Below are 41077 nucleotides of genomic sequence, written 5' to 3' on the forward strand. Positions count from 1 at the left end.
CGCGGAAATAAGAAGAGGCCACCGGTCGGCGACCTCTTCCGCGACCGGCGAGCCTGCCGGCAAAGCGCCAATCCGGATCACGTTCGCACAGATGCATTAGGGCTTACAACGCCGTGCGGTGCCCCATCAAGAAGGCCAATGGGGCACCGCATTTACTCGACCGCTCGCACGTGAGCAAAGTGGATCTTGCCATCCAACGCCAGCGAGCGATGCAACCTACTAGTAAGACCTAGTCCAGTACGATCCGCTCTTGACAGTAGTCATCGGCGGGCAGTAGGACATGGAGATGCCACTACTACTCCAAGCCACCGCATCATGCTGGATGACCGGGTCGCCGTTCCACGGCTGACATAAGGCGGACGCCTTCCACCTCCCACCATTGCCGCTGCTGCAGTTGGCCGCAATGCCGTTATTCTCAGGGACCTTCCAACTGGTACATCCCTCCGGCCAGCCAGTGGCGGCCGCAGTGGCCGTTCCTTGGAGGCCGAGGCCTGCCATCGCTGCGGCTGCGAGTAGGGTCACGAACGTCTTCTTCATTGTCACTGATCCTTACCTAGTCGGTTCGACCACGTTCAGGTCTTGTTGTAATAGGACGTCTCGATGCCCGCCGAAGTGGCTCGATAGGACCCTTGGCAGTATGCGATGGAGGTACCCCACTGCTTCCACGGTCCGTAGAACCACTCCACCCTTCCATTCTCGGCATCGGTACACACAGCGGTGGCCCGATAGGAGCCGCCGTTGTGGCTACTGCAGCTGGCGACCGCTCCCCAGCTCCCGGGAACCTCGTACTTGCACCCTTCGGGATGGGCCAGAGCGGCAGCCGATGCCGTCGTGCCGGCACCGAGCGAGAAGATACCGGCCAGCAGCAGCCCCGCCGCCGGGACGGCGGCAGAGCGAAGGCGAGTGCTCTTCAGCAACTTTCTTCACCTACTTTCTCAACTGGAAAACGCTCCATGCGTCAACCAAGCACCACAGGGATTGCAGATCGCATTAGCGCCACACTCCCCCTTCGCAACGGACGAGATCTTCCGCCCCTTGCGCACCACGACAATTCCACGCGCTTCAGAACCAGGCAAGCGAATAGGAATCTTTTGAGGTTTACTTGAGCATCGGAAATGAACGGACTAATTCCGGAAATCCAAGGGCTTGAATTGATTGCCTATTCATATCCGCCACGTGTCCGATACCAGGTGGGCGCAGAAACGCCGCTAGCTAAATATCTCCGGCGTTCCATTGAAAGAGCATCACATCCGGAATCAGTTGTTCCCGTTGCCGCCTCGCCGAGGGGCGTCACTTGACGCAGGCACCTCCAGTGGGTTGCATACGTTCTGTGATCACATACCGGACATCGGGAGCCGCATCATGGACCCGGTGATCGTCGTCGGCGCGGGGCCCGTCGGACTGTCCCTGTCCCTGGCCCTGGCCGGCTCGGGCGTGCCCAGCGTCGTACTCGACGAGGGACCCGGCAAGGACCTGCCCCGACCTGCCCGTACGGTCGTCCTGCACGAGGACACCTCGGCCATGGTCCACCGGCTGGGCTGTACGACGCTGCGCGACGAGGGCGCGCTCTTCGCCGCCTGGCGCACCATGCGGCGGCGCAGCCGCACCGACGACGCACGGCGCATCACCTTCGAGGACCGCCAGGCCCCCCTGCACCTGCCGCAGCACGCCCTCACGCGCGGGCTGCGCGACGCCGCGGCCGCACATCCGCTGGTCCAGCTGGTCACCGACAGCAAACTGGACTCCCTCGAGCAGGACGCCGGCGGGGTCACCGCGCACACCCGGGGCGCCGAGACCACGTGGTGGCGCGGGAGTTACCTGGTCGGCTGCGACGGGGCCCGTTCCACCGTGCGCAAGCTGCTCGGCATCCGCTTCCCGGGCCGCACCGCCGTCGAACGGCACGCCGTGGCCGCGCTGCGCACCGAACTCCCCTGGCCCGGCGAGGCCCTGCTGCACCGCGCCCCGGCGCCCGGCGTGCCCGAGGTCAGCGCCCGGCCGCTGCCCGACGGGGTGTGGCGGCTGGACTGGCTGCTCCCGGCCCGCGGGGAACTGGTCACGCCCGACGCGCTCGTCACGCTGATCCGGGACACCCTGGCCGTGTGGTGCGGGGGTACCACTCCGCCGTACGAGCTCCTCGACACCGGGGTGCACACGCTGCACCACCGGCTCGCCCGGCGCTGGCGCGACCGCCGCGCCTTCCTCGCCGGGGACGCCGCCCACCTGCTGGGCGCGCTCGGCACGCAGGGGGTCGACGAGGGGCTGCGGGACGCCGAGAACCTCGCCTGGAAGCTGAGCGTGGCCTGGCACCAGGGCGCCTCCGAGGCCCTGCTCGACAGCTACGAGGGCGAGCGCCGCACCGCCGTCGCGGCCCGGCTGCGCGCCGCCGACCAGACGATGCCCGTACTGCGCGGGGGCGGCGGGCTGCGGACGTACCTGCCCGGCGCCACCCGCTCCGGCGAGCTGCTGCTGACCGACGGCCACTTGGGGCGGGGGCCGCTGGGCGCGGCACCGACGTACGCCCCGCCGGTGGCCGTGCGCGAGGTGCCCACCGGCACGGAGCCGGGCGGTCAGGTGGCCAACGTCCCCGTCACCGCGCCCGACGGGGCGACCGTGCCGCTGCGCGACCTGCTGGGCCGGGGCCGCCTGCTGGTGGTCCTGGTCGCCCCGGGGACCGGGGTCTGGGACCGGCGGCACTGGCTGGGCGCCGGGCTGATGCCCCGGCTCGCGGCGGCGGTCAGCGCGCTGCCGGTCCGCACCGAACTGCTGGTCGCGGACGGATACCCGGGGGCTCCGGCGCACACCGTCCTCCTGGTCCGGCCGGACGGACACCTGGCGGCGACCTTCGCGGGCGTGCGGCCGGCCGAGCTGTACGAGGCGGCGGACACCGTCCGGCTGGGGGCGCCCGCCCCGCTCGAGTCGTCTTCGACTCATCCGGCCGTGATCGATTGACCGGTCTCCGGTCCGCATGCTTCACTCGCCGACATGACCGGCAACGACGTACGCCTGTGGCGGAGGGTCCATATGGACCTGCTCCGCTACGCGGGCTGCGTGTGTCGCCCTTCCTGCTGATTCGCCGATCCCTCCGCGCTCCGCGCGCACTTTCGCGAACCCCCAGGACGGTCACGCCCCCATGTATGCGCCCCTTGCACCCAGTGCACCCTCTGCGCCCCTCTCACCTCCGCACGCCCCCGCACGCGCCGATGCGGTGACGGCTGCGGAACTCCTCGACTTCGCCCTGCGTACCGCCGCCGACCCGGCGGTCATCGACTCTCTCCCCCTCGACCCAGAGGGCCGCACCTGGATCCGCCTCGACGGGCCGGGCGGCAGCGAGGCGTGGGTGATCGGCTGGCCGCCGCGCACCGGCACCGGCTGGCACGACCACGCCGAGTCGCTGGGCGCGTTCGCCACCGCCCGGGGCCGGCTCCGGGAACACTCCCTGGCGGTCCGGCTGCCCTCGGAGGGCTGGCGGAGCCTGGAGCTCGCCGCCGACCTGGACCGCAGCCGCAGCCTGGGCGCGGGGACGGGGCGGGCCTTCGGCGAGCACCACGTCCACGAGGTGCTCAACGAGTCGGAGGCGGAGCACGCGGTCTCGGTGCACGCGTACTACCCGCCGCTGCCCCTGATCCGCCGCTACAGCCGCACCGGCCAGGTGCTGACGCTGGAGCAGGTCGAGCGCCCGGCGGACTGGCAGTGAGCGCCCCGATCGGCATCGACGCCCTGCTGGAACGGGTCCGTTCGGCGTACACCCGCATCGAGCCGGCGCAGGCGTACGCCGCGTTCCGGGCGGGCGACGCCCTCCTGGTGGACATCCGCTACCAGGCGCTGCGCGAGCGCGACGGCCTGATCCCGGGTGCGCTGGTGGTCGAACGCAACGAGCTGGAGTGGCGCCTGGACCCCCAGGGCTCGCACCGCGCCCCCGAGGCCACCTCGCACGACCTCCGGGTGGTGGTGATCTGCAACGAGGGCTACGCCTCCTCCCTGGCGGCGGCCTCCCTGCACACGCTGGGCCTCCACCGGGCCACGGACCTGACCGGCGGCTTCCAAGCCTGGAAGGCCGCCGGCCTCCCGGTCAGCTGAAGCCAAGTCCGGCCCCCACCCGGGGCCTCGGGACTTTCAGCCCGCCCGGCGCTCGAGGCCCAGGCACAGCCCGGTCCCCCAGCCCGTCCGGCGTTTGAAGACGGTCCGGCCTACGGCCGGCCTCCCCCAGCCGTCCGGCGCTTGATGACCAGGTCGGGGCGGCGCCTGGTCCCCCAGCCCGTCCGGCGCTCGAGAACCGGGCCCGGGCGGAGCCGGGATCCCGCAGCCGTCCGGCGCTTGAGGAGCGGGCCCAGGCAACGCCGGAATCCCCAGCCCGTCCGTCGCTCGAGGACCAGGTCCGGGCGGCGCCCGGGATCCCCCAGCCGTCCGGCGCTTGAGGACCGGGCCCTGCTACGGCCGGATCCCCCAGCCCGTCCGGTGCTTGATGACCAGGTCGGGGCGGCGCCCGGTCCCCCAGCCCGTCCGGCGCTCGAGAACCGGGCCCGGGCGGAGCCGGGATCCCGCAGCCGTCCGGCGCTTGAGGAGCGGGCCCGTGCTACGGCCGGATCCCCCAGCCCGTCCGGCGTTTGAGGACCGGGTCCGGGCGGAGCCCGGGGAACGGTGGAAGGCGGGTAGGGGACCGGCGCCGCAGGCCACGCCCACCACCGGGCCCGGAACCGGCGCCACCGAAGCGGTGCGGCCCCGGGCCACCGGCCGGCGGCCGGCGGACAGCGGGCCCGCCGGCGGGGGCCGCTACCTCGAGGTGGCCACCTCCACCGGAGGGACCCGCAGCGCCACCCGGCCCGGCAGGGCGGTGGCCGCGAGGGCCAGCAGCCCCGCCACCCCCAGCACCCCCACGTACACGACCGGCAGCACCGCCGGCGCAGCCGCCCCCGTCATGCCCACACTGAACGCGGTCAGCACGGCCAGCGAGATCCCGGACCCCAGCACCGCCCCGATCAGCAGCACTGCCAGCGCCTCCGTCCGCAGCATCCGCAGCACCTGACGCCGCTTCGCCCCCGCCAGCCTCAGCATCGCGAACTCCCGGAACCGCTCCGCCGTCGACATCGCCAGTGTGTTGACCACCGCGATCGCAGTGAAGGCCAGTACCAGCCCCATCGCCAGCAGGTTGATCTCGGCGCCGGCCTGCTGCCGCTCCGCCCGTACCTCGTCCGCGTCGCGCGCCGACAGCACCCCGACCCCCGGGAATCCCGCTACCGCCGCGGCCAGCTGCTCCCGCCCGGTCCCCGGCTCCGCCGCCACCAGCACGCTGCTCGCCAGCGGGTTGTCCACGTGCGCCGCGACCAGGTCGTGCGGGAGCGTCAGGTCCCCGAAGCCCAGCCCCCGCGCGTACACGGCCGAGACGGTCAGGGTGACCGGGGTCCCGTCGCCCAGCGCCAGGTTCAGCGGGCTCCCCGGCTTCAGCCCCAACTGATCGGCGGCCAGTTCGCTCACCGCCACGCTCTTCTCGCCGAAGCCGTCCAGGCTCCCGCTCGTCACACCGGGGTCCCAGGTCCGGGTCAGCCCGGCCGGGGTCACCCCCTGCGCGCCGTACTTCGTCAGCCCCACCCGTACGGACGTGTGCACGATCTCGGTGGCCGCCGTGACTCCCGGGGTCCGGCGGATCCGCTCCGCGGCAGCGCCGGTGACACCCGGCCCCTGCGCGCCCAGCACCCAGCCGGCCCGGACCCCGTCACGGGCCTGCGCCCGGGCGGCGTTGCCCAGCGTCGGCGTGATGAACAGGACGGTGCAGGTCATGCCGATCAGCAGGGCGAGCGGGGTGACGGCGGAGGCCATCCGGGTGGCGTTGCCGCGCAGGTTCGCGGTGGCCAGGTGCCCGCCTGCGCCGGCCAGCCGCAGCGGCCCGGCGAGCAGCGCGGTCGCGCCGCGTACGAGCAGCGGGCCGAGCAGTGAGACCGCCCCGGCGAGGACCACGACCGCCAGGAAGGTCACCGGGGTCGACGCCGGCTCGGTGCGCAGCACGCTCAGCACGGCGACGAGCACCACACCGCCGGCGAGCAGCAGCACCCCGGTCGCGATCCGGGCCCACGCGGGCCGGCCCCGCTCGAGGGCGGCTTCGGCGAGCGCCTCTGCCGGGCGGATCCGGGCGATCCGCCGCCCGGTGATCCGGGCCGCGGCCCAGGCTCCGAGCAGGCTCGCGCCGACGGCGGCGACCATCGGGAAGATCCCGGCGGTGCGCTCCAGGTTGGCGGGGACGACCCCGCTCTCGATGAACCGGCCGTGCAGCCAGGCGGCGAGCGGCAGCCCGGCCAGCGCCCCCGCGACACCGGCGGCCAGGCCCACGAACAGGGCCTCGCGGCCGATCATGCGGCGCAGCTGCTTGGGCGTGGCGGCGATGGCGCGCAGCAGGGCGAGTTCGCGGTGGCGCTGCTGGACGGAGAGGGCGAAGGTTCCGACGACCACGAGGATCGCGACGAGCAGCGAGGTGCCGCCCATGGCCCCGCCCATGGAGACGAGCTTGATGCGTGCGCCGGCCGCGTCGAGGAACTCCACGGGCCCGCGTGCGTCGCCCACGGCGACCTGCGCGCCGGTGCCCCCCAGTGCCTGCTCGATGCGCCCGGCCAGCTCGCCGGGGTCGGTCCCGGGCGCCGGCAGTACGCCGATGGCGGTGACCTGTCCGTCGCGTGCGGCGAGCCGCTGCGCCTCGGCGTCGCCGAAGAACAGTGCGCTTTGCCGTGCGAGGTCGCCGCGGGCGCTCTGCGCGATCCCGCTGACGGTGTACGTCTTCGGCTCGCCGGTGGCCTGCACGGTGAGCGGGACGCCGGTCTTCAGTCCTGCGCGGGCGGCCAGTTCACGGTCGACGACGACCTCGCCGGCGCCCTGCGGGGCACGGCCCTCGGTGAGCGTGAAGGGGGTGAGTGCGGCGGAGGTCCAGCCGTGCCCGTGCGAGGGCTTCGCGCCGCCGGGGGCCTTGAGCAGCGGGACGGCCTGGAAGCTGAGCTCCGGTACGGCCCGCTCGACGCCCGGCACGGACCGGACCGCGTCCACGGTCGAGGCGGGGAGCCAGGCCCGCTCGGCGACGGGCTTGGCCTTGTGCTTCGTCTTGGCCTTGCCCTTCTTCTCCTTGACCGTGGTCTGGTGGACGTTCTGGTCCGCGGAGACGACGACCGGCGCGGCCGCGTAGCGCTCGGTGGCGATCTTTCCGCGGAGTCCGGTTTCCAGGAGGGTGCCGCAGGCGGTGACGAGGGCCGCCGCGCACAAGAGTGCGACGAAGGCGCCGAGGAAACCGGCCTTGCGGTCCCTGACGGTCTGGAGGGCGTAACGCAGCATCATGCGGGCAACTCTGCCGCCGCGCCTGCCGGTTGGCAGTGAAGCACCCTGGCGTCTGCACCCGGGGGCTATCCCCACCCCCGGGTCCTGCGGGGCAGCTCAGAACCCGGGGTACCCCAGGCCGTCGGCGTCCGTGCCGTCGTCGCCCTCTTCCTCCAGCGCGCGCCGGACCACCCGCAGGGCCATGCCCTCCGGGTACCCCTTGCGGGCGAGCATCCCGGCGAGCCGCCGGATCCGCTTGTCCCGCTCCAGGCCCCGGGTGGCGCGGAGCTTGCGCTCCACGAGCTCCCGGGCGGTCTGCTCCTCCTGGTCGGAGTCCAGCTGTTCCAGAGCCTCCTGGACGAGGGTCGCGTGCACCCCCTTGGTGCGCAGCTCCTGGGCGAGCGCCCGACGGGCGAGTCCCCGGCCGCGGTGCCGGGACTCGACCCAGGCTCCGGCGAAGGCGGCGTCGTCGATCAGGCCGACCTCCTCGAACCGGGAGAGGACCGCCTGCGACACCTCCTCGGGTATGCCCCGCTTGTCGAGGGCGTCCGCGAGCTGGCGCCGGGTGCGCGGCATCCCGGTGAGCAGGCGCAGGCAGATCGCCCGCGCCTGCTCCTCGGGACTCTGGGGCGGCAGTTCCTGGCGACCTTCGCCACGGCCTTCACGACGGCCTTCGGCACGCCCTTCGCGACGGCTGCCTTCAAGGCCGCGTTCGCGGCTGCCTTCGCGACGGCCCTCCCGGCCGCCGTTCCCGCCGCCCCTTTCCTGCTCCCGCACGGGTCAGCTCTTGGCGACGGCGGCCTTGGCCGTCGACTTGGCCTTCGATGCGGGGGCGGGCACGGCCGCGGCCTCGGCAGGCGCGCCGGCGGCCGCCTCGTCGGCGGCGGCGTCCTTGCGCACGCCCACGCCCAGCTTCTCCTTGATCTTCCGCTCGATCTCGTTGGCGAGGTCGGGGTTGTCCTTCAGGAAGTTGCGGGCGTTCTCCTTGCCCTGGCCGAGCTGGTCGCCCTCGTACGTGTACCAGGCGCCGGCCTTGCGCACGAAGCCGTGCTCCACGCCCATGTCGATCAGGCCGCCCTCACGGCTGATGCCCTGGCCGTAGAGGATGTCGAACTCGGCCTGCTTGAACGGCGGCGCGACCTTGTTCTTGACGACCTTGACGCGGGTGCGGTTGCCGACCGCGTCGGTGCCGTCCTTGAGGGTCTCGATACGGCGGATGTCGAGGCGCACGGAGGCGTAGAACTTCAGCGCGCGGCCACCGGTGGTGGTCTCCGGCGAGCCGAACATCACACCGATCTTCTCGCGGAGCTGGTTGATGAAGATCGCGGTGGTCTTGGACTGGTTGAGCGCACCGGTGATCTTCCGGAGCGCCTGGCTCATCAGACGGGCCTGGAGACCCACGTGCGAGTCGCCCATCTCGCCCTCGATCTCCGCGCGCGGCACGAGGGCCGCCACGGAGTCGATGACGATCAGGTCGAGGGCACCGGAGCGGACGAGCATGTCCACGATCTCCAGCGCCTGCTCGCCGGTGTCCGGCTGCGACAGGATGAGGTTGTCGGTGTCGACGCCGAGGGCCTTCGCGTACTCGGGGTCGAGCGCGTGCTCGGCGTCCACGAAGGCGACGGTGCCGCCGGCCTTCTGTGCGTTGGCCACGGCGTGCAGGGTCAGGGTCGTCTTACCGGAGGACTCCGGGCCGTACACCTCGATCACGCGGCCGCGGGGCAGCCCGCCGACGCCGAGGGCGATGTCCAGCGCGGTCGACCCGGTGGGGATGACCTCGATGGGGTCGTTCGGCTTGTCGCCGAGGCGCATGACCGCACCCTTGCCGAATTGCCGTTCAATCTGTGCGAGCGCGGCGTCGAGAGCCTTCTCGCGGTCGGTGCCTGCCATGGGTTCCACCCGGTTTGCTTGAGTCGATCGCTTCACGCCATTGACGCTAACGCCTGCCACTGACAATGCGCTCCCACGTCCGTTTCGGCTGTGGATAACTCATCAGAATGGATGTTCGATTTCCCTGTCAAGCGCGCCACGCGCCACCCGGCGCGGGCCACCCCGCGGGGCCGTCCAACCCGCGGGCCGACGGGTCCGGTCCGACGCATTGCCCCGGCCACCGGCCAGGCCCACACTCGGGCGGAACGGAGACGGGACACGGAGTCGGGGGCGACGGTGTGGGTCTACATCTTCCTGGGTTCGGCCGTGCCGCTGCTCGGCGTGACCCTCTCCCGCATCCCGCTGCAGCGCGGACTCGACTCCGCGGACCGGGCGGACACCGGGGCGCTCGGCCTGTACGAGGCCGCGTACCTGGACGGCGGCCGGCAGCGGGTCGCCGAGGTGGCGCTCACCACGCTGCACCTGGCCGGGCTGCTGCCGGTCGGCACCGACGGCCGGACCGGGGCCGGGGTACGAACCGGGGCCGAAGCACGAACCGGGTCGGCCGGCGTACGGAAGCAGCCCCCGCCGGCCGACCCGGTCCAGGCGGACGCCCTCCGCCGCGCAGCAGGGTCTCCGGCGCCGGGCGTGGGCCGGCTCGCGCACCTCGTCGCCACCTCCCCCGTCACCGCCGCGGTCGTGAAGGACCTCGCCGCGCGGGGCCTGGCCGTCGACCCCGTCCGCCGCCAGCGCGCCGCGCGCACCCAGGCCGCCCAGCAGGTGCTGCTGGCGCTCACGGTCCTGGCCACGGTCGCGGCCTGCGCCGTCGACTCCGCCGCCGGGGAGGGCAACGGCCTGGGGCCGTTCCTCGCGTTCGCCGCGCTCGGCGCGGCGACGGGGCTCACCACCCTGTTCGCAGGGCCGGTGCCCGACCACGCCACCGCGGCGGGCCGGCGCCGCAGCCACGAGGTCTCCGCGGACGGGACGTGGTCCCCGCGGATCCCCTGGCCGCTGCCCGGCGCCCCGGTCCCCGCGGAGGTCCGGTCCACGCTCGTCGAGGTCGCCCGCCACGGGATCTCCCGCGCCCCCGCCGCCCTGGCCCGCCCCGCACCCGCACCCCCGCCCCCTCCTGCGCCGCCCCACGACGCCCCGGGTTGACCTCGACCCCGCAACTGACAACCCAGGGTTGACACCCCTCTGACTGTCAACCTAGGGTTGCACTCATGACGAACCCTTCGGTGGAACCCGTTCGCATGACCAATCCGGTACGCCTCGACGACCTGATCGAGGCCATCAAGAAGGTCCACACCGACACCCTGGAGCAGCTCAGCGGCGCCGTCGTCGTCGCCGAGTCGCTCGGTGACGTCGCGGACCACCTCATCGGCCACTTCGTGGACCAGGCCCGCCGCTCCGGCGCCTCCTGGACCGACATCGGCCGCAGCATGGGCGTCACCCGCCAGGCCGCCCAGAAGCGCTTCGTCCCCAAGGCGGACAAGGAGGGCGAGGGCGGCATGGACCCCAACCAGGGCTTCGGACGCTTCACCCCCCGCGCCCGCAACGTCGTCGTCACCGCGCAGAACGAGGCCCGCACCGCCGGCGGCACCGAGATCCGCACCGAGCACCTCGTCCTCGGCCTGCTCGCCGAGCCGGAGGGCCTCGCCGCGCTCGTCCTGCGCGCGCAGGACGTCGACACCGAGGCCGTACGCGCCGCCGCGACCGCCGCCCTCCCCCCGGCCGCCACCGGGGAGATCCCCGCCCTCATCCCCTTCGACGCCTCCGCCAAGAAGGCCCTGGAGCTCACCTTCCGCGAGGCCCTGCGCCTCGGCCACAACTACGTCGGCACCGAGCACGTCCTGCTCGCCCTCCTCGAACTCGAGAACGGCGACGGAGTGCTCAGCGGCCTCGGCGTCGACAAGGCCGCCGCCGAGGCGACCGTCAGCGAGGCCCTGGCTGCCTTCGTCGCCTCGGCCGGGGAAAAGACCGAGGAGCCGAAGCAGTAGCAGCCTGGTCCCCGGCCGCCGCCCCCTCCGTCACCTCGTACCGCTTCACGTACGCGCCGAGGAACGCCTGCAGCGTGGCGACGGCCGGGATCGCGATCAGCGCCCCGACCGCGCCCAGCAGGGCGGTGCCCGCGATGACGGACCCGAAGGCCACCGCCGGGTGGATGTCGACCGTCTTCGAGGTCAGCTTCGGCTGGAGCACGTAGTTCTCGAACTGCTGGTAGACCACCACGAATCCGAGGACGTAGAGCGCGTTCCAGGGCGAGTCCGGGAAGGCGATCAGCATCGGCAGCGCGCCCGCCAGGTAGGTGCCGATGGTGGGGATGAACTGGGAGACCAGCCCCACCCACACCGCGAGCGCGGGCGCGTACGGCACGTCGAGGACCGCGAACACGACGTAGTGCGCGATGCCGGAGACCAGGGCCATCAGTCCGCGCGAGTAGAGGTACCCGCCGGTCTTGGCGACGGCGATCTCCCAGGCGCGCAGCACCTCCGACTGCTTCGCAGGGGGCAGTACGGAGCACAGCGCGCGCCGCAGCCGCGGCCCGTCGGCGGCGAAGTAGAACGAGAAGAGCCCGATCGTCAGCAGCCTGAAGAGTCCGCCGAGCACGGTGGCGGACACGTCGAGCACGCCGGTCGCGCTGTTCTGCACGTACTTCTGGAGCCAGTCCGAGTGCAGCAGGCTGTCCTGGATCGCGAGCCGGGACAGCTTGGTGTGGAAGGTGGTGTTGATGGAGCCGATCACCGAGTCGAGATAGCCCGGGAAGCCCTGCACCATCGCGACGATCTGCCCGGCGAGCATGGAGCCGAGCAGGACGACGAAGCCGACGGCCGCGACGAACACCCCGAGGAACACCAGAAAGGTGGCGAGCCCGCGGCGCATGCCGCGGGCCGACATCCGGGCCACGGCGGGTTCGACGGCGAGCGCGAGGAAGAACGCGATCAGGATGTTGACGAGCAGCCCGGTCAGCTGGTGGAAGGCCCAGCTGCCGAGCTGGAAGCAGGCGATGAGGGCCAGGACGAGGATGACGGCGCGCGGCAGCCAGCGCGGCATCCGGGCCCCGGGCGCCGCCTGGGCGGTGGCGCCGCCGGGAGGCCCGGAGGGACCGGCGGGGGCCGGCCCGGTCCGGCCGGTCGCGGCCTCGGCCGGACCGGCCGACCCGGTGGTGTCGGCGGTGCCGGTCGTCGTCACGGTCGTCTCATCGGTGGCTGCCACGCGCCCCAGTCTGTCCCACCCGCCGGGCGGACGGGGAAACGGCCGCCTGCGTCAGCGCAGCGAGGCCGGTACGTTCATCGCCGAACACACCGCGCGCCACACGTCCTTGGCCTCCCAGCCCGCTTCCAGCGCCTGGTGGACGGTGCGTCCGCCGAGCTCCGTCATGACGTGGTCCCGTGCGAAGGAGTCCGCGTAGGCCGCACCGAAGTGCTCGGCCATCCGCTCCCAGAAAATCGTCAACCGCATGCCCCCAGTATCCCGCCCCGGGAGAGTGCACCGGCGCTGTTCGGCCCCCGTCCCCGCGCCACCGCGCCCTACGGTTTCACGCATGCCTGGAGACGAAGCTTCCTCGCTGGCCCCACCCACCCCACCGACCCCGCTGGGCCGCGCCGAGCAGTTCATCTGGCTCACGGCCCGGGTGCTGGAGCAGCGCCGGTTCGCGTTCCACTTCCTCGGCGGGGACCCCGACGCGGTGGACACTGCGCTCGGCTCGTACCTCAACGCCGACGGCGGCTACGGCCACGCCCTCGATCCGGATCTGCGCGGTCCGCTCAGCCAGCCGCTGCACACCGCGCACGCCCTGCGGGTGCTGGACAGCCTGGGCCGCTGCGCCGGGCAGCGGATCGAGCGGCTCTGCCGCCACCTCACCCGGGTCTCCACCGCGGACGGCGCGCTCCCGGTGCTCCTCCCGGCCCCGCGCGGCCATCCCGGGGCCCCCTACCACCGGGTGTACGACGATCCGCCGGGCGAGCTGCTGACCACGGGCCCGGTCGTCGGCGTGCTCCACCGCAACCGGATCTGGCACGCGTGGCTGTTCCGGGCCACGGACTTCTGCTGGGAGCGCGTCGAGACCCTGCGCCGCGCCGATCCGTACGAGATCCAGAGCGCGGTGGCCTTCCTCGACGGCGCCCCCGACCGGCCGCGGGCGGTGGCGGCCGCGGACCGGCTGGGGCGGCTCGTCCGCGAGCAGCGGCTCGTCGTGCTCGATCCGCGCCGCCGCCGGGAGTACCCGCCGTACCCCGGCCACGCGCCGGGCGAGCAGCTGTTCCCGCACGACGTCGCCCGCCGGCCGGAGTCGCTGGCGCGCGGCTGGTTCACCGACGAGGAGCTGAGGCGTTCGCTGGACTTCCTCGCCGCCGCGCAGCAGCCGGACGGCGGCTGGCCGGTGCGCCGCCTCGCGTGGGCGCCGGGCAGCTCGCTGGAACGCCGCCCGATCGCCACCTTGGAGGCCCTGCTGACCCTGCGCGCGTACGGTCGCCCCCTGACCGGCGATCCGCCGGACGGAGGCTAGCCGCCGAGGGCCCGGACCCCGGCGGTGACGACCACCGCGGCGCCGACCACGAGCAGGAACGGGGCCCTCAGCAGCAGCGCGAGCCCTGCGGCGGCCAGCCCGGCGGCGCGGGCGTCGAGGACGAGCCCGTGCCCGGCGGCGAAGGTCTGCTGGGCGGTGAGCGCGGCGAGCAGTGCGACCGGAAGCAGCGCTGCGAGCCTGCGCACGAGGGGGCGCTCCAGGGCCCCGGCGGGTACGAGCAGCCCGGCGAGCTTGACGGCGTAGCAGCCGACGACGGTGAGCCCGATGGCGAGCCAGACGTTCACGAGCGGCGTCCCTTCAGCCAGAGGATCACGGGGGCGGCGAGGGCGGCGACGAGCACCGGCAGCCCGGCGGGCAGTACGGGGAGGAGGCCCAGCCCGAGGACGACGGCGAGCGCGGCGACGGCCCGCTCGGTGGCGGTCTTGAGCATCGGCGCGAGCAGCGCCAGGAAGACGGCCGGTCCGGCGGCGTCCAGCCCCCATGCGGCGGTGTCGCCGAGGGCTTCGGCGCCGAGGACACCGATCAGGGTGGTGAGGTTCCACAGGACGTACAGGCTCAGCCCGGTCACGGTGAACCCGAGCCGCGCGGACCTGCGGTCGGTCTGCGCCAGCGCCACGGCGGTGGTCTCGTCGATCACCCAGTGGGCGGCGAGGGGCCGCACGGCCTTGGGCAGGGCGAGCAGCTGCGAGAGCCGCAGCCCGTAGAAGGCGTTGCGCGTACCGAGGAAGAAGGCACCGGCGGCCGCGGTGAACGGGTTCCCGCCCGCGGCCAGCGCCCCGACCAGGGCGAACTGCGAGGCTCCGGTGAACACGAACAGGCTCAGCACACAGGCCTGCAGCGCACTGATCCCGGACCCGGCCGCGGTCACCCCGAACGCGAACCCCGACAGCCCTACGGCCACCCCGACCCCGAGCGCGTCCCGCACGACGGCCCCGCGCGGCCGTCCTGCGACCCCCTCGGGGGTCTCCTGCATCACCATCCGTTGTTCTCCCACCCGGCGAAAGTACGCAGGCCAGGTGGGTCGGGTCTTGTACGTTCTTGCGGGTCGCGCACCTCTGGCAGGCCCCGGCGGAAACGCAGCCGGGGTCGTCGACGGCCGGAGATCAGCCGCCCGACCGTGCGCGGCGGTAGGCGCCCGGGGGGACGCCCACGATGCGGGTGAAGTGTCGGTTGAGGTGGGGCTGGTCGGTGAAGCCGACGGCGACGGCCGCCTCCGCCGGCGGGGTGCCCGCGTCCAGCAGCCGGCGGGCCTGCCGGACCCGGGCGTCGGTCAGCCAGGTGTGCGGCGGCATCCCGTAGCGCTCCCGGAACGCCCGCAGGAGGGCGAACGGGCTGGTCCCCAGTTCCGCGGCCAGCCGTTCCAGCGACGGCGGCCGCGCCATCCGCTCCTGGAGCACCGCCCGGGCCGCCGCGGCATCGGCGGCTCCGGCGCTGCGGACCGTACGGGCGGGCAGCGGCCCGGCGTGCCGGGTCAGCATCCGCGCCACCGCACGGCGCAGCAGCGTGTCGGCGGCCAGCGCGTTGCCCTCCTCGGCGGCCCGGTGCACCTCGGTGATCACGTGCGAGGTCTGCGGGTCGGTGACCGAGTCGGCGGTGAAGCCGGGGGTCCCGTGCAGGCTGCCGATCTCCGCGGCGACCTCGGCGATCAGCGCGCGAGAGGGGTACAGGGTGGCGTAGGCCCAGCCCTCGGGGACCCCGGCCCGCGCGGTGTGCGGCACCTCGGGGTTGATCAGGACCACGCTCCCGGGCCCGGCCCGCACGATGCCGCCGGGCAGGCCGACCTCCTCGATGCCACCGGTGACCGCCGCGATGACGTATCCGTCGTGGGCGTGGCGCGGGAAGGTGTGGCGTACGTAGTGGGCGCGCAACAGGTCCAGGCCGGGCAGTTCCGCGTACTGCCAGTGCCGGGCCCACTCCCGCTCGACCGCCTCGTCCGCCATTCCCCCATTCTGCGCCCCGCCCCGTTCCGCGCGCCGCCCGGTCCGGGTGTTTCCCCAGGTCCGGGCCGTTGTCAGTACGCGGGTGCAGGATGGGGGCATGGCCGGCTCTGCGCTCGATTCGTTCTCCCCCGCGACCCGCTCCTGGTTCACGGGGGCCTTCGTCCAGCCCACCTCCGCGCAGGAGGGAGCCTGGCGGGCCATCCGGGAGGGCTCCGACGTGCTCGTCGTGGCGCCGACCGGCTCGGGCAAGACCCTGGCCGCCTTCCTCGCCGCCCTCGACCAGCTGGCGTCCACCCCGCCGCCCGCCGAGCCGAAGAAGCGCTGCCGGGTGCTGTACGTGTCCCCGCTGAAGGCCCTCGCGGTCGACGTCGAGCGGAACCTGCGCAGCCCGCTGACCGGGATCCGCCAGGAGTCGGTCCGCCTGGGTCTGCCCGAGCCGGAGATCCGGGTGGGCATCCGCTCGGGGGACACCCCGCCGGCCGAGCGGCGGGCGCTGGCCACCCGGCCTCCGGACATCCTGATCACCACGCCGGAGTCGCTGTTCCTGATGCTGACTTCGGCGACGCGGGAGGCACTGGCCGGGATCGAGACGGTGATCCTGGACGAGGTGCACGCGGTCGCGGGGACCAAGCGCGGCGCGCACCTGGCCCTGTCCCTGGAGCGGCTGGACGAGCTGCTGCCCCGCCCGGCGCGCCGGATCGGGCTGTCGGCGACGGTCCGGCCGGTGGACGAGGTGGCCCGGTACCTGGCGCCGCGCGGCAAGGTCGAGATCGTCCAGCCGCCTTCTGCGAAGGAGTTCGACCTGTCGGTGGTCGTCCCGGTGCAGGACATGGGCGAGTTGGGCGGCTCGCCGGCCTCCGAGGGGAAGGACGGCGGGGACAAGCCCTCGATCTGGCCGCATGTGGAGGAGCGGATCGCCGACCTGGTCCAGGCGCACCGCTCCACGATCGTGTTCGCCAACTCGCGCCGTCTCGCCGAGCGCCTGTGCAACCGGCTGAACGAGATCGCGTACGAGCGGGCCATGGGCGAGAAGCTGCCCGACGGGCCGCCGCCGGCCGAGATCATGGCCCAGTCGGGGGCCGCCCAGGGCGCCCCGGCGCTGCTGGCGCGGGCGCACCACGGCTCGGTCTCCAAGGAGCAGCGGGCGCTGGTGGAGGAGGATCTGAAGGCGGGCCGGCTGCCCGCCGTGGTCGCCACCTCCAGCCTGGAACTGGGCATCGACATGGGCGCCGTGGACCTGGTCGTGCAGGTGGAGTCCCCGCCCTCGGTGGCCTCCGGGCTCCAGCGCGTGGGCCGGGCCGGGCACCAGGTGGGCGCGGTCTCCACGGGGGTCGTGTTCCCCAAGTACCGCGGGGACCTGGTCCAGGCGGCCGTGGTCACGGAGCGGATGCGCACCGGGGCCATCGAGTCGCTGCGCATCCCCTCGAACCCGCTCGACGTGCTCGCGCAGCAGCTGGTCGCGATGACCGCGATGGACACCTGGCAGCTGGACGAGCTGCTGGCGCTGGTGCGGCGGGCGGCGCCGTTCGCGGCGCTGCCGGAGTCGGCGTTCACCGCGGTCCTGGACATGTTGGCGGGCCGGTACCCGTCCGATGCGTTCGCGGAGCTCAGACCGCGGGTGGTGTGGGACCGGGTGGCGGGGACGATCACGGGCAGGCCCGGCGCCCAGCGGCTCGCGGTCACCTCCGGCGGCACGATCCCCGACCGCGGCCTGTTCGGCGTGTTCCTCGCGGGCGCGGACCCGAAGAAGGGCGGCGGCCGGGTCGGCGAGCTCGACGAGGAGATGGTCTACGAGTCCCGCGTGGGCGACGTGTTCACCCTGGGCACCACCTCCTGGCGGATCGAGGACATCACCCGCGACCGGGTCCTGGTCTCCCCCGCCCCCGGGGTCCCCGGGCGGCTGCCGTTCTGGAAGGGCGACCAGCTGGGCCGCCCGCTGGAACTGGGCCGCGCGGTGGGCGCGTTCCTGCGCGAGCTCGGCGGCCTGCCCGAGGAGGACGCCCGGCTGCGGCTGGTGGCGGCCGGTCTCGACGCGTGGGCCGCGGAGAACGTCCTCGCGTACCTCGCCGAGCAGCGCGAGGCCTGCGGCCACGTCCCGGACGACCGGACCATCGTGGTCGAGCGGTTCCGCGACGAGCTCGGCGACTGGCGGGTCGTGGTCCACTCCCCCTTCGGCGCGCAGGTGCACGCCCCGTGGGCGCTCGCCCTCGGTGCCCGCCTCGCCGAGAAGTACGGCATGGACGCGCAGGTCATGCATGCCGACGACGGGATCGTGCTGCGGCTGCCCGACGCGGACCTGCTCTCGATGGACCTGCTGGACCACGACCCGGCGAACACCCCCGCCTTCGAGTTCGACGACGAACAGGCCCCGCTGGGCGCCGCGGACGTCGCCTTCGACCACGGCGATGTCAACCAGATCGTCACCGACCAGGTCGGCGGCTCCGCCCTGTTCGCCTCCCGGTTCCGCGAGTGCGCGGCGCGCGCCCTGCTGCTGCCGCGCCGCAGCCCGGGCAAGCGCACCCCGCTGTGGCAGCAGCGCCAGCGGGCCTCCCAACTGCTCCAGGTGGCCTCGGAGTTCGGTTCGTTCCCGATCGTGCTGGAAGCCGTACGGGAATGCCTCCAGGACGTGTTCGACGTGCCGGGCCTGACGGAGCTGATGGGGGACATCGAGGCGCGCCGGGTGCGCCTGGTCGAGGTCACCACCCCCGAACCGTCCCCGTTCGCCCGGTCGCTGCTCTTCGGGTACGTCGCCCAGTTCCTGTACGAGGGGGACTCGCCGCTCGCCGAGCGCAGGGCGGCCGCGCTCTCGCTGGACTCCCGGCTGCTGGCGGAGCTGCTCGGCCAGGCGGAGCTGCGCGAACTGCTCGACGCGGAGGTACTGGAGGAACTGGAGCGGGAACTCCAGTGGCTGACCGAAGACCGGCGGGCCAAGGACGCCGAGTCCGTCGCCGACCTGCTGCGCCTGCTCGGCCCGCTGACCACGGCCGAGCTGGCCGAGCGGGGCGCCGACCCGGCCTGGCCGAAGGCGCTGGCCCAGGCCCGCCGGGCCATCGCGGTCCGGATCGGCGGCGCGGACCACTGGGCGGCGATCGAGGACGCGGGCCGGCTGCGCGACGCGCTGGGCACGGCGCTCCCGGTCGGGGTCCCGGAGGCGTTCACCGAGCCGGTCAAGGACCCGCTCGGCGACCTCCTGGCCCGGTACGCCCGCACCCACGGGCCGTTCACCACGACCGCCGTGGCCGCCCGCTTCGGCCTGGGCGCGGCGGTGACCGAGGGCGCCCTGCACCGGCTCGCGGCGGCGGGCCGGGTGGTGCAGGGCGAGTTCCACCCGGCCGGCATCGGCCAGGAGTGGTGCGACGCGACCGTGCTGCGCAGGCTGCGCCGCCGCTCCCTGGCTGCGCTGCGCCAGGAGCTGGAGCCGGTCCCGCCGACCTCCCTGGCCACGTTCCTGCCGCAGTGGCAGCACCTGGGCGGGGCCCTGCGCGGCATCGACGGCCTGGCGCGGGCCGTGGAACAGCTCCAGGGCGCCCCGGTCCCCGCATCGGCGCTGGAGCGGCTGATCCTGCCCTCGAGGGTCGCGGGGTACTCCCCGACCCTGCTGGACGAGCTCACCACCACCGGGGAGGTGGTCTGGGCGGGCGCCGGTGCCCTCCCGGGCAAGGACGGCTGGGTCTCGCTGTACCTGGCGGACGCGGCCCCGCTGCTGCTGCCGCCGCCGCATCCGCTGGAGCTGACCCCCCTTCACCAGTCGATCCTGGACACCCTGTCCGGCGGGTACGGGCTGTTCTTCCGCCAGCTCGCGGAATCGGTGCGCGCCAAGTGGTCCGAGGCCACGGACCTCGAACTGTCCGATGCCGTCTGGGACCTGGCCTGGTCGGGCCGGCTGACGAACGACACCCTGTCCCCGCTGCGCTCCCTGCTCGGGTCGGGCCGTACGGCGGGCGCCACCGCCCACCGGGCCCGGCGCACGATCCCGCGCGGCCGGTACGGGACGCTCAGCGCGCAGGGTTCCCGTCCGGGCCCGCCCACGGTCTCCGGCCGCTGGTCCCTGCTGCCCTCGCAGGCCCCCGACCCCACCCACCGGGCCCATGCACTGGCCCGGACCCTGCTGGACCGGCACGGCGTGGTCACCCGGGGCGCGGTGGCCGCCGAAGGCGTGGAGGGCGGCTTCAGCGCGGTGTACCGCGTCCTGTCGGCCTTCGAGGACAGCGGCCAGGCCCGCCGGGGCTACGTGGTGGAGGGCCTGGGCGCGGCCCAGTTCGCGATGGACGGCGCGGTGGACCGGCTGCGGTCGGCCGAGCGGAACCCGCCCCCGCTGGCGGCGGTGGTCCTGGCCGCCGCCGATCCCGCGAACGCGTACGGGGCGGCCCTGCCCTGGCCGGAGCCCCCGGCCGGGGCCACCCACAAGCCGGGCCGCAAGGCGGGCTCGCTGGTGGTCCTGGTCGACGGCGAACTCACCCTCTACCTCGAGCGGGGCGGCAAGACGCTGCTGGCCTGGCCCCCGGCGGACGACCCCCGCCTCGCGGCGGCCACCGCGGCCCTGGCCGCCGGGTCCCGGACCGGCACGCTGCCGGCGCTCACGGTGGAACGCATCAACGCCGCCCCGGCGTTGACCTCCCCGCTGGGCCAGGTCCTGGAGACCGCCGGTTTCCACGCCACCCCGCGCGGGCTGCGGCTTCGCCCCTGAATCCGGCAGTCCGGTCCCGACCTTCGCGCTTACGTTCCGCTTATGTCTTGAGCACGTCACGAAGCCCTTCTCAGCTGGCAACCCCGACCTTTTCTGGACTATCAAGATCACCGCAGGCATCGAGCGTGACGATGCCACGTCAAAAGATCACACTCATGGGGGACCAGAAAAGTGAGCACCAACACCATGCGGCGAGCAGCAACGGGCGTCATCGGACTGGCGGTTGCCGGAACCCTGACGCTGACCGGCTGCAAGAACGGCAACGAGGAGGCCATCCCGGCGCAGCCGAGCGCGCCGGCCTCCCAGCCGAGCTCCGGCGGTTCCGAGTCCGCGCAGCCCAGCACCCCGGCCAGCCCCTCCACCGGCGACAGCCAGGCCCCCGCAGGCGCGGCGGGCCAGGCGAAGCCCGGCCAGACCTTCAAGATCGGCGAGACGGCGCAGGTGCCGTTCAGCTACGGCAGCACCAAGGGCGGCACCATCGCCCTCACCGTCACCGCCGTCGAGCAGGGCCAGCCGGCCGACCTGGACGCGCTCAAGCTGGGCGACAAGGTCAAGGGGATGATCCCCTACTACATCCGCTACTCGGTCAAGAACATCGGCACCGTGGACCTTTCGTACGCCTCCGTGGGCCACATGAAGGGCCTGCTCCCGGACGGCTCCGAGGCCCAGGGCGTCTCCGTCATCGGCAAGTTCGAGAAGTGCAAGGACGAGACGCTGCCGAAGGGCTTCACCAACGGTCAGACGCAGACCAGCTGCGCCATCGCCCTGGCGCCCTCGGCCCAGACAAAGGTGGTCGGCGCCGAGTACTGGGGCGACCCGTACAACAACCTGAGCGACGGCAAGGGCCTCTTCTGGAAGTAGTGGCCCGGCGGAAGCGGTAGCGGTCACCTCCGCACCTTCCCCTTCCCGACAACGGGCCCCCGCCGCGCCACAGCGCGGCGGGGGCTTCGGCCGTCTCAGCCCGTCGGGGCGACAATGGCGCCATGCCCGAAGGAGACAGCGTCTGGCGCGCCGCGGCCCGGTTGCACAAGGCCCTGGCCGGCCACGAGCTGACCGGCTGCGACCTGCGCGTCCCCCGCTTCGCCACGTCCGACCTCACCGGCCGCACCACCCTGGACGTCACCCCGCGCGGCAAACACCTCCTCGCCCGCTTCGAAGGCGGCCTCACTCTCCACACCCACCTGGGCATGGACGGCGCCTGGCGCGTCTTCGCCGCGCACGAGAAGTGGCACGGCGGACCTTCGTACGAGATCCGCGCCGTCCTCGCCACCGCCGAACACACGGCCGTGGGCTACCGCCTCCCCGTCGTCGAACTGCTCCGCACCGCCGACGAGGACCGCGCCGTCGGCCACCTCGGCCCCGACCTCCTCGGCCCGGACTGGGACGCCGACCAGGCCGCCGCCCGCCTCCTCGCCGCCCCCGGGCGCGCGCTCGGCGAGGCCCTGCTCGACCAGCGCAACCTCGCCGGCATCGGCAACATCTACAAGAGCGAGCTCTGCTTCCTGGCCCAGGTCACCCCCTGGACCCCGGTCGGCGACCTCCCCGACCCCGCGACCACCGCCGTCCGCCTCGCCGGCGCAGCCCACCGCCTGCTGCGCGCCAACATCGGCGACCGCCGGATCCGCAACACCACCGGCAGCCGCCGCCCCGGCCAGGAGCTCTTCGTCTACGGCCGCACGCACCGCCCCTGCCTGCGCTGCGGCACCCCCGTCCGCGAGGCTCCGCAGAACGACCGACCGACCTACTGGTGCCCCCACTGCCAACCCGGCCCGACGGCCTAGTTGACGCTCCGTCAGATCCGGTCGTACGGTCCCGGCATGCCCACACCCAGAGCCCCGTACGACCTCACCGGCCGGACCGCCCTGATCACCGGCGCCGCGAGCGGCATCGGCCGCGCCACCGCCGTCCTGCTCGCCGAGGCGGGCGCCGCCGTGCACTGCGCGGACCGCGACGAGCCCGGCCTCGCCGAGACGGCGGACCTCGTCGCCAAGGCCGGCGGATCCGCCACCGTCCACCCCCTCGACGTCACCGACCGCGCAGCCCTGCGCGCCGCCGTCGCATCCGCCGGACGGCTCGACATCACCGCCGCCATCGCCGGGATCATGCACACCAGCAGCGTCCTGGAGACCGCCGACGAGGACCTCGACCGGGTCCTGGACATCAACTTCAAGGGGATCCTGCGCACCTGCCAGGAGGCCGCCCGGGCCATGATCGCGGCCGGCCGCCCCGGCTCGATCGTCACCATGGCCTCCGGCGCCGTGGACGCCGCCCAGCCCGGCCTGCTCTGCTACAGCGCCGCCAAGGCCGCCGTCGTCCAGCTCACGAAGACCCTCGCCACCGAGGCCGGCCCCCACGGCATCCGCGTCAACGCCGTCGCCCCGGGCTGGATCCGCACCCCGATGACCGGCCGGCACAGCCCCGAGGTCCAGGAGCAGACCGAGGCCGCGATGGTCCGGATGTCCCCCCTGCGCCGCGTCGGCGAGCCGGAGGACATCGCCCGGGCCGTGCTCTACCTCGCCTCGGACGCCTCGTCCTTCATGACGGGCCAGATCCTCCGCCCGAACGGGGGAGTGTCGATGCCCTGGTAGCCGCCTGCTCGGCCGCCACCCCATCGGCCTGCGCCCCGTCGTCCGCCGCCCTCCGGGCCCGGACCCTGCGTACGGGCCGCGGCGTGCAGTGCACCGGCAGCAGGCCCAGCCCCCAGCCGCCCACGGCCACCGCGCCCTCCACCGGCCCCGACTCGCCCGGGGCCAGCGCCAGGCGCAGCACCGCCCACCACCACAGCACGCCCATCGCCAGCGCGAGGGGTATGAGTAACCGCCGCACGGCTACCTCCCAGCGGCCGGGGACCCGGACGGGACCATCGTCCCGCAACCCCTCCGCCCCCGCACCCAGAACAGCACGGCACGGCAGGCACGCAGCGGGCAGGTCCCCGACTCCGGCCCCGCCGCACACTCCCGTACGAGCCGGCGCAGCAAACGGCACGGAGCCCCGACCGGTGCATCACACACCGACCGGGGCTCCGGCCACGCTCATTTCTTCACAGCTCGCGCATCGAGCTCACGCGGCTACGACATTCACCGCTTCCGCAGGCGCCTTGATGGTCACCCGCTCCGGGCCACCCGCGACCGAAGTCACGGAGACCGAATTGAGCATCGGGCGGACCGGCACCGTCACCGGTTCGCTTGCCGCGGCCGACTGCGCGAGCTCAGCCAGCGACAGCTCGTCGCTGACCTCGCGCATCAGCTCGGACATCCGTACGTCCAACGCGTCGCAGATCGCGGAGAGCAGCTCGGAGGATGCCTCCTTCTGCCCCCGCTCCACCTCGGAAAGATAGCCGAGAGAAACTCGGGCGGACGAGGAGACTTCGCGCAGAGTACGGCCCTGGCGCTGGCGCTGCCGACGCAGCACGTCACCCAGCAGGCGACGGAGCAGAATCATCGGTGGCTCCCTCCTCTGACCGTGTAGCCGCATCCTTCACGCCCCACCGTACCGCCTCGCGCCGCGGCCGTGCGGGGAGCTATGTCGTGTTCACTCAGGGCTGCAAACATCAAATCCCCCCGTTCTGTTCCGTATCCTGCCCCCGCACATTCTCGCGGAGTTCGCTCGAGAGCAGTTCGAGCACTGTCCGTGCACTCTCCCTACGGATTTCCGAACGGGAGCCGTTCAACCTCAGCGCAACGGTTTTCCTGCCTGCCGGACCGGCCACGGCGATGAAAACGGTGCCCACCGGCTGCCCGTCCTGCGGGTCCGGACCGGCCACCCCGGTGGTCGCGATCCCCCACGAAGCCCCCAGCACGCGCCGTACCCCGGCCGCCATCTCGGCCGCGACCTGCGCGTTCACCGCCCCTTCGGCGGCCAGCAGTCCGGCGTCCACGCCCAGGAGCCGGTGCTTCAGCTCCGTCGCGTACGCCGTGACCGAACCGCGGAAGGACCGGGATGCCCCGGCGACGGCCGTGAGCTCCGCGGCGACCATCCCGCCCGTCAGCGACTCGGCGACGGCGAGGGTCTGGTCACTCTCCGCAAGGAGGCGCAGCGCCTCCGCAGCGATCGCGGCGGTGTCCCCGGTCCCGGCCGCCGCCCCCGCGGCGTCCGGAGCGGCCCCACCGGCCACCGGAGATTCCCCCACCGGTTGTGTCACCTTGCGGCCCGCTCCGCACCCAGACCCTGGCGCCGCAGCACCACGGCCTGGCGGATGTAATCCAAACCGGTGACCAAGGTCAGCACGACGGCGGCCGCCATCACCCAGAAGCGCATGGTCGCCAGGGCCCCGGTCAGCGCGAGCACGTACATTCCCACCGCCGTCCCCTGGACCAGGGTCTTGAGCTTGCCGCCCCGGCTGGCGGGGATCACTCCGTACCTGATGACCCAGAAACGCATGAGCGTGATCCCGAGTTCCCGCCCGAGGATCAGCCCGGTCACCCACCAGGGCAGGTCGCCCAGCCAGGAGAGACAGATCAAAGCCGACCCCATGATCGCCTTGTCGGCGATGGGGTCGGCGATCTTCCCGAAGTCCGTGACCAGGTTGTACGTCCGGGCCAGGTGCCCGTCGAAGATGTCCGTGATCATGGCGACGGCGAACGCGGCCCAGGCCCACGCGCGCCACACCGGGTCGTACCCGCCGTCGGCGAGGAGGAGCATGACGAATCCCGGCACCAGGACGAGCCGGATCATCGTCAGGATGTTGGCGATGTTCCACAGGCTGGCCTGATCGACCGCCGCAGCCCCCAGCTTCGCGCCGGGCGCGGGCCGGCGGCCGGTCCCGCCCGCCGCAGATGCCGGGACTCCGGTCATCCGGCCGCCTCCTCGAGATGCAGGGGCTCGGCCACCAGGTCCACGCCCAGGGTTCCGACCACCTTCGCCGTCACGATACGGCCGGGCACCAGGCCCGTGCTGTCCGTGAAGACGACCTGGCCGTCGGTCTCGGGGGCCTGGTGCGCGGCGCGCCCGTAGGCGCCGTCACCGTCCTCGTCGACCGCCTCGACGGACTCGACGAGTACCTCCAGGGTCTCCCCGATCCGCTCCTCCGCGCGCTGCGAGGTGAGCTCCTCGGCGAGCCGCTGCATGTGGGCGAGCCGCTCGGCGATCGTGTCCTCGTCCAGCTTGCCGTCGTACGTGACGGCCTCGGTGCCGTCCTCGTCGGAGTAGCCGAAGACGCCGATCGCGTCGAGCCGCGCGTGGGTGAGGAACCGCTCCAGCTCGGCGAAGTCCGACTCCTTCTCGCCGGGGAAGCCGACGATGAAGTTGGACCGGACGCCGGCCTGCGGGGCCTTGGTGCGGATGGTGTCCAGCAGCTCGAGGAACCGGTCGGTGTCACCGAAGCGGCGCATGGAGCGCAGCACGTCGGGGGCCGAGTGCTGGAAGGACAGGTCGAAGTACGGCACGACCTTGGGGGTCGAGGTCAGCACGTCGATCAGGCCGGGCCGCATCTCTGCGGGCTGGAGGTAGCTGACGCGGACGCGCTCGATGCCGTCCACCTCGGCCAGCTCGGGCAGCAGGGTCTCCAGCAGGCGGATGTCGCCGAGGTCCTTGCCGTACGAGGTGTTGTTCTCGGAGACCAGCATGATCTCCTTGACGCCCTGCTCGGCGAGCCAGCGCGTCTCGCCCAGCACGTCGCTGGGGCGGCGCGAGATGAACGAGCCGCGGAAGGACGGGATGGCGCAGAAGGAGCAGCGGCGGTCGCAGCCGGAGGCCAGCTTGACCGAGGCGACCGGGCTCTTGTCCAGGCGGCGGCGCAGCGGCGCACGCGGACCGGAGGCGGGCGCGACGCCCTCGGGGAGGTCTGCGGGGGCGGCCTCGGGCTCCTGCGCGTGGCCGGGCAGCGCCACCTCGGCGTCCTGGCGGGCCGCAGGGCTGATCGGGAGCAGCTTGCGCCGGTCGCGCGGGGTGTGGGAGGCGTGGATGCCGCCGTTGAGGATGGTCTGCAGGCGGTCGGAGATGTCGGCGTAGTCGTCGAAGCCGAGCACGCCGTCGGCCTCGGGGAGCGCCTCGGCGAGCTCCTTGCCGTAGCGCTCGGCCATGCAGCCGACGGCGACGACGGCCTGGGTCTTGCCGTGATCCTTGAGATCGTTGGCTTCCAGCAGGGCGTCTACGGAGTCCTTTTTGGCGGCTTCGACGAAGCCGCAGGTGTTGACGACGGCTACGTCCGCATCGGCGGCGTCCTCGACGAGCTCCCAGCCATCCGCCGCCAAGCGGCCTGCGAGCTCCTCCGAGTCCACCTCGTTACGGGCGCAGCCAAGAGTGACAAGGGCGACGGTGCGGCGTTCGGGCATGGACTCAAGACTACTTTGTCCAAACGCCGACCCCCGCCCCAAGTCCCGGTAAACCAAGATCCCCGGAGTGCGGCGCAGCACCCCGGGGACCCGGAATCACGGATTCAGCGCTATATCAGCCCGCCTGTGCGGCTCCCTGGCGGGGGTCGTCCTTGGTGTATGTGAGGCGTTCCACCTGACCGGGCCGGAAATCTTCCTTGATCTCCTTGCCGTTCACGAAGAGCTTCACGACCCCGGCGTCGCCGAGGACGAGGTCGATGGATTCCTTGTCCGTGAAGGTCTTGGACTCGCCCGGGGTCAGCGTGCCGTCGAACAGCAGCCGGCCGCTGTGGTCCTTCGCGGAGATCCAGCTCTCGCCCTCGTTGGCCGTCAGGACGACCGTGACGAGGTCCTTGGGCGCGGCGGCGATGGCACTGTCCGAGGGCTCCGGCTGGGGCGCCTTCGGGGACTGCGGGGGCTGGGCGGCCGGTTTGCCGGCCGACTGCTTGGGTGCGGCCTGCGGGGAGGCGGAACCTTCCGCCACCGGCCGCTTGTCCTTCGCGTCGCCGCCGCCGAAGGCCGTGAAGCCCACGAAGCCGATGACGGCGACGATGGCGGCGACCATGGCCGCGGTCCAGTTGGGCCGCTGCCGCTCGGGACGGATGCGCTCGGCGTCGAACATCGGCGCGGCGGGCGTGGGTGCCGGCCGGCCGCCGTGGGCGGCGTCGTACGCATCGACCAGGGGTTCCGGATCGAGGTGGACGGCGCGGGCGAGCGTACGGATGTGACCGCGGGCGTAGACGTCGCCGCCGCACCGCGTGAAATCGTCAGCTTCGATCGCGTGCACGATCGGGATGCGCACGCGGGTGGTGGAACTGACCTCGTCGACAGTGAGCCCGGCGGCGATCCGGGCCTTCTTCAGGGCCGTCCCGATGGACGGTCCTTCGACTGTGGGTTCGATGATGCGGTCCTCGGACCGGTCGTCGGTCGAAGGCCGCTCATCTTCGGGGGAGTTGGAGTTGCCGATGGACACGAGGGCGCCTTTCGAGCGTGTAGCCACCTGCTGGATGTCCAGTCTAGGGGGGTGACGAAAGGGTGGAGCAACCGGAGGGTGGACTTCCTACGCCATCCGAATGGCAATCCGAACAGTGCAGGAAGTCCGGGTGCTGCGGCGGACCGGCACCGGGCGCGGTGCCGCCACCTCCCTCAACTTGACGCGGACCCAAGGGAAACGGTTGCCCGCCCAAGAATTACGGTTGGGTCTCTCCCCGGATGACGGCGAGGACCCCGTCCAGCTCGTCCGCCTTCACCAGCACGTCGCGCGCCTTCGACCCCTCGCTCGGGCCGACGATCCCCCGCGACTCCATCAGGTCCATGAGCCGGCCGGCCTTCGCGAAGCCCACCCGGAGCTTGCGCTGGAGCATCGAGGTCGACCCGAACTGGGTGGAGACCACCAGCTCGGCCGCCTGGCACAGCAGGTCCAGGTCGTCGCCGATCTCCTCGTCGATCTCCTTCTTCTGCTTCTGCCCGACGGTGACGTCGTCCCGGAAGACGGGCGCCATCTGGTCCTTGCAGTGCTGCACGATCCCGGCGATCTCGTCCTCGGTGACGAAGGCGCCCTGGAGGCGGACCGGCTTGTTCGCACCCATCGGCAGGAACAGCCCGTCGCCCTTGCCGATGAGCTTCTCGGCGCCCGGCTGGTCGAGGATGACACGGCTGTCGGCGAGCGAGGAGGTGGCGAACGCGAGCCGCGAGGGCACGTTCGCCTTGATCAGGCCGGTGACCACGTCCACCGAGGGCCGCTGGGTGGCGAGCACCAGGTGGATGCCGGCCGCGCGGGCCAGCTGGGTGATCCGGACGATCGAGTCCTCGACGTCGCGCGGGGCCACCATCATCAGGTCGGCGAGCTCGTCGACGATCACCAGCAGGTACGGGTACGGGCTGAGCTCCCGCTCGCTGCCCGGCGGCAGCTTGATCTTGCCGTCCCGGATGGCCTGGTTGAAGTCGTCGATGTGCCGGTAGCCGAAGGCCGCCAGGTCGTCGTAGCGCAGGTCCATCTCGCGCACGACCCACTGGAGCGCCTCGGCGGCCCGCTTGGGGTTGGTGATGATCGGCGTGATCAGGTGCGGGATGCCCTCGTACGCCGTCAGCTCCACCCGCTTGGGGTCGACGAGGACCATCCGGACGTCCTCCGGGGTGGCCCGGACCATCACCGAGGTGATCAGGCAGTTGATGCAGGAGGACTTTCCGGAGCCGGTGGCGCCGGCCACGAGCACGTGCGGCATCTTCGCGAGGTTGGCCATGACGTAGCCGCCCTCGACGTCCTTGCCGAGCGCCACCAGCATCGGGTGGTCGTCCTCGGCCGCGTCCGCCAGCCGGAGCACGTCCCCCAGGTTGACCATCTCGCGGTCGGTGTTCGGGATCTCGATGCCGACCGCCGACTTGCCCGGGATCGGGCTGATGATGCGGACGTCCGGCGAGGCCACGGCGTACGCGATGTTCTTGGTCAGCGCGGTGATCCGCTCGACCTTGACCGCCGCACCCAGGGTGACCTCGTACCGGGTGACCGTCGGCCCCCGGGTGAAGCCGGTGACGTCCGCGTCGACCTTGAACTCGGTGAACACGTTGCGCAGCGAAGCGACCACGGCGTCGTTGGCGGCGCTACGGGTCTTGCCGGGCCCGCCCTTCTCCAGCAGGTCGAGGGAGGGCAGTGCGTACGTGATGTCCCCCCGCAGCTGGAGCTGCTCGGCGCGGGGCGGCAGCGGCTGGGCCGGCGGGGGCGCCTTGGTGAGGTCCGGCACCGACAAGGTCCCGGAAGCCGCGGCGGTGGTGGCGTGCGGGGCCTCGGCCGGCTCCGGGGCGGCGGCCTTGGGCCGCTCCTCACGGGCGGGCGGCACCGGAGCGGTGATCTCCACGCCGGCGCGCTCGGCGGAGATGCCGTGCGTCAGGTCGGCCACCAGCGGGGAGGGCGGCATCCCGCCGTAGACCACCCCGTCCAGCGCGGCGGCGGCCGCCGCGGCCACGTCGACGGCGTCCATCTCCCGGTCCCGGGCGGGCCGGGCCGGGGTGCGCCGGGGGCGCCGCCGCCGGGCGAGCGCCTGCTCCTCGGCGGCGTCGTCGAGGTCGGCGAGGTCGGCAGGTTCACCGGAGCCGGCGGCGCCGGAGCGGGCCCGCCACTGCTCGGGGTCGTGCCGCCCGGCGGCGCCGTCCTCCCCGAAGCCCTCGTCGTACTCGTTCGGGGCGATGATCCCGAGCCGGATGCCGAGCCGCCGCAGCCGCTGCGGGATCGCGTTGACCGGGGTCGCCGTGACCACGAGCAGCCCGAAGATCGTGAGCAGCACGAGCATCGGCACGGCCAGCGGCGCACCCATGGTGAAGATCAGCGGCTTCGAGGCGCCCCAGCCGATCAGCCCGCCCGCGTCCTGCATGGCGGTGGTGCCCTCGTCCCGGCCCGGCGCCCCGCAGGCGATGTGCACGAGGCCGAGCACCCCGACGACGAGCGCGGAGAGGCCGACGCCGATCCGGCCGTTGGCGTCGGGCTGTTCGGGATGGCGGATGAAACGCACCGCCATGACGCCGAGCAGGATCGGCACGAGCAGATCCAGTCGCCCGAAGGCGCCGGTGACCAGCATGGTGACCAGATCCCCGACGGGACCGCTCAGGTTCGACCAGGTACCGGCGGCGACGATCAGCGCGAGGGCGAGCAGCAGCAGCGCGACGCCGTCCTTGCGGTGGGCGGGGTCGAGGTTCTTGGCCCCCTGGCCGATCCCGCGGAACACCGCACCGACGGCGTGCGCACAGCCCAGCCACACGGCGCGCACCAGCCGCACCACGCCCCCGGTGGGGGACGGCGCGGGCTTGGGCGGCACCTTCTTGACGGGGGCGCGCCGGGGCGCCGCCGCTTTCTTCGCGGCGGGCTTGCGGGCGGGGGCCGCCTTCTTCGCCGGCGCCGTCGTCCGGCCGGTGCGGCCCTTCGCGGTGCCCGCAGTGCTCTGGGAACCCTTGCCGGACGTACGTGAGGCCATGGGGCCGAGGTTACCGGTGCGCGCGCCGGTGGACACGCGTGCCCACCCCTTCACCCGTTCGTGTCGCGTGCCGTGTCGGTGCTTTGACGCACCGCCAGACCTGGCACCGCCCGAACGGCGCGGCGGTCAGCCCCTCGACGGGCTCAGCTCTGCGCGGGCAGCACCGGCGCTCCGCCGCCGGTCCCGGGCTCGAGCGCATCGAGCGCCCGCCGCAGGCCGGTGAGCTTGCGCTCCAGGTGGGCCGCGGTCGCCACGACCGCCGCATCGGCCGATTCCTCGCCGAGCTGCTTGGTCAGTGCCTCGGCCTGCTCCTCGACCGCCGCGAGCCGCGCGGAGAGCTCGGCCAGCAGGCCGGCCGTCTCCTTGGTGTCGCCGCCCGAGCCGCCGCCCTCCAGCTGGAGGCGCAGCAGTGCCGCCTGCTCCCTGAGCTGGCAGTTCTTGGTGTACAGCTCGACGAACACCGAGACCTTGGCCCGCAGCACCCACGGGTCGAAGGGCTTGGAGATGTAGTCCACCGCCCCGGCGGCGTAGCCGCGGAACGTGTGGTGCGGACCGTGGTTGATCGCGGTGAGGAAGATGATCGGGATGTCTCGGGTCCGTTCACGCCGCTTGATGTGCGCGGCCGTCTCGAAGCCGTCCATCCCGGGCATCTGCACATCCAGCAGGATGACCGCGAAATCGTCCGTCAGCAGCGCCTTGAGCGCTTCCTCTCCCGACGACGCCCGGACCAGTGTCTGATCGAGCGCGGAGAGGATGGCCTCCAGCGCCAGCAGATTCTCCGGCCGGTCGTCGACCAGGAGGATCTTGGCCTTCTGCACCATGCCCTGTCCTCCTCGCCCCGGCATGGGGCCTCCCCGGCTCCTGGCACCGGCCTGTACGCCGGGCCCCGCCCCAGAAGAGGACGGCATCCTTACGCCGTCCGTCCTTGTGCCGGTCATCGTAGCCCCAGTCCCGAGATCGCCACACCCTGTCACCAAGATGTCACTGTGCACGAAGCAGAAACGGTGTGGGGGAGCAGAAGGTTCCCCGTCTTCCGCCCTTCCACACCGTTTTCGCCACAGTCAGTCAGCAATTGGTATCAGAGCGCTCTGCAGTCGATCACTTGCCGCGCATCCACTGTTCCATCACCGACAGGAGATAGTCCGGGTCGACCGGCTTGGTGACATAGTCGGAAGCACCGGAATCGATCGCCTTCTCCCGGTCCCCCTTCATCGCCTTCGCCGTCAGCGCGATGATCGGCAGCCCGGCGAACTGCGGCATCCGCCGGATCGCCGAGGTCGTCGCGTACCCGTCCATCTCGGGCATCATGATGTCCATCAGCACGACGGTCACATCGTCGTGCTGCTCCAGGACCTCGATGCCCTCCCGGCCGTTCTCCGCGTACAGCACCGCCAGCCCGTGCTGCTCCAGCACACTAGTCAGCGCGAAGACGTTGCGGACGTCGTCGTCCACGATGAGCACCTTCTCACCGTGGAAGTCATACGTCCGGGGCACCACCGGAAGCTCTTCTTCCGGATTGGTCCAACCGTCCTCGGGCCCCTGCGCGTTCGGCTGTCCCGGCACCGCCGTACGCGGCTCCAGGTCGCTCAGCGCCTTGCGCCGCCGCCGGAACAGCGCGCCGCCCTGCCCCTGACCGGCCGCCTCGCCGGCAGGCAGCCCGGGCCGCACGTGCTGCGGCTGCACCTGCGGTGCGGAGACGGGCGCCGCCGGCAGCGCGGGCCGCGGCCCGTCGGCCTGCCTGCGGTACACCTCGCCGCGTCCGCCGCCGGGCGTGGGCGGTGCGTACCCCTGCGGCGGCAGCTCGCTCGGGTGCAGCGGCAGGTACAGCGTGAACGTGGACCCGCGGCCGGGCTCGCTCGCCGCGTGGATCTCCCCGCCCAGCAGCCGGGCGATCTCCCGGCTGATCGACAGCCCCAGGCCCGTACCGCCGTACTTCCTGCTGGTGGTTCCGTCGGCCTGCTTGAACGCCTCGAAGATGACCAGCATCTTGCTCGCCGCGATCCCGATCCCGGTGTCCGTCACCGAGAAGGCGATCAGGTCCCCGTCCGCCTCCCGCAGCGAACCGGCCTCGAGCAACTGCTCCCGGATCGCCGTCGGCACGTCCGAGCCGGCCGGTCGGATCACCAGCTCCACCGCACCGGTGTCGGTGAACTTCACCGCGTTCGACAGCAGGTTCCGCAGCACCTGGAGGAGGCGCTGCTCGTCCGTGTGCAGCGTCGCGGGCAACTCCGGGGAGACCCGTACCGAGAAGTCCAGGCCCTTCTCCGCGGTCAGCGGCCGGAAGGTGGCCTCCACGTAGTCCACGAGCTGGACCAGCGCGATCCGGGTCGGCGAGACGTCCATCTTCCCCGCCTCGACCTTCGACAGGTCCAGGATGTCGTTGATCAGCTGCAACAGGTCGGAGCCCGCCCCGTGGATGGTCTCCGCGAACTCCACCTGCTTCGGCGACAGGTTCTCGTCCGCGTTGTCGGCGAGCAGCTTGGCCAGGATCAGCAGCGAGTTGAGCGGCGTACGCAGCTCGTGCGACATGTTCGCCAGGAACTCGGACTTGTAGCGCATCGAGACCGCGAGCTGCTCGGCACGCTCCTCCAGGACCTGCCGGGCCTCCTCGATCTCGGTGTTCTTCACCTCGATGTCCCGGTTCTGCTGGGCCAACAGCTCGGCCTTCTCCTCCAGTTCGGCGTTGGCCGCCTGGAGCGCCTTCTGTCGGTTCTCCAGCTCGTCGGAACGCTCGCGCAGCTGCTCGGTCATCTCCTGCGACTGCTTGAGCAGCATCTCCGTCTTGGAGTTGACGCTGATCGTGTTGACGCTCGTACCGATCATCTCGGCGATCTGGCTCAGGAAGTCCTTCTGGATCTGTGTGAAGGGCTGGAAGGACGCCAGCTCGATGACGCCGAGCACCTTCCCCTCGAACAGCACCGGCAGCACGATCACGTGCGCCGGCGGCGCCTCCCCGAGCCCCGAGGAGATCTTCAGGTAGCCGGGCGGGGTGTTCTCGACGAGGATCGTCCGCTTCTCCTCCGCGACGGTCCCGATCAGCCCCTCCCCCGGCCGGAAGGAGATGGGCATCTGACCGCCGGCGTACGCGTAACTCCCGCGCATCCGCAGCTCGTACGCACCGTCGGGACCTCCCTCGGTCCCGATCTCGGTGGTGCCGCCCGACGGCAGCGCCAGGAAGAACGCCCCGTGCTGCGCCGAGACCACCGGGGTCAGCTCGCTCATGATCAGCGAAGCCACGTCGTCCAGCTCGCGACGGCCCTGCATCAGGGCCGAGATCCGGGCGAGGTTGCCCTTCAGCCAGTCCTGCTCCTTGTTGGCCAAGGTGGTGTCGCGCAGGTTCGCGATCATCGTGTTGATGTTGTCCTGGAGGACCTGGATCTCGCCCGATGCGTCCACGTCGATCTTCAGGTTGAGGTCTCCGCGGGTCACCGCGGTGGCCACGGCAGCGATCGCGCGCACCTGCCGGGTGAGGTTCCCGGCCATCTCGTTCACGGACTCCGTGAGGTCGCGCCAGGTGCCGTCCACGTCGCGGACCCGCGCCTGACCGCCCAGGATCCCCTCGGTGCCCACCTCGCGGGCCACCCGCGTCACCTGGTCGGCGAACGAGGACAGCTGGTCGACCATCGTGTTGATCGTGGTCTTGAGTTCCAGGATCTCGCCGCGCGCATCGATGTCGATCTTCTTGGTCATGTCGCCCTTGGCGATGGCGGTCGTGACCATGGCGATCTGCCGCACCTGGCCGGTGAGGTTCGAGGCCATGAAGTTCACCGAATCGGTGAGGTCCTTCCACGTCCCGGAGACGCCCGGCACGTGCGCCTGACCGCCGAGGCGGCCCTCCGTACCCACCTCGCGGGCGACTCGCGTCACCTCGTCGGCGAACGAGGACAGGGTCTTCACCATCGTGTTCACGGTGTCGGCGAGCTGCGCGACCTCGCCCCGCGCCTCGACCGTGACCTTCTTCGTCAGGTCACCGTTGGCGACCGCCGCCGAGACCTGCGAGATGTTGCGCACCTGCGAGGTCAGGTTGTTGGCCATCAGGTTGACGTTGTCGGTCAGGTCCTTCCAGATGCCCGTCACCCCGCGCACCCGGGCCTGGCCGCCGAGGATGCCCTCGGAACCCACCTCGCGGGCCACCCGCGTCACCTGCTCGGCGAACGAGGACAGCTGGTCCACCATCGTGTTGACGGTCGTGACCAGCTCGAGGATCTCGCCCTTCGCGTCCACCGTGATCTTCTTGGAGAGATCGCCCATGGCGACCGCCGTCGTCACCTCGGCGATGTTGCGCACCTGAGAGGTCAGGTTGTTCGCCATGAAGTTGACGGACTGCGTGAGGTCCTTCCAGGTGCCGGAGACCCCCTTCACCTCCGCCTGCCCGCCCAGGATGCCCTCGGTGCCCACCTCGCGGGCCACTCGGGTCACCTGCTCCGCGAAGTTCGAGAGCTGGTCCACCATCGTGTTGAGGGTGTTCTTCAGCTCCAGGATCTCGCCGCGCGCATCCACGTCGATCTTCTGCGACAGGTCACCACGCGCCACCGCCGTCGCGACCTGCGCGATGTTGCGCACCTGAGAGGTCAGGTTGCCGGCCATGCCGTTCACGGAATCGGTCAGGTCGCGCCAGACACCGGCCACACCGGGCACCTGCGCCTGACCGCCGAGCCGGCCCTCCGTACCCACGTCCCGGGCCACCCGGGTCACCTGCTCCGCGAAGGCCGAGAGCTGGTCGACCATCGTGTTGATGGTGTTCTTCAGCTCCAGGATCTCGCCGCGCGCATCCACGTCGATCTTCTGCGACAGGTCACCACGGGCCACCGCCGTCGTCACCTGCGCGATCTGGCGCACCTGAGAGGTCAGGTTGCCGGCCATGAAGTTGACGGAGTCGGTGAGCTCCTTCCACGTCCCGGACACCCCCTCCACCCGGGCCTGACCGCCGAGGCGGCCCTCCGTGCCCACGTCCCGCGCCATCCGCGTGACCTGGTCGGCGAAGCTGGAGAGCTGGTCCACCATCGTGTTCACGGTGTTCTTCAGCTGGAGCATCTCGCCCGAGACGTCCACGGTGACCTTCTGCGACAGGTCGCCGTTGGCCACCGCCGTCGTCACCTGCGCGATGTTGCGGACCTGGCCGGTGAGGTTGCGGAAGGCGGTGTTCACCGAATCGGTGAGGTCCTTCCACGTACCCGCCGCACCCGGCACCTGCGCCTGACCGCCCAGCTCACCCTCGACGCCGACCTCACGGGCCACACGCGTCACTTCCGCACCGAAGGACTGGAGCTGGTCCACCATCGTGTTGACGGTGTTCTTCAGCTCCAGCATCTCGCCGGCCACGTCGACCGTGACCTTCTGCGACAGATCGCCGTTGGCCACGGCGGTCGTCACCTGGGCGATGTCCCGCACCTGCGTGGTGAGGTTGCGGAAGACCGTGTTCACCGAATCGGTGAGGTCCTTCCACGTACCCGCCGCACCCGGCACCTGTGCCTGACCGCCCAGCAGGCCCTTCGCGCCGACCTCGCTGGCCACGCGCGTGACCTCGTCCGCGAAGGTCCGCAGGGTCTCCGTCATCTGGTTGATCGTTTCGGCCAGCTGCGCCACCTCGCCGCGCGCGCTGACCCGTACCTTCTGCGACAGGTCACCGTTGGCGACAGCCGTCGTGACCTGCGCGATCCCCCGCACCTGGGCCGTCAGGTTGCCCGCCATCGTGTTGACGGAGTCGGTCAGGTCCTTCCACACGCCCGCGACCCCGGGCACCTTCGCCTGGCCGCCGAGCTCGCCCTCCGTACCCACCTCACGAGCGACTCGCGTCACCTCGGAGGAGAACGACGACAGCTGGTCCACCATCGTGTTCACGGTGTTCTTCAGCTGGAGCATCTCGCCGGCCACGTGCACCGTGACCTTGCGCGACAGATCACCCTTCGCGACCGCCGTCGTGACGAGAGCGATGTCACGCACCTGAGCGGTGAGCCGGTACGCCATCGTGTTGACGGAGTCGGTCAGATCCTTCCAAGAACCCGACATTCCGCGCACCTGGGCCTGACCGCCGAGCTTGCCCTCGGTACCCACCTCCAGCGCCACACGTGTCACCTCGTCGGTGAACGCGGACAGCTGGTCGACCAGGTTGTTGACCGTACGCCCGACCTTCAGGAACTCGCCGCGCAGCGGATGCCCGGCTCCGTCCGCCGTCTGCGTCCGCAGGTCCATCCGCTGGTCCAGATCACCCTCGGCGACCGCCGACAGCACCCGGCCCACTTCGGACACCGGCCGGGCAAGATCGTCCACCAGCTGGTTCGAGGCATCGATCGCGGCCGCCCAGGAGCCCTCGCAGGCGCCTGTTTCCAGCCGTTCGCTCAGCTTCCCCTCGCGGCCCACCATCCGCCGCACCCGGGAGAGCTCTCCCGTCAGATGGAGATTGCGGTCGGCGACCTCGTTGTAGACGGCGGCGATCTCCGCCATCACGCCCTCGCCGGACACCGTCAGCCGCTTGCGGAAGTTCCCGTCCCGCATCGACACCAGGGCCGTGAGCAGCCGGTTCAGGGCGGCGGTATCGACTTCCGTCGTGCCGTTCCGGCGGGACCTCCCGCCTTTCGGGCGCGTTCCCGTACGCCGCACCGCTGCGCCAGACTCCACCGTGTCCCTCCCGAAAGGGTCGACCGCTGTTCCACCGACACCCGGCGAGTCGCACGCCCGGCTATTCGATCCTGCCCAGTGTTTCACCCTGGCCGAACCCGGCCATAACACTTCGGCACCATCGCACACCGGCCGCACCCTGCGGGTGGAATCCCGGACGACGGCACCAAGCCGACCGCGAAGGTAAGTAACCTGGCATCCGATGTCCAACCGCGTCGAAGGAGATTCGTGATCACGGCTCGGGCGGCTGCCAGCTTCGACCCCCTCGGGCGCTCGGTCGCCGCGGCCCGCGCGTTCGTCCGCGACACCCTCCAGGGCTGGGGCTTCGCGGACATCGTCGACGACGCCGTGGTCCTCACGAGCGAGCTCGTCACCAACGCCGTGGTCCACGCCGGGACCAAGGCCGAGGTCCTGTGCCTGCGCTCCGGGGACGGGGTACGGGTCGAGATCGCCGACCGGTATCCCGAGCGCGAGCTCCCGCTGCGCCATCCCGACGAGCGCCCGTACGCCGACCCCGACCGCGAGAACGGCCGCGGGCTGATGCTCTGCGCCGCCCTCGCCACCCGCTGGGGCGTCGAGTACACCGCCACCCACAAGCACGTGTGGTTCCGGCTCGACCTGCCAGACCGGCCGGTCGGTACCCGCTCCGCCGGGCCCGTCGTCCCGGACCGGCTCCTCCCGCTCGCCGACAGCCGGGTCCGCGTCGCCGTCCTCCAGATCGACGCCTCCGACTCCATCTCCGCCTGGAACGAGGACGCCGAGCACGTCTTCGGCTACTCCGCCGAGAAGGTCCTCGGCCGCCCCCTCGCCGAGCTCGCCGCCTGGCCCCAGACCCCCGGCACCGGCACCGGCATCGCCGAGGCCCTGCGCCTGTCCCGCTGGGAGGGCAGCTACGGCATCCGCGGCGCCGACGGCCGCGTGATCCCGGTGTACGCCTCCCACCTGCGGGTCCGCGATGCCCACGGGGAGCCGTCCATCGTCTGCCTGCTGGTCCACGACGACGAGCGGGCCCTGCTCCAGACCCCCGTACGGGTGGCCTCCGCCGACAGCCTCCAGCTCACCGAGCCCCGCCCCGCGGACCCCTTCGAGGTCTTCATCGGCTCCCCCGCCCCCGACGACCTCGACGGGCTCCTCCAGCGCACCGTCGAACGCGCCCGTGACATGCTCGACGCCGACGCCGCCTTCCTGCTGCTGGCCACCGACGACGAGACGGAGCTCGAGGTCCGCGCCACGACCGGGCTGCCGTCCACCCGCCAGCGCTTCGCCCGCGTCCCCGTCGAAGCCGGCACCAACCGGTACGGCTCCGCCCGCATGCCCGCCGTCCACGACGACCTCGCCGCCGTCCCCGGAGCCGTCCCGCTCCTGGAGGCCACCGGCATGCGCTCGGTCATCACCGTCCCGCTCAAGGTCGAGGGCCGGCTCACCGGTTCGCTCGGAGTCGCCACCGAGAACCCCGGCCGCTACTCGAACGCCGAGGCCCTGCGCCTCCAGTTCGCCGCCGACCGCATCGCCCTCGCCGTCGAATCGGCCCGCCTCGGCGAGCTGGAACGCCTGCGCCGCGGCTCCCTGTCCTTCCTCGTCGAGGCCTCCGACCTGCTCGCCGGCACCCTCGACCGGGACCAGACCCTGGCCCTCATGGCCCAGATGACCGTCCCGACCCTCGCCACCTGGTGCGCCGTCTACACCATCGCCGACCAGTCCTCCGACCCGTACCTCTCGTACGTCCTGCACGAGGACGAGGAACGCATCGACGGCCTCAAGGCCCTGCTCTCCCACGTCAGCCCGCCCGAACCGGTCCGCGAGGCCGGCGCCCGCCCCTGGCCCGCGACGACCTCGGCGGTCGGCGGGGAGACCGTCGTCCTCCCGCTCCTGGCCCGCAACCGCGTCATCGGCATGCTCACCCTCGGCAAGCCGTCCGAGGAGCACTTCCGCCAGGAGATCCTCGAACTCGCCGAGGACCTCTCGCGCCGCGCCGCCCTCGCCCTGGACAACGCCCGCCTGTACTCCGAGCGCACCGCCATCAGCCGCTCCCTGCAGCGCAGCCTGCTCCCGCCCGGCTCCCCCGCCATCCCCGGCATGGAGGTCGAGGTCATCTACCGCGCGGCCGGCGAGGGCAACGAGGTGGGCGGCGACTTCTACGACGTCTTCCCGATCCGCGACGGCGCGTACGGCTTCGCCATCGGCGACGTCTGCGGTACGGGCCCCGAGGCGGCCGCCGTCACCGGCCTCGCCCGGCACGCCCTGCGCCTCCTGGCCCGCGAGGGCCTCGGCGGCCCGGCGGTACTGGAACGGCTCAACGCGGCCATCCTCGACGAGGGCGCCCGCAGCCGCTTCCTGACCCTCCTCTACGGCGAGCTCCACCCCCAGCCGGACGGCGGCGCCCTGATGAAGGTCGTCTGCGCCGGCCACCCGCTGCCGCTCCGGCTGCGCCCGGACGGCCAGGTCACCCCGGCCGCGGACCCGCAGCCCCTGCTCGGCGTGATCGACGACCTGGACCTCTACGAGCAGACCCTCACCCTGGACCCGGGTGACGTCCTCCTCTGCGTCACGGACGGCGTGACGGAACGCCGCGAAGGCACCCGCATGCTGGGCGACGACGGCCTCGCGGAGGTCCTCACGACGTGCACGGGCCTCACCGCCGGCGCCGTCGCCTCGCGCGTCCTGCGTGCGGTGGAACGCTTCGCGGCGGAACCCGCCTCGGACGACATGGCCATCCTGGCCTTCCGCGTCCCCCACCAGCGCGAAGGCGACTAAGACGCTCCTAGAGTCTCGTGTGGCGGGTGGCGGAGCGCAGTGCGAAGGCCATCACCACTTCGAACACGCCCAGCAGGACGAGCCAGAGACCCAGCAGCCGTGTCAGCGCGACCGCGGAATCCACCGGGAAGCAGAGCACGACGATTCCGGCTACGGCGCCGAGAACGCCCAGGCCGAAGAGCAGGCCCCGGTGCACGCGCGCGCGGTCCGCGATCGCGGTGTATGCCGTCAGCACTCCGGTCAGCAGCCAGAACACCCCGAGGATCAGGGACAGCGCGCCGATCGTCTGCATCGGATGCCGCAGTACCAGGACGCCGGCCAGGAACGCCAGCATGGAGACCAGGATGCCGGCCAGCTTGCCGCCGTCGCTGCTGTGCGAGAAGGCGGCGACGAAACGGAAGACACCGGCCACAAGAAGCTGCAGACCGATGATGACGGCCAGGATGTGCAGCGTCTCGTCGGGCCACACCAGTACCAGGATGCCTGGAATCAGGGTCGCGAGGGCGAAGCAGAGCGCCCAGTGCCAGGTGCTTCCGACCTGCTTGAGGACGTCCTCGGGGTCGCTCTGCGTGTGCTGCGGTGCCGCGTCAGAGGGTACGGTCATCACGCCTCCCAGGCCTGCCGGGCGCCCCTCAAAGGCACCTCGAAGCCGCCGGTCCTGCCTTGTTCCCCTTGCCGCCCATGTTAGAGACGTGTGGTGCAGCCCGCCCGTCCGGCGGGCGCGCGGGCGCCCGGAAATGCAAAAAGGCCCCCGCCATGAGGCGGGGGCCTTTTCTTTGGAGCCCTTTAACGGAATCGAACCGTTGACCTTCTCCTTACCATGGAGACGCTCTACCGACTGAGCTAAAAGGGCGGGTTGTTCGGCGGCGTCCTACTCTCCCACAGGGTCCCCCCTGCAGTACCATCGGCGCTGAAAGGCTTAGCTTCCGGGTTCGGAATGTAACCGGGCGTTTCCCTAACGCTATGACCACCGAAACACTATGAAATTTGAACGCTGGCATGGACACAGCTGTTCGTTATTTCAGAACTAACACAGTGGACGCGAGCAACTGAGGACAAGCCCTCGGCCTATTAGTACCAGTCAGCTCCACCCGTTACCGGGCTTCCACATCTGG

30 protein-coding genes, 1 tRNA gene and 1 rRNA gene are annotated in these 41077 nt (G+C 72.1%); 12 read left to right on the forward strand and 20 right to left on the reverse strand.

All coding sequences use genetic code 11. The features are described 5' to 3' along the window. Nucleotides 1–1362 precede the first annotated feature (1362 nt). The 4 genes from ACZ49B_RS12215 to ACZ49B_RS12230 all read left to right on the forward strand — a co-directional run bounded on the left by ACZ49B_RS12215 (nucleotide 1363) and on the right by ACZ49B_RS12230 (nucleotide 4077). Entirely contained in the window at nucleotides 1363–2949 is a 1587-nt protein-coding gene (locus ACZ49B_RS12215; RefSeq protein ID WP_468303912.1) for an FAD-dependent monooxygenase, read from the forward strand. Between the two features lie 33 nt (nucleotides 2950–2982). Next, nucleotides 2983–3069, forward strand: a complete 87-nt coding sequence (locus ACZ49B_RS12220) for a putative leader peptide (RefSeq protein WP_311318651.1) — start codon at nucleotides 2983–2985, stop codon at nucleotides 3067–3069. Between the two features lie 61 nt (nucleotides 3070–3130). Continuing rightward, nucleotides 3131–3694, forward strand: a complete 564-nt coding sequence (locus ACZ49B_RS12225) for a cupin domain-containing protein (protein ID WP_468303914.1) — start codon at nucleotides 3131–3133, stop codon at nucleotides 3692–3694. After that, the gene (locus ACZ49B_RS12230; RefSeq protein ID WP_468303987.1) at nucleotides 3685–4077 is read left to right on the forward strand and encodes a rhodanese-like domain-containing protein; all 393 of its coding nucleotides are present in this window, start codon (nucleotides 3685–3687) and stop codon (nucleotides 4075–4077) included. Before ACZ49B_RS12225 ends, ACZ49B_RS12230 begins: the two co-directional genes overlap by 10 nt. A gap of 693 nt (nucleotides 4078–4770) precedes the next feature. On the opposite strand, the gene ACZ49B_RS12235 is transcribed toward ACZ49B_RS12230, so the two are convergent. The 3 genes from ACZ49B_RS12235 to recA form a co-directional block, all read right to left on the reverse strand. Beyond that, nucleotides 4771–7311: an FtsX-like permease family protein gene (locus ACZ49B_RS12235; RefSeq protein ID WP_468303917.1), complete on the reverse strand. Its 2541-nt coding sequence runs from the start codon at nucleotides 7309–7311 to the stop codon at nucleotides 4771–4773. A 96-nt stretch (nucleotides 7312–7407) separates the two neighbouring features. Beyond that, nucleotides 7408–8067: a recombination regulator RecX gene (gene recX / locus ACZ49B_RS12240; RefSeq protein WP_468303919.1), complete on the reverse strand. Its 660-nt coding sequence runs from the start codon at nucleotides 8065–8067 to the stop codon at nucleotides 7408–7410. Nucleotides 8068–8070: 3 nt separating this feature from the next. Next, nucleotides 8071–9180: a recombinase RecA gene (gene recA / locus ACZ49B_RS12245; RefSeq protein ID WP_468303922.1), complete on the reverse strand. Its 1110-nt coding sequence runs from the start codon at nucleotides 9178–9180 to the stop codon at nucleotides 8071–8073. Nucleotides 9181–9456: 276 nt separating this feature from the next. Here recA and ACZ49B_RS12250 point away from each other — a divergent pair, with 276 nt between their 5' ends. After that, entirely contained in the window at nucleotides 9457–10317 is an 861-nt protein-coding gene (locus ACZ49B_RS12250) for a TIGR04222 domain-containing membrane protein (protein ID WP_468303925.1), read from the forward strand. Nucleotides 10318–10382: 65 nt separating this feature from the next. Continuing rightward, complete coding sequence (locus ACZ49B_RS12255) at nucleotides 10383–11159, forward strand: Clp protease N-terminal domain-containing protein (protein WP_468303928.1); 777 nt, start codon at nucleotides 10383–10385, stop codon at nucleotides 11157–11159. On the opposite strand, the gene ACZ49B_RS12260 is transcribed toward ACZ49B_RS12255, so the two are convergent. Next, the gene (locus ACZ49B_RS12260) at nucleotides 11095–12213 is read right to left on the reverse strand and encodes an AI-2E family transporter (RefSeq protein WP_468303990.1); all 1119 of its coding nucleotides are present in this window, start codon (nucleotides 12211–12213) and stop codon (nucleotides 11095–11097) included. The two genes, ACZ49B_RS12255 and ACZ49B_RS12260, sit on opposite strands and share 65 nt — an antisense overlap. 213 nt (nucleotides 12214–12426) lie before the next feature. After that, nucleotides 12427–12621: a DUF3046 domain-containing protein gene (locus tag ACZ49B_RS12265; protein WP_468303930.1), complete on the reverse strand. Its 195-nt coding sequence runs from the start codon at nucleotides 12619–12621 to the stop codon at nucleotides 12427–12429. An 82-nt stretch (nucleotides 12622–12703) separates the two neighbouring features. Here ACZ49B_RS12265 and ACZ49B_RS12270 point away from each other — a divergent pair, with 82 nt between their 5' ends. Then, nucleotides 12704–13666, forward strand: a complete 963-nt coding sequence (locus tag ACZ49B_RS12270; RefSeq protein WP_468303932.1) for a hypothetical protein — start codon at nucleotides 12704–12706, stop codon at nucleotides 13664–13666. Here ACZ49B_RS12270 and ACZ49B_RS12275 read toward each other — a convergent pair. The 3 genes from ACZ49B_RS12275 to ACZ49B_RS12285 form a co-directional block, all read right to left on the reverse strand. Next, on the reverse strand, nucleotides 13663–13971 hold the full coding sequence (locus tag ACZ49B_RS12275; RefSeq protein ID WP_468303934.1) for an AzlD domain-containing protein: 309 nt from the start codon (nucleotides 13969–13971) through the stop codon (nucleotides 13663–13665). The genes ACZ49B_RS12270 and ACZ49B_RS12275 overlap by 4 nt on opposite strands. Next, nucleotides 13968–14666, reverse strand: coding sequence for an AzlC family ABC transporter permease (locus tag ACZ49B_RS12280; protein WP_468303937.1), 699 nt, complete (start codon nucleotides 14664–14666; stop codon nucleotides 13968–13970). The genes ACZ49B_RS12275 and ACZ49B_RS12280 overlap by 4 nt, the downstream gene beginning before the upstream one ends. A gap of 124 nt (nucleotides 14667–14790) precedes the next feature. Beyond that, nucleotides 14791–15627, reverse strand: coding sequence for an AraC family transcriptional regulator (locus tag ACZ49B_RS12285; RefSeq protein WP_468303940.1), 837 nt, complete (start codon nucleotides 15625–15627; stop codon nucleotides 14791–14793). Between the two features lie 97 nt (nucleotides 15628–15724). On the opposite strand from ACZ49B_RS12285, the gene ACZ49B_RS12290 reads away from it, so the two are divergent. The 4 genes from ACZ49B_RS12290 (at nucleotide 15725) to ACZ49B_RS12305 (ending at nucleotide 22902) form a co-directional block, all read left to right on the forward strand. Beyond that, entirely contained in the window at nucleotides 15725–20314 is a 4590-nt protein-coding gene (locus tag ACZ49B_RS12290) for an ATP-dependent helicase (protein ID WP_468303943.1), read from the forward strand. Between the two features lie 171 nt (nucleotides 20315–20485). Further along, entirely contained in the window at nucleotides 20486–21175 is a 690-nt protein-coding gene (locus ACZ49B_RS12295) for a hypothetical protein (RefSeq protein WP_468303946.1), read from the forward strand. Nucleotides 21176–21297: 122 nt separating this feature from the next. Continuing rightward, complete coding sequence (locus ACZ49B_RS12300; protein WP_468303948.1) at nucleotides 21298–22095, forward strand: Fpg/Nei family DNA glycosylase; 798 nt, start codon at nucleotides 21298–21300, stop codon at nucleotides 22093–22095. Nucleotides 22096–22131: 36 nt separating this feature from the next. Then, entirely contained in the window at nucleotides 22132–22902 is a 771-nt protein-coding gene (locus ACZ49B_RS12305; protein WP_468303950.1) for an SDR family NAD(P)-dependent oxidoreductase, read from the forward strand. Here ACZ49B_RS12305 and ACZ49B_RS12310 read toward each other — a convergent pair. The 9 genes from ACZ49B_RS12310 to ACZ49B_RS12350 all read right to left on the reverse strand — a co-directional run bounded on the left by ACZ49B_RS12310 (nucleotide 22850) and on the right by ACZ49B_RS12350 (nucleotide 37208). After that, entirely contained in the window at nucleotides 22850–23107 is a 258-nt protein-coding gene (locus tag ACZ49B_RS12310) for a hypothetical protein (protein ID WP_468303992.1), read from the reverse strand. The two genes, ACZ49B_RS12305 and ACZ49B_RS12310, sit on opposite strands and share 53 nt — an antisense overlap. Before the next feature lie 267 nt (nucleotides 23108–23374). Further along, nucleotides 23375–23755 (reverse strand): helix-turn-helix domain-containing protein, encoded by a 381-nt coding sequence (locus ACZ49B_RS12315; RefSeq protein WP_030301503.1) that lies wholly within the window; start codon nucleotides 23753–23755, stop codon nucleotides 23375–23377. Between the two features lie 109 nt (nucleotides 23756–23864). Continuing rightward, the gene (locus ACZ49B_RS12320) at nucleotides 23865–24365 is read right to left on the reverse strand and encodes a CinA family protein (RefSeq protein ID WP_468303995.1); all 501 of its coding nucleotides are present in this window, start codon (nucleotides 24363–24365) and stop codon (nucleotides 23865–23867) included. An 86-nt stretch (nucleotides 24366–24451) separates the two neighbouring features. Beyond that, nucleotides 24452–25108, reverse strand: a complete 657-nt coding sequence (gene pgsA / locus ACZ49B_RS12325) for a CDP-diacylglycerol--glycerol-3-phosphate 3-phosphatidyltransferase (RefSeq protein WP_468303954.1) — start codon at nucleotides 25106–25108, stop codon at nucleotides 24452–24454. Continuing rightward, nucleotides 25105–26586 (reverse strand): 30S ribosomal protein S12 methylthiotransferase RimO, encoded by a 1482-nt coding sequence (gene rimO / locus ACZ49B_RS12330; protein ID WP_468303957.1) that lies wholly within the window; start codon nucleotides 26584–26586, stop codon nucleotides 25105–25107. The genes pgsA and rimO overlap by 4 nt, the downstream gene beginning before the upstream one ends. A 115-nt stretch (nucleotides 26587–26701) precedes the next feature. Then, nucleotides 26702–27598 carry a helix-turn-helix domain-containing protein gene (locus ACZ49B_RS12335; RefSeq protein WP_468303960.1) on the reverse strand — a complete coding sequence of 299 codons (897 nt, stop codon included), beginning with the start codon at nucleotides 27596–27598 and terminating at the stop codon, nucleotides 26702–26704. A 217-nt stretch (nucleotides 27599–27815) separates the two neighbouring features. Continuing rightward, nucleotides 27816–30590 (reverse strand): DNA translocase FtsK, encoded by a 2775-nt coding sequence (locus tag ACZ49B_RS12340; RefSeq protein ID WP_468303962.1) that lies wholly within the window; start codon nucleotides 30588–30590, stop codon nucleotides 27816–27818. Nucleotides 30591–30733: 143 nt separating this feature from the next. Continuing rightward, nucleotides 30734–31411: a response regulator gene (locus ACZ49B_RS12345; protein ID WP_468303964.1), complete on the reverse strand. Its 678-nt coding sequence runs from the start codon at nucleotides 31409–31411 to the stop codon at nucleotides 30734–30736. 277 nt (nucleotides 31412–31688) lie between these two features. Continuing rightward, nucleotides 31689–37208, reverse strand: a complete 5520-nt coding sequence (locus ACZ49B_RS12350; RefSeq protein WP_468303967.1) for a HAMP domain-containing protein — start codon at nucleotides 37206–37208, stop codon at nucleotides 31689–31691. Nucleotides 37209–37400: 192 nt separating this feature from the next. Between ACZ49B_RS12350 and ACZ49B_RS12355 the strand changes: the two genes are divergently transcribed. Then, the gene (locus ACZ49B_RS12355) at nucleotides 37401–39962 is read left to right on the forward strand and encodes a SpoIIE family protein phosphatase (protein WP_468303998.1); all 2562 of its coding nucleotides are present in this window, start codon (nucleotides 37401–37403) and stop codon (nucleotides 39960–39962) included. Nucleotides 39963–39969: 7 nt separating this feature from the next. Here ACZ49B_RS12355 and ACZ49B_RS12360 read toward each other — a convergent pair whose 3' ends face one another. The 3 genes from ACZ49B_RS12360 to rrf form a co-directional block, all read right to left on the reverse strand. Next, complete coding sequence (locus ACZ49B_RS12360; protein ID WP_468303971.1) at nucleotides 39970–40566, reverse strand: HdeD family acid-resistance protein; 597 nt, start codon at nucleotides 40564–40566, stop codon at nucleotides 39970–39972. A gap of 173 nt (nucleotides 40567–40739) precedes the next feature. Next, a tRNA-Thr gene (locus ACZ49B_RS12365) sits at nucleotides 40740–40815 on the reverse strand. A 5-nt stretch (nucleotides 40816–40820) separates the two neighbouring features. Then, a 5S ribosomal RNA gene (rrf, locus tag ACZ49B_RS12370) occupies nucleotides 40821–40937 on the reverse strand. Nucleotides 40938–41077: the final 140 nt, after the last annotated feature.

It is taken from the genome of Streptomyces sp. NPDC031132 (assembly GCF_055570595.1).

Coding starts and splice junctions, on each gene's coding strand:
- ACZ49B_RS12215 (WP_468303912.1), top strand. CDS start 1,363: ATGGACCCGGTGATCGTCGTCGGCGCGGGGCCCGTCGGACTGTCCCTG.
- ACZ49B_RS12220 (WP_311318651.1), top strand. CDS start 2,983: ATGACCGGCAACGACGTACGCCTGTGGCGGAGGGTCCATATGGACCTG.
- ACZ49B_RS12225 (WP_468303914.1), top strand. CDS start 3,131: ATGTATGCGCCCCTTGCACCCAGTGCACCCTCTGCGCCCCTCTCACCT.
- ACZ49B_RS12235 (WP_468303917.1), bottom strand. CDS start 7,311: ATGATGCTGCGTTACGCCCTCCAGACCGTCAGGGACCGCAAGGCCGGT.
- recA (WP_468303922.1), bottom strand. CDS start 9,180: ATGGCAGGCACCGACCGCGAGAAGGCTCTCGACGCCGCGCTCGCACAG.
- ACZ49B_RS12255 (WP_468303928.1), top strand. CDS start 10,383: ATGACGAACCCTTCGGTGGAACCCGTTCGCATGACCAATCCGGTACGC.
- ACZ49B_RS12260 (WP_468303990.1), bottom strand. CDS start 12,213: ATGCCGCGCTGGCTGCCGCGCGCCGTCATCCTCGTCCTGGCCCTCATC.
- ACZ49B_RS12265 (WP_468303930.1), bottom strand. CDS start 12,621: ATGCGGTTGACGATTTTCTGGGAGCGGATGGCCGAGCACTTCGGTGCG.
- ACZ49B_RS12270 (WP_468303932.1), top strand. CDS start 12,704: ATGCCTGGAGACGAAGCTTCCTCGCTGGCCCCACCCACCCCACCGACC.
- ACZ49B_RS12280 (WP_468303937.1), bottom strand. CDS start 14,666: ATGGTGATGCAGGAGACCCCCGAGGGGGTCGCAGGACGGCCGCGCGGG.
- ACZ49B_RS12285 (WP_468303940.1), bottom strand. CDS start 15,627: ATGGCGGACGAGGCGGTCGAGCGGGAGTGGGCCCGGCACTGGCAGTAC.
- ACZ49B_RS12290 (WP_468303943.1), top strand. CDS start 15,725: ATGGCCGGCTCTGCGCTCGATTCGTTCTCCCCCGCGACCCGCTCCTGG.
- ACZ49B_RS12300 (WP_468303948.1), top strand. CDS start 21,298: ATGCCCGAAGGAGACAGCGTCTGGCGCGCCGCGGCCCGGTTGCACAAG.
- ACZ49B_RS12305 (WP_468303950.1), top strand. CDS start 22,132: ATGCCCACACCCAGAGCCCCGTACGACCTCACCGGCCGGACCGCCCTG.
- ACZ49B_RS12310 (WP_468303992.1), bottom strand. CDS start 23,107: ATGGGCGTGCTGTGGTGGTGGGCGGTGCTGCGCCTGGCGCTGGCCCCG.
- ACZ49B_RS12315 (WP_030301503.1), bottom strand. CDS start 23,755: ATGATTCTGCTCCGTCGCCTGCTGGGTGACGTGCTGCGTCGGCAGCGC.
- pgsA (WP_468303954.1), bottom strand. CDS start 25,108: ATGACCGGAGTCCCGGCATCTGCGGCGGGCGGGACCGGCCGCCGGCCC.
- rimO (WP_468303957.1), bottom strand. CDS start 26,586: ATGCCCGAACGCCGCACCGTCGCCCTTGTCACTCTTGGCTGCGCCCGT.
- ACZ49B_RS12340 (WP_468303962.1), bottom strand. CDS start 30,590: ATGGCCTCACGTACGTCCGGCAAGGGTTCCCAGAGCACTGCGGGCACC.
- ACZ49B_RS12345 (WP_468303964.1), bottom strand. CDS start 31,411: ATGGTGCAGAAGGCCAAGATCCTCCTGGTCGACGACCGGCCGGAGAAT.
- ACZ49B_RS12360 (WP_468303971.1), bottom strand. CDS start 40,566: ATGACCGTACCCTCTGACGCGGCACCGCAGCACACGCAGAGCGACCCC.